The following is a 55,945-nucleotide window of genomic DNA, read 5'->3' on the forward strand; positions in this document are numbered from 1 at the left end:
CCGCTTCCGCTCTCGCCGACTCGGTTCGCGAGTCGCAGAGCCGTGTGCTCATCCGCCGACTCGACTTCCCGGAGCCGGAACTGCAGAGGACGTTCCTGCTTCCGGATCGCAGATCGGCGCGCTCGGACTTCTACTTCCCCGACCAGGACCACATCGGCGAGTTCGACGGACTGGGCAAGTACCTCGACCCGCAGCTGTTGCAGGGCCGCACGCCGGAGCAGGCGCTGATCGAGGAGAAGGATCGCGCCGATGCGCTGCGGCGCATGGTCCGCGGCTTTTCGCGTTGGCGCACACCGGCGTTGCGCCGGCCGCGGGAGCTGTACGACATCCTCACTGCGGACGGGCTGCGCAGCCCGGTCCCGCCTCCGCCCGCTGGCCTCATCCTGCCGGACTGACCGCCGTCACACGTGGGCGGCAGCTTGTGGCATCCGCGCCATCGATCGATGTAGCGGATGCCGCATTCTGGCGCATACGTGGTGCGCGACGCGCTCGGGATACCGCATTCTGGCGCGGACGTGGTGCATGGCCCGCTGTGACGCTGCGCGATGGACCCTGGTCGCGCACGTGTTCCCCGACGGTCTCACGGCGCCCGGGCCGGACTCCGGTAGAATCGTCGCACCATGGAGGACCCCCCCAGTAGTACATCGCCCCACCGCCCGCCCCTCGTCCGCGAGGGGAGCAGCAGCTGATGGAATACCTCCTGCTGGGCGTGGGGCTTCTGCTCATCGTGGGGACGGGACTGTTCGTCGCCAGCGAGTTCGCGCTCGTCAATCTCGACCGTGCCGAACTGGAAGCACGCCAGGCGCGCGGCGAATCCCGGCTGTCGCTCACGATCCGTGCGCTGCGGATCACGTCGACGCACCTGTCTTCCGCTCAGCTCGGCATCACGCTGACCACGCTGCTCACCGGTTTCACGATGGAGCCGGCGATCTCGCACCTGCTCGCGCCGGTGCTCACCGCATGGGGGCTCGCTGAGGGCGCCGTCACGCCCGTCTCGGTCACGGTCGCGATGTTCGTCGCCACGGTGCTGTCGATGATCCTCGGCGAGCTGGTGCCGAAGAACTTCGCCCTCGCGCTGCCGCTGGCGACCGCGAAGCTGGTCATGCCGTTCCAGACCGCATTCACCGCCGTGTTCAAGCCCGCAGTGCTGCTGCTGAACGGCAGCGCCAACGCCGTGCTGCGCGCGATGGGCGTCGAGCCCAAGGAGGAGCTCTCCGGGGCCCGCACCGCCGAGGAGCTGTCGTCGCTGGTGCGCCGCTCCGCGAGCGCGGGCGTGCTGGAGAAGGACACCGCCACGCTGCTCGACCGCAGCCTGACCTTCGCGCGCCTCACGGCCGCGGACATCATGACGGCCCGTCCCAGCATGCACGCCATCTCCGTCGGCGACTCCGCCGACGACGTCGTCCAGCTGGCCCGGCGCACCGGCCACAGCCGCTTCCCGGTCTACGACGACGACCTCGATGACATCACCGGCATCGTGCACGTGAAAGCCGCCGTCTCCGTGCCCCGCGAGAAGCGCACCGAGGTGCCGGTCGGTGCGCTGAGCACCGAACCGCTGCGCGTGCCCGAGACCGTGCACCTGGACGCACTCGTCGCCGAGCTGCGCGCGAAGGGCTATCAGCTGGCCGTCGTCGTCGACGAATACGGCGGCACCGCGGGGATCGTCACCCTGGAGGACCTCATCGAGGAGATCGTCGGCGAGGTCTCCGACGAGCACGACCGCACCCGCGCCGGCATCGTGCGCCGGGTCGGGTCGGTGACCTTCCCGGGCGAGCTGCGACCGGACGAGCTGCTCAGTCGCACCGGCATCGAGGTGCCAGAGGGCGACGTGTACGACACCATCGGCGGCTACGTCATGAGTGTCCTGGAACGGGTCCCGGCTGTCGGGGACACCGTGCGCCTGGGCACCGGCACGCTCGAGGTGGTCCGCATGGACGGTCGGCGCGTCGACCGCATCCAGTACCGTCCCGACCCGGTCGAGACCGCGACGGAGGAGGACCGATGAGCGACTGGGCCGGCCTGGTGTGGCTGGTGGTGCTGCTCGCCGCCAACGCCTTCTTCGTCGGTGCCGAGTTCGCCGTGATCTCGGCGCGCCGCTCGCAGATCGAGCCGCTGGCCGAGCGCGGCTCGCGCGCCGCCAAGACGGCGCTGTACGCGATGGAGCACGCGACCCTCATGCTCGCCACCTCCCAGCTCGGCATCACGATCTGCTCGCTGCTGATCCTCAACGTCTCGGAGCCGGCGATCCACCACCTGCTGGAGATCCCGATGCACGCGATCGGCTGGGACGAGGGGGTCGTCTCGGTCGTCTCGTTCCTGATCACCCTGGCGTTCGTGTCGTTCCTGCACGTGGTGTTCGGCGAGATGGTGCCGAAGAACCTGGCCTTCTCGGTGCCCGACCGCGCCGTGCTGGTGCTCGCGACCCCGCTGGTGTGGGTGTCGCGGGCGTTCAAGCACGTGATCTGGCTGCTGAATGCGACGGCGAACGGCGTGCTGCGCCTGTTTCGCGTCGAGCCGAAGAGCGAGGCCGCGTCCGCCTTCACGATCGACGAGGTGGCGACGATCGTCGACCGCTCCCGCCGCGAGGGCGTGCTGACGGATGCCGCCGGCACCGTCGCCGCCGCCGTCGAGTTCACCGACAAGAAAGCGCGCGACGTCGCCGTACCCCTCGCGGACCTGGTGACGCTGCCGCAGACGGTCACGCCGGAGGACATCGAGCGCGCCGTGGCCCGCTACGGCTTCTCGCGCTACGTGATCGTGGACGACGAGCAGACGCCGGTCGGATACGTGCACCTGAAGGACATCCTGCGGGCGGCGGAGGGGGCGGATGCCGCGGAGCGCGCGGCCACGCCGTTGCCGGCCAAGCGGATCCACCACATGGTGCCCGTGCAGGAGGACACCGACCTGGAGGACGCGCTCGCCGCGATGCGTCGCGCCGGCCGTCACCTGGCGCGTGTGCGCGACCTCAACGGCGACACGACCGCGGTGCTCTTCCTCGAGGACATCCTGGAGGAGCTCATCGGCGAGGTGCAGGACGCCACCCGACGCGGCCACCCCGGCACCGAGCGGCGCTGACCGAGCGGCGTCCCCGGCGTGGGGCGCCGGGCTCCGCCCCGACGCAGGTCAGCGCCAGCGCGCCCGCAGATACTGCGGCGGCCACGGCACGTCCACGCCGAGCTCGTGCGCGGCCCGCAGACCGAAGTGCGGATCGCGGAGCCACTCCCGTCCGGCGAAGATCGCGTCGGCCGCGCCCGAGGCCAGCACCTGCTCGGCGTGCTCCGCGGCGGTGATCAGCCCCACCGCCGTCGTGGGGATCCGCCCGCCCTGGCGCACGGTGTCCGCGAGCGGCACCTGATAGCCGGGTCCGAGTTCGATGCGCTGGTGCGCCACGAGGCCGCCGCTGGACACGTCGACGAGATCGGCCCCGTGCGCGGTGCACCACGCACCGACCTGCGCGGCTTCGTCGGGAGTGAAACCGCCGTCGGCGTGATCCGTCGCGGAGATCCGCACGAAGACAGGGACGTTCTGGCCCGCCGTGCGCCGCACCGCGTCCAGCACCTCGATCAGCAGGCGCGCGCGGTTCTCCAGCGAGCCGCCGTACTCGTCGTCGCGCTGGTTCGACAGCGGCGACAGGAACTCGTGCAACAGGTAGCCGTGTGCGGCATGCACCTCCAGCACGTCGAATCCGGCATCCAGCGCTCGGCGAGCGGCATCCTCGAACGCCGTCACGACGGCGCGGATGCCGGACCGGACCAGCGCGACCGGCTCGGCGAAGCCCTCGAACGCGATCGCCGACGGTGCCACGGTGGTCCAGCCGCCCTCGGCGACCGGCACCGAACCGCGCTGCTCCGCCCACGGCCACCACGTCGACGCCTTGCGGCCGGCGTGGGCGAGCTGGATGCCGGCGACGGCGCCGCGGTCGTGGATCGCCTGCACGATCGGCGCCCAGGAGTCGCGCTGGGCGTCGTTCCACAAACCGGTGTCGCGCGGGGAGATGCGCCCCTCGGGAACCACAGCGGTCGCCTCGGCGACGATCAGCCCGGCGCCACCCGACGCGAACTGGGCGAGGTGGGTGTGATGCCACTCCTGCGGTACGCCGTCGACCGCGCTGTACATGCACATCGGCGACACCCACAGTCGGTTGCGGAACGTGACGGAACGGAAGGTCAGCGGGGAGAAGAGAAGACTCACCCTTCGACGGTAGCCGCCGCGGCGACCGACACGGGCCGCGCTAACGTGGATCCATGGTCCGCGAGTGGTCGAGGAGTGACACCGTCGGCTTCCTGCGCATCCCCGGGCCGGACGACGACAAGTACTCGCGCGGTGTGGTCGCCATCCGCACCGGCTCGGCGGACTACCCCGGCGCAGCCGTCCTCGGCGTGGAGGCGGCGTGGCGGGCCGGCGCGGGTTACGTCCGCTACGTGGGCGGAGCAGCGGATGCCGTCCTCGCCCGCCGCCCGGAGACCGTGGCAGGTCCGGACATCGGCCGCACCCGCCCCGGGGCCTGGGTGATCGGGTCGGGCACGGATGCCGCGTCGCGCACGGCCGAGGAGGAGAGCGCGCTGCGTGACATCCTCACCGGCGACGTTCCCGTCGTCGTCGACGCCGGCGCCCTCGATCTCGCCCCCGGCGCGCGGGCGCCGCTGATCCTCACCCCGCACGCGGGGGAGTTCGCGCGGTTCTGCGAGCGCATCGGCGCGCAGGCGGACCTGTCCGGTGAGGCGCGCGCCACCACGGTGGCCGCCGTCGCGGTCCGACTCGGGCAGACCGTGCTGCTCAAGGGCTCCCGCACGCTGGTGTCGGCACCCGACGGCGAGGTCATCCGGCTCGAGGAGGCTCCGGCCTGGCTGGCCACCGCCGGGGCCGGGGACGTGCTCGCCGGTGTCATCGGCGCCCTCGTCGCCGCGAATCCGGGCGGCGCCCTCGCCGAGGCGGCCGCCGCTGCCGCCTGGCTGCACGCGTACGCCGCGCGGCTCGCCGCCGGCACCGTGGGCGGCGCACCGGGGCATCCGATCGTCGCGCTCGACGTCGCCGAGGCTCTCCCGCGCGCCATCGCGGACCTGCTGTCGTGAGGCGCCGTGTCGCCGCGCTGTGGGCGGCTTTCGTGGCCGCGCACGCGCTGACGGCGTGGCTCGGATGGGTGCTGCCCAGCCAGCCGATGGGCGACGTCGTGCTGGTGTACCAGCCGTGGTCCGCATCGGCGCTGTCGGACGGGGCCGTCGTCGGTGTCACCGAGCCGTGGGTGTACCCGCAGCTCGCCCTGCTGCCCATGCTCGCCGCGCAGGGCGTCGCGGCGCCGCTCACCGGGCTGCTCGGCGCCGAGGCCGCGTACCTGGTCGCCTGGGCGATGCTGGTGACCGCCCTGGATCTGCTCGGCTTCGCCGTCCTCGTCGGGCGGGGCCGGAGCACGCGGCGCAACGCGGCCGGCTGGTTCTGGTGCGCGGCGCTGACGCTCCTCGGCCCCATCGCGCTGTACCGCATCGACGCCGTGACCGTCCCGCTCGCCGTCGCGGGCGCCGTGTGGCTGGGTGCGCGTCCACGCGCGGGCGCAGCGCTGCTTGCGATCGGCGCATGGATCAAGATCTGGCCCGGCGCCGTGGTGCTCGCGGCCGGCGTCGCGCTGCGGCAGCGGATCGCGGTGCTGCTCACGGGCGCCGCGACCACCGCCGCGGTCATCGCGGTGCTGTTCCTGCTCGGCGCGGACCGGGAACTGCTCGGCTTCCTCGGCGAGCAGACCGCCCGCGGCCTGCAGATCGAGTCCGTCGCCGCCACGCCGTTCCTGTGGATGGCCGTCGCCGGTTCGGCATCCATCGCCTACAGCTTCGACATTCTCACCTTCCAGATCCGCGCCGGGGGAGCGGATGCCGTCGCCGCGGCGCTCACACCGGTCATGGCGGTCGCGGTCGCCGGCGTTCTCGTCATCGGAGTGCTCAGCGCACGACGCGGCGCCGCCTGGCAGCGGCTGCTGCCGCCCCTCACCCTCGCCCTGGTGACCGCGCTCATCGCGACCAACAAGGTCGGCTCCCCGCAGTTCCAGACCTGGCTGTTCGCGCCGGTCATCCTCTGGCTGGTGCTCGACCGTGCTCGCGCGGCCACGCCCGCCGCATGCACGCTGCTGCTGTGCGCGCTCACCTTCGCCGTGTACCCGCTCACCTACGACGGTCTGCTGCGCGCCGACGTGCTGCCTGTCGTGCTGGTGACCGTCCGCAACATCCTGCTCGTCCTGCTGTTCGCCCACTCGGTGCGCGCTATCCTGCGTGTTCCGGCCCACACCCGCTGATCTCGGAGGAACCATGCTCGTCGCATTCTCAGTCGCCCCGTCAGGAACCGGCCGCGAGGACGGATCCGTCCACGACGCGGTCGCCGCCGCAGTGCGGGTCGTCCGCGAATCCGGCCTGCCGCACCGCACCACGAGCATGTTCACCGAGATCGAAGGGCCGGACTGGGACACCGTGATGGATGTCGTCAAGCGGGCCACCGAGGCGGTGCTGCCGTTCGGATCGCGCGTGTCCCTGGTGCTGAAGGCCGACATCCGCCCGGGCTACACCGGCGAGCTGGACGGCAAGATCGAGCGCCTGGAGCGCGCCATCGGCGAGACCGAGGCGGAGTGAGCCGATGAGCGACACCCGCAGCGACCCCACCCTCGAACAGCAGCGGCTGATCGACGTGGGCGTCGGCTACTGGCGGCGCATGGTCGCCGAGGACGCGCCGCTGTCGGTCGAGCTGCTGCCCGAGGACGATGCCGTCGTCGTCGCGCACGCGGCACGCGGCGGCGGCCGGATCTACGTGGCGGCCGACGAGTCGGCGCTGTTCGCGGCGTCGTCCGCCCCGCCGCACGAGGCCCTGGAAGTGTTCCGCTCGGGACGGCGCACCCCGCCCGAGCACTTCCGCCCGCGGGGCGGCGGCCGGGGCCGGTAGAATCGCCCGGTGACTCCCTCGAACATCTCGAGGGGGGCGGCGATGAGGGCGCTCCTCTCCCTCGCCATCGGCAGCTTCGGCATCGGCATGACCGAGTTCGTCATGATGGGCCTGCTGCCGGACATCGCCCGCGATCTGCTTCCCCACGTCTGGATGCGCAGCCAGGAGCACGCGATCGGCCAGGCCGGCATCCTGATCTCCATGTACGCGCTCGGCGTGGTCATCGGTGCACCCACCATCGCCGGCGCTGTCGCCCGCTTCCCGCGGCACCGGGTGATGATCGGCCTCGCGGTCGCGCTCACAGTCTTCAACGCCCTCGCGGTCGTGCTGCCCACCTTCGAGCTCGTCGCGGCGGCGAGGCTGCTGGCCGGCCTGCCGCACGGCGCCTACTTCGGCATCGGCGCGCTCGTCGCGGCCGACGTGCTCGGCCCCGGTCGGCGCGCCCAGGGGGTCGCTTTCATCCTCACCGGGCTCACCATCGCGAACGTCGTCGGCGTGCCCCTCGGCACGTTCCTCGGCCAGGTGTGGGGGTGGCGGTCGGCGTTCGTCGTCGTCACCGCCGTGTTCGCCCTCGCCGCCGTGAGCATCGGCTTCTTCGTGCCCGAGCACGCCGGCGACCCCGGACGCACCCTGCGCTCCGAGCTGAGCGTGTTCCGCGAACCTCAGGTGTGGCTGACGCTCGGCATCGGGGCGATCGGCTTCGGCGGCTTCTTCGCCGTGTACAGCTACATCGCCCCGCTGATCACGGAGGTTGCCGGTGCCCCGGCGTGGGCGGTCCCGCTCACCCTCGTGCTGGTCGGGGTGGGCATGACCGCCGGCAACCTCGCCGGGGGGTTCCTCGCCGACCGCGACCTGCGCCGCACCCTGCTGCTCGGGCTCGCCGCGCTCGCCGCCGTGCTCGTGCTGTTGGCCGTGCTGTCGTTCTCGATCGTGCTGGTCGTCGCCCTCGCCATGGTCGTCGGCGCGGTCTCCTCGATCCTCAGCCCCGCGATCCAGACCCGTCTGATGGACGTCGCCGGCGAAAACCAGTCGATCGCCGCGGCGCTGAACCATTCCGCACTGAACATCGGCAACAGCCTGGGGGCGTTCCTCGGCGGGGCTGCCATCTCCCTCGGATTCGGCTACGCCGCACCCGAGTGGGTGGGCGCGGCGCTGGCGCTGCTCGGGCTCGGAATCGCAGTCGTCGCGCTCCGCGTCGAGCGCAGGGCGGCGGTCTGAGCGCAGGTTAGAGTTCCGTCATGGATGCCACGCTGCGGGTCGCCGGGACCGCGGTGGTGCTGCGCGACGGCGTCGACGGTCTCGAAACGCTGCTGCTGCGCCGCCCGGAGACAGGATCATTCGCGGGCGCCTGGGTGTTCCCCGGCGGAGCGGTGGAGTCGGGCGACATCCTGGAGGGGGAGACCGAGACCGACGCCGCTCGCCGCGCCGCGGTGCGCGAGACGGCCGAGGAAGCCGGCCTTCGCGTACGCGACCTCCAGCCGGTGTCGTGCTGGACGCCGCCCGTGGACGCTCCGCGGCGCTATCGCACCTGGTTCTTCCTGGCCCGAAGCGCCGAGGACGAACTGGTGCTCAACCCGGCGGAGGTGACGGACGCGGTGTGGGTGACCCCGGCCGGTGCGTTCGACCGTCATGCCGCCGGTTCGCTCGTGCTGTTCCCGCCCACCTGGGTGACCCTGCACGGACTGCTGCCGCATCGCACGGTCGACGAGGCGTACGCCGCGGCCGGCACGGTGCAGCAGTTCGTGACGCACTCCCGCGTCACCCCTTCCGGCCGATTGCTCACCTGGGCAGGCGACGAGGAGCATCCGCACGAGCCCGGAGCCCCCGGCGCCCGACATCGTCTGACCGCCGGACCGCCGCCGTGGCGGTACGAGCGCGGTTGAATCGGCTCGGCCGCGTCAGGTCTCGAGCAGGCGCCGGAGGTGGGCGCCGACGGCATCCGTCTCGATGAGGAAGCCGTCGTGCCCGAAATCGCTGGTGAGCACGACCGCCTCGTCGTCGATGAGATTCGGGATGCTGCGCGCGATGCGCTGCTGCCCGTCCACCGGGAACAGCCGGTCGGTGTCGATGCCGAGCACCAGCGTTCTGGCCGTGACCGCGTGCAGCGCTTCCTCGACGCCGCCGCGATCGCGACCCACGTCGTGGGAGTTCATGGCCTCGACCACCGTGATGTAGCTGTTCGCGTCGAAGCGGCGCGTGAACTTGTTGCCGTGGAAGTCCAAGTAGGACTCGACCGCGAAGCGTCCTCCACGGCCGAGCGGCGAGACGCCCGACTGCCAGGAGCGCTGGAAGCGCTGGTTCAGCTCGATGGGGCTGCGGTAGTTCAGCAGCGCCATCCGACGCGCCAGCGCGAGACCGCGGTGCGGGCCTTCGCCGAGGCCTGCGTCGTAGTACTCGCCGCCGGCGAACCGCGGGTCCATCCGCACGGTCTCCAGCTGCACGAAGTTCAGCGCCAGCTGGTCGGCGGTGGTCACCGGCGGAGAGGACAGCACCGCGAGGCGCTCGACACGCTCGGGTTGCATGATCGCCCACTCCAGGGCGTGCATGCCACCCATCGAGCCGCCGATCACGGCCGCCCACCGTTCGATGCCGAGCCGATCGGCGAGCATCACCTGCGCGGCGACCTGGTCGCGGATGGTGAGGTAAGGGAAGCGGGAGGCCCACTCCCGCCCGTCGGGCGCGATGCTGGCAGGTCCCGTCGACCCCTGGCATCCGCCCAACATGTTCGGCGCGATGACGAACCAGCGGTCGGTGTCGATGGCAGCGCCGGGGCCGACCACGTCGTCCCACCAGCCGGCCGTGGGGTGACCGGCCCCGGCCTCGCCGCGCACGTGGCTGTCGCCGGTCAGCGCGTGGAGGACCAGCACGGCGTTGTCCCGCGTCTCGTTCAGGGTGCCCCACGACTCCCACGCCAGCCGCACACCGGGCAGTTCCGCGCCGTTCTCGGTGCGGAATGCTCCGATCGAGGTGAACTGCCGGTCGCCGGGGGGATCGCCGTCCCGCCAGGCTCCGGTCGACGGCGGCCGGGCGCGGAGCAGGCGGACGTCCGCCTCCGTCACCGGTGCCGACGGCACCGTGTCTTCGGAGGTCGTCTGCCAGTCCATTCCTCCATTCTCGCCTGCCCGGTGGGACGGCGTCCGTAGGTTACGCATCGCGCGTGCGGCAGGTCGCTGTGCGGGCGGCCGGGGTCACATGTGTGCGCCAGTTTGTGGCATCCGCGCCATTGATCGATGTAGCGGATGCTGGATTCTGGCGCGGACGTGGTGCGCAACCGGGTCGGATGCTGGATTCTGGCGCGCACGCGGTGCGCAACCGGGTCGGATGCTGGAATCTGGCGCGGACGTGGTTCGCGACCCCGGTAGCGGATGCTGGATTCTGCCGCGCACGCGGTGCGCGACCGGACCGAATGCCAGCAGTCGGCGCGCACGCGGGAAACGCGGAATGCCCCGGACCGCGCTGAACGAGGTCCGGGGCATTCCGTCGAGAAGGGTCAGGCGCGGGCGGCCTCAGCGACGCGGCGAGCTGCGGCGAGCGCGTTCTCCAGGTCGGCCTTGAGGTCCTCCACGTTCTCCAGGCCCACCGAGAGGCGCACCAGACCGGGCGTGACACCGGCGGAGAGCTGCTGCTCCGGGGTGAGCTGCGAGTGGGTGGTGGATGCCGGGTGGATGACCAGCGAGCGGACGTCGCCGATGTTCGCGAGGTGGCTGAACAGCGACAGGTTGTTGACGAACTCGCGTCCGGCGTCCACGCCGCCCTTCAGCTCGAACGACAGCACCGCGCCGACGCCCTTGGGAGCGTACTTGTTGGCGTTGGCGTACCACGGCGACGACGGCAGGCCCGAGTAGTTCACGGTGGCGACGTCCTCGTGGCTGTCGAGCCACTCGGCGATCTCCTGGGCGTTCTGCACGTGGCGCTCGACGCGCAGCGACAGGGTCTCGACGCCCTGGATCAGGTTCCACGCGCTCTGCGGCGCGATGGCCGAACCCAGGTCGCGCAGCAGCTGCACGCGCGCCTTGATGATGTAGGCGAGTCCGTCGCCGACCGCGGCGGTGTAGCTGGCGCCGTGGTAGGAGGGGTCCGGCTCGGTGAGGCCGGGGAACTTGTCCACGTTCTTCGACCACTCGAAGCTGCCGCCGTCGATGATGGCGCCGCCGATGGTGGTGCCGTGGCCGCCGAGGAACTTGGTGACCGAGTGGACGACGATGTCGGCGCCGTGCTCGAACGGACGGATGAGGTACGGCGTGGCGATCGTGTTGTCGACGATCAGCGGCAGGCCGTTCTCGTGCGCGATGTCGGCGACGGTGCGGATGTCGAGGATGTTGATCTTCGGGTTGCCGACGGTCTCGGCGAAGAACAGCTTCGTGTTCGGACGCACCGCGCCACGCCACTCCTCGGGGTCGTCCTGGTTCTCGACGAACGTGACCTCGACGCCGAGCTTGGCGAGGGTGTACTTGAACAGGTTGTAGGTGCCGCCGTAGATCGAGCTCGACGAGACGATGTGGTCGCCGGCCTGCGCGATGTTCAGCACCGCGAAGGTCGCCGCGGCCTGCCCGCTGGCGAGGACCAGCGCACCGGTGCCGCCCTCCAGCGCCGCGAGGCGCTGCTCGAGCACGTCCTGCGTGGGGTTCTGGATGCGGGTGTAGATGTTGCCGAACTCGGCCAGCGCGAACAGGTTCGCGGCGTGGTCGGCGTTGTCGAACACGTACGAGGTGGTCTGGTAGATCGGCGTGGCGCGCGACTTGGTCACCGGGTCGGGGGCGGCGCCGGAGTGGATCTGCTTGGTCTCGAAGCGCCAGTTCTCGGGTGCGGGCATGTCTTCTCCAGTTCGAAGGCGGAGCGGGTGGAGGTGGTCGTCGCGGCAGGATGCCGTGATGCGAGAGTACGAAGTGTGAGCGCTCGTCAACAAGCGCCCGGAAATGTGACGTAATAGTCCGGGCCGGTCGCGCGGGCGGAAAAGTCGTACGGTGGAGTCATGGTGATCAGACGTGCCGTGGTGACCGGAGCGAGCTCGGGTATCGGGGAGGCGACCGTCCGCGCGCTGCGCGGGGGCGGCTGGGAGGTCGTGGGGGTCGCGCGCCGGGAGGACCGCCTCGCGGAGCTGGCGGAGCAGACCGGCGCCTCGGCGATCGCGTGCGACCTCACCGACGGCGACGCCGTGGCCGCCCTGGTCGAGCGGCTGGAGTCCACCGGCCCGGTGCATGCGCTGGTGCAGGTCGCGGGCGGCGCCCGCGGCACCGAGAGCGTCCAGGACGGCTCGGTCGAGGACTGGCAGTGGATGTACGACGCGAACGTGCTGTCGTCGCAGCGGCTCGTCGCCGGGCTGCTACCTCTGCTGCGTAAAGCCGCTGCCGCGGACGGCCACGCCGACATGGTCTTCGTGACGTCGACAGCGGCGCAGACTCCGTACCCAGGCGGCGCCGGGTACAACGCCGCGAAGGCCGCCGAATCGATGCTCGTGCGGGTGCTGCGCCAGGAGCTGAACGGTGAGCCCATCCGGGTCGCGGAGATCGCGCCGGGCATGGTGCACACCGAGGAGTTCGCGCTCAACCGGCTGCGCGGCGACCGGGTCGCGGCCGAGTCGGTGTACGCCGGGGTCGAGGAGCCCCTGTTGCCCGAGGACGTCGCCGACATCATCGCCTACGCGCTGGCCGCGCCGCGTCGGGTCAACCTCGACCTGGTCACGATGCGTCCCGTCGCCCAGTCCGCGCATCACCTGCTGGCGCGCGGGCCGCTGCACGTGCGGACCGACGTCGACTGATGCCGAGGACGCTGTCCGAGCTCGCCGACGACGGGCTGATCGACCCTGGCTGGGCGGAGGCCCTCGCCCCGGCGCAGCCCGTCATCACCGAACTGGGTGAGCGCCTGCGCGCCGAGCAGGCGGCCGGTCGCGGATACCTCCCCGCCGGTGCGCACGTGCTGCGCGCGTTCCAGCGCCCGCTGGACGACGTGCGGGTGCTGATCACCGGACAGGACCCGTACCCGACACCTGGGCACCCGATCGGCCTGTCGTTCGCCGTCGACCCGCACGTGCGCCCCCTGCCGCGGAGCCTCGCGAACATCTACCGCGAGCGGGAGAGCGACCTCGGCATCCCGCCGGCGCCGCACGGGGACCTCAGCGCGTGGAGCGACCAGGGCGTCCTGCTGCTGAACAGGGTGCTCACCGTGCAGCCCGGCTCTCCGGCATCCCATCGCGGCTGGGGCTGGGAGCAGGTCACCGAACTGGCGATCCGTGCGCTCGTGGCCCGCCGCCGACCGCTCGTGGCCGTGCTGTGGGGCGCGGATGCCAGGGGGCTGCGTCCCCTCCTCGCGGACACACCGGTGATCGAGTCCGCGCACCCCTCGCCGCTGTCGGCGAGCCGCGGCTTCTTCGGCTCGCGGCCGTTCTCCAGGGCGAACACCCTGTTGGAGGGTCAGGGCGCGGCTCCGGTCGACTGGCGCGTGGCGGGGGAGGCATGAGCGGGGTGCGGCTGCGTGCGGTGCAGGATGCCGATCTCGCGGCGATCCGCGACATCTACAACCACTACGTGCGCACCTCCACGGTGACCTTCGACGAGGTCGAGTCGGACGTCGACGGGTGGGCCGCGAAGAAGGAGCGCATCGTCGCCCTCGGCCTGCCGTTCCTGGTCGCAGAATCCGACGTGGGGGAGCTGCTCGGCTACGCACTCGCGCAACCGTGGTCGCCCAAGTCCGCCTACCGGTTCACGGTCGAGAACTCGATCTACCTGGCACCCGCTGCCGCGGGCCGTGGTGTGGGGCGGACGCTGCTCGAAGCGTTCCTGGCCGCGTGCCGTGACGCAGGCCTGCGACAGGTGATCGCGGTGATCTCCGAGGAAGGCGCGGACGCGTCCATCGCCCTGCACCGCCGGGTCGGGTTCGTCGACGCGGGCCGGCTCACCGCCGTGGGGGAGAAGTTCGGCAGGGATCTCGGCGTCGTGCTGCTTCAGCTGAGTCTCTGACTCAGGGAAGGAAGGCGCCGCTCTGTCACAGCGGCGCCTTCCGCGGCTCATCCCGCCGAGTACCGCTGCCACAGGTCCGCGTGCTCGGCGCGGAACCGTGTCACCAGGTCGATACAGATGGGATCTTCAAGGATCTGCACCCCGACGCCCTCCGCGCGGAGCAGGTCGACGGCCCCTGCGAAGTGATGCACCTCACCGACGACGACCGAGCGGATGCCGGTGATCACCGCCGCACCTGCGCACATCGCACACGGGCCCTCGGTGGCCACCAGCACCGCACCCGCCGGCACGGTGCCGTACCGTTCGATGCACTCGCGAATCGCCTCGGTCTCGGCGTGCGCGAGGTGGTCCCCTCGTTGCACCTGCCTATTGCGTCCGCGCGCGATCACCTCGCCGTCGAGGACGATCGCCGCGCCGAACGGCATCCCGCCCTCCTCGACGCCCTCCTCCGCCTCACGGACGGCGGCGGCCAGAGCGGAGGTGGCAGGCTCAGGCTGCATCGGCGCCCGCCTGGTACTTGTCCTTCGACAGCAGCCAGTGGAAGACCAGACCCAGGGCGCAGCCGAAGAACCACGAGAACGGAGCCAGGGCGCCGAACACCGGAACCTGCGCAATGATCGTCGTCAGCCCGCCGGCGAGCACCAGGGCCGCGATCGCCCTGGGGTTGAAGCCGCGCCGGTACCAGTACTTGCCACGGGGATCGGCGGTGTACAGGTGCTCCAGGTCCAGCCGCTGACGGCGGACGAAGAAGTACTCGCAGATCACGATGCCGAAGATCGGCCCGATGAAGGCCGAGAACGTCCCGAGTGTGTACTGCACCATGGTGGGGTTCGCGTACAGGTTCCACGGCATGATCAGCACCGAGACCGTCGACGCCACCAGGCCCGCCCGGCGGAAGGTGAAGATCCTCGGTGCGAGGTTCGCCACGTCCATGGCGCCCGAGACGAAGTTGGCCACGATGTTCGTCGCGATCGTCGCGGTCATGAAGGTGAGTGCGCCGAGCAGCACTGCGGTGGTGTTGTCGATGCGTGCCACGAGTTCCACCGGGTCGGTGATGAGCTCGCCGAACACAGCCAGGCCGCCCGAGGTCGTCACAACGGTCGCCACAGCGAAGAGCATGAAGTTCACCGGCAGGCCCAGGAAGTTGCCCTTGCGCATGGCGTCCGGTGACCTCATGAACCGCGAGAAGTCTGCGAAGTTGAGCGTGGTGCCGGCGAACCACGCGACGGTGAGCGCGACCGCCGTCAGCCACATGCCGAACGCAGCACCACCGGACAGATCCTTCGATCCGAGCGTGAAGCTGATGGCCCCGGGACCGCCTGCTCGCGCGACGATCCAGATCGCCAGGGCGAACATCACCACGTAAATCGCGGGTCCCGCCCAGTCGGTGAAACGGCGGATGGCCTCCCAGCCGTAGAAGAAGACCAGCAGCTGCGCGAGCCACATGAACCCGAAGCAGGCCCAACCGAGAGTGGACAGGCCCAGGATGGAGTTCTCGGCCAGCGGCTTCAGGTCGGGGAAGAACCGCAGGACCACGACGACCAGGGCGGTGGAGGACACCCAGGTCTGGATGCCGTACCAGGCGGTAGCCGTGGTGGCCTTGATCATGCTGGGGATGTTCGCCCCGTACACGCCGAAAGCCGGACGGCAGAGTGCGGCGAAGGCGATGCCGTACTTCTGTCCGCCTCGACCCGCGAGGTTCGTGAAGAAGTAGATCAGCGTGATCCCGACCAGCAAGGCGGTGAACACCTGCCAGCCGGCGAGTCCGAGCGTGAAGAGCCCTGCGGCGAACACGTATCCTGCGACGGAGTGGACGTTCGACATCCACATCGCGAAGAGGTTGTAAACACCCCAAGTGCGCTGCTTGACCGGGCTGATGTCGGGGTTCGAGAGGGTGGGACTGACCTCCAGATACACGGCGCGTTCGCCGGGTATGGGAACTTCCGTCCTTGTTTCTGACATCGCTGCTCGCTTTCCGCTCCCACTACGTCGTGGGAGCGCTCAGGCGCGGTCGTCGGCGACCGCGGCGGTGACGAGCCGAGAGGGTGCTCGGCATTCCGAATGGCGGAACGTATGTTTCGCCATCTGCCGAAAATGGTATACCAGAGTAGCGGCGGAAGGAAGTGGATAAATGGAGAGTCGTGGGCGCAGCTGAGTCTCTGTCTCAGCCCTCCCGCCAACCGTCGTTCTCCAGGTGCGAGCCCGCCTGAGGGCCCATCTGCAGCATCCCGCCGTCGACCGCCCAGCTGGCGCCCGTGACATACGACGACTCGGGGGAGGCGAGGAAGCGGATCACCGCCGCGATCTCCTCCGCCTTGCCCGGACGGCCCAGAGGGATGCCAGGACGGTGCGTGCGATCCGCGTCCTCCGAGTCCATGCCGTTGATAGGGGTGGCGATCTCGCCCGGGGCCACCGCGTTCACCGTGATGCCGTGCTCGCCGAGCTCCTGCGCCATCGTCTCCACCAGGCCGGCGAGACCGTGCTTGGCGGCGACGTACGGTGCGGCGCCCACCCGGGGCTGGTGGGCGTGCACGCTGGTGACGGCGATGATGCGGCCGCCGTGCCCGGAGTGCACCATGCGGCGGGCGGCGGCCTGCATTCCGGCGAACGCGCCGTCCAGGTTCAGGGCGACGATGCTGCGCCATTCCTCGATGCTCCACTCCAGGAACGGGTTGCGCCCGCCGCCGCCGGCGTTGTTCACGAACACGTCCAGTCCGCCCAGTCCGTCGACCATGTCGTCGACCACGGCGGAGACGTCGTCCAGTTCCGTGGCGTCGAACCGGGCGACGACGGCGCGCCGACCGCGGTCGCGCACGGCGGAGGCTGTGCGTTCGGCGCCTTCCTCATCGGAGTGCCAGGTGATGCCGACGTCCATGCCCGCGTCCGCGAGAGCGACGGCGGTCGCGGCGCCGATCCCCGAGTCGGAGCCGGTGACGATGGCGAATCGAGGGGAGAAGTCGTGGTGAGTCATGCCGTGGACCATAGCTCGCGCCGTCCGCGCGGTGACGGGGCCTTTACACCCGGGCGGATCGTGGGCTAACGGTCGCCGGCGCTGCCGGTGTCGATCACCGGGATGGCGGCCAGCAACTCCTTGGTGTACTGCTCGGACGGGTGGCGGAGCACGGCATCCGTCGTTCCGCGTTCGACGACCCGCCCCTCCTTCATCACCGCCACGGCGCCGGCCAAGTGCTGCACGACGCCGATGTCGTGCGAGACCAGGATCAGCGTCAGCCCCTCCTCCCGGCGGAGGCGACCCAGCAGGTCGAGGATCTGCGCGCGCACGGTGACGTCCAGCGCGGAGAGCGGCTCGTCGCCGACCAGCACACGCGGTCGGTGCACGATCGCGCGTGCGAGGGCGATGCGCTGGCGCTGACCGCCGGAGAATTCGTGCGGGTGACGCTCGGCCATCTCCGGCTCCAGGCCGACCTGGGCGAGCACTTCGTGCACCCTGGCGCGGTGGTCGCCCGCGATGTCGAGCGCGCGCAGCGGCTCGGCGATGATGCGGCCGGCACTCATCCGCGGGTCCAGTGAGGCGTACGGATCCTGGAACACCAGACCCGTCTGCCTGCGCAACCAGTGCAGCGATCGGGCGGGCGCCGCGGCGTCCACGAGGTGGTCGTCGACGACCACCCGCCCGGCGGTGGGGCGGTCCAGCCCCAGCAGCAGCCGGACCAGGGTCGACTTGCCCGACCCCGATTCGCCGATGATCCCCAGCGAATCGCCCTCGGCGACGGACAGGTCGGTGGGATGCAGAGCGACGGTATGCCGCTGGCGCTCGAACAGTGTGCGCCGCGGCAAGGCGAACGTGCGGCTGACGCCGTGTGCTTCGATCAGGGTCACGATCCGCCTCCCGGCCGCCACAGGGTGGCGGTGGCGTCGCGCAGCAGCGCCTGCGTCACCGGCGACGACGGCTCGCTGAGCAGTCGTCCCACCTGGGCGGATTCGACCACGCGCCCGTGCTCGAGGACGACGGCGTGCGTGGCGACCTGGGCGAGCACGGCGAGGTCGTGCGTGATGAACACCAGCGACATGCCCTCGTCCTGCACGAGCGACAGCAACAGACGCAGCACCTCCGCCTGGATCGTCACGTCCAAAGCGGTCGTCGGCTCGTCGGCGATCAGCAGGCGCGGCCGGCACGCCAGCGCCATCGCGATGGCCACCCGTTGCCGTTGGCCGCCGGAGAGCTGGTGAGGATACCTGTCGACGATGGTCCCCGGGTCCGGCAGCCGGACCCGCGCCGCCTCCGCGACCGCCCGTGCGCGGGCCTCCCGGCGGCCCAGTCCTTCGTGGATGCGCACCGACTCCGCGATCTGGCGGCCGACGGTGCGGATCGGGTTCAGGGCGGTGCGAGGTTCCTGGAACACCATCCCGATCTCGTCCCCGCGCAGCTCCGCGAGCCGGCGGTCCGGCATCCCGAGCAGTTCGACGCCGTTCCAGCGGATGCTGCCCTCGGCCTCCGCCTCCGGTGGCAGCAGGCCGAGCACGGCGAGCGCGGTGAGCGACTTTCCGGAGCCGGACTCGCCGATGAGACCGAGACGCTGGCCGTCGGCGACGGAGAAACTCACCCCGTCGACGACCCGCCGGCCGCCGATGCGGATGACCAGGTCCTGCACCTCAAGGCTCACGCCACCACCTCCGGCACGTGCGTCTCCGCAGCCCGATGGGAGAGGGTGGGATCGGTCGCCTCTCGCAGGGCGTCGCCCAGCAGGTTGAGCCCCAGCACGGTGATGGTGATCGCCAGGCCGGGCCACACCACGGTCAGCGGGTGCACGCCGATGTATCGCTGCAGGTCGGCGAGCAGCACGCCCCAGGACGCCTCCGACACCGAGGCGCCGAAGCCGAGGTAAGACAGTCCCGCCTCGGCGAGCACCGCGACCGCCATCGACCAGGACAGCTGCACGATGAACACCGGCGCCACGTTCGGCAGCAGGTGCTGCACCAGGTTCTGGCATGCCGTGAGTCCGCTCGCCTTGCCCGCGAGCACGAAGTCGCTGCGCCGCACCCGGCGCAGCTCGGGTCGGGTGACCCGGGCGATGCTGACGCCGAACCCGATCCCGACCGAGAACACCACGACCCACAGGGACCCGCCCCACACCGCGGAGATCATCATCGCGATCATCAGCACCGGAAACGCGATGAGGATGTCGACCAGCACGGCGACCGTCTCGCGCATCCATCGGGCGGTGAGCGAGCCGAGTGCGGCCAGCAGGATGCCGACCAGGGTGGCCACCACCCCCGCGCCCACGGCGACGAACAGCGTCGTGCGGGCTCCGGCCATCAGCAGGCTGAGGATGTCGCGTCCGGTGCCGTCCGTGCCCAGCAGGTGCGGCCAGCCCGGCGGCGCCCACCGACCGCGGATGTCGGCGGACATCGGATCGAACGGCGTCCAGAGCACCGACACGACGGCGCCCAGCAGGATGAGCACCACGGCGGCGGCGCCGAATCGGCCCGTCCCGTTCGACAGCAGTCTGCGCAGCCAGCCCGGCATCACTCCGCCTCCCTCTGGCGCGGGTCGATGGCGTGATGGACGAGGTCGACGACGAACCCGACGACGAGCACGAAGCCGGTCAGCACCAGCAGCTCGCTCTGCACCTTGACGAGGTCCCGCGTGCCGACGTCCGCCACCAGCATCCGCCCGATGCCGGGGAGGGTGAACAGCTGCTCGATCACGACGGAACCGACGATGATGCCCGCCACCTGCAGCCCGAGGACCGTCACGATCGACAGTCCGACGGCGGGGATGCCGTGCCGCACCAGTGCCTGTCGCCTGCTGAGGCCCTTCGCCGCGGCGGTGCGTACGAAGTCCTGCCCCGCCGCCTGCAGCGTGGCGCTGCGCACGAACCGCATGAGCATCGCGCCCTCCACGATGCCGATGGTGAGCGCGGGAAGCAGCAGCGACTCGAACGCCCGCACCGGCGTCGCCCAGCCGGTGCGGGGGAATCCCTGCGCCGGCAGCCACCCCAGCCAGTGCGCGAAGACGACGACGAGCATCATGCCCGCCCAGATCACCGGCACCGCCGCGACGGCCTGGGCGCCGACGCTCAGCGCGGTGCCACCGGCCCGGCCGCGGAGCATCGCCGACAGGATGCCGAACGGCACGGCGATCAGTAGCGCGATCGCGAGCGACATCAGACCCAGGGGCACCGTGACCCGCGACTTCTCGATCAGCTCGGCGCTCACCGAGGCCCCGCTGAGCTGAGAGGTGCCAAGGTCGCCGCGCAGAACGCCGCCGATCCACTCCGCGTACTGGATGAGGAGCGGGCGGTTCAGGCCGAGAGCCTCCCGCAGCGCCTCCACCTGCTCGCGGCTCGCCTGGGTCCCGGCGACGAGCTGCGCGACGTCACCGGGGAAGACGCGAAGGGTCAGGAAGATGAGCACGCTCGACACGAGGAGCCCTGCCAGCAGCAGGACCCCCCGCGTGAGCGCGTAACGGAGCACGGTTCAGTCGGACGCCTTGGTCACGCCCGCGAGATCGATGCGCGAGTTGATCGAGTCCTTCGGGAATCCGGACACTGCGGGCGTGAGCGCCGTCAGCGTCGCTCCGTTGTAGAGCCAGTCGGCGGCGTGGTCCTCCGAGACGATCCGCGCCGCCTCGGCGAGCAGCTCCGCCGACCGCTCGGCGTCGGGCTCGCTGAGCGCCTGCGCGTACAGCTCCTGCACCTCGGCGTTGTCGTATCCGAAGTAGTAGTCCGGGTTCGCGAAGTTGCCGAAGTCGCGGGGCTCGACGTGCAGCACGAAGCTCAGCTCGTAGTCGTGGTTGGTGTAGACGTCCTCGAGCCAGGTCGCGAACTCGACCCGCTCCACCTCGAGCGTCACCCCGACCTTGGCGAAATCGGAGATGAGCACCTGCGCCACGGTCGTGCCGTAGAACGACGGGATCGTCAGCGTGAGGTCGAGCTTCTCGTGTCCGGCATCCGCCAGCAGCTGCTTCGCCTTCTCGGGGTCGTACGGGGCCACTTCGGACAGGTCCTCGTACCCGGGGTCGAGCTCGGGGATCGGGCCGTACAGGGTCTCGCCGGCGCCGACGGCTTCGACGAGCGCCTCATGGTCGATGGCCAGCCGCAGCGCCTCGCGCACCTTCACGTCGTCGAGCGGCGCCTTCGCGTTGTTGAACGCCAGGGTGGCCTTGTCGGTGGTGCGGCCGGTGGTGATGGTGAAGTCGCCGGTCTCCTCCAGCTGCGACACCAGGTTGGGGTCGACCGCCGTGAGGACGTCCAGGGTGCCGTCCAGGGCGGCGTTCACCCCGGCGGTGAAGTCGGGGATGTACTCGAAGACGACCTCGGCGACACCCGCCTTCTCGCCCCAGTACTCCTCGTACCGGGCGAACGTGATCGCGCTGCCCTTGGTCCACCGCTCCAGCGTGAACGGGCCGGTGCCGTTCTCCGCGGTCTTCAGGTCGGTCGTGTCGCCAGACTTGAACACGAGGCCCGCGGGACCGGTCAGCGTGAACAGGAAGTTCTGGTCGGGCTTGGTCAGCGTGATCTGGACGGTCGTCGGGTCCGGCGCTGTGATGGCGGCCACATTGGCGAACTGGGCGTTGCCCTGCAGGCCGGCATCCGTCTTCACTGCCTGGTAGGAGGCGACCACGTCCGCCGACGTCAGCGCCGTTCCGTCGTGGAAGGTGATCCCGTCGTGCAACGTGAATGTGTACGTCAGGCCGTCCCCGGACACTTCATAGGCGCTGGCGAGCCGCTCGGTGATCTTGTTGTCCTCCGTGCGGGTGACCAGGCCCTCATAGATGTTGTCGATGAGGATCTGCTCGAGAGCCGCACCGTTGGTGCGGCGGATGTCGAGGTTCGTGGGCTCCAGGACGAGACCCACCGTGAGCGTGGCGTCCGGGTCGGGCGCGCCGGCCGAGGTCCGCTCCGGCGCAGGGGATCCGGTGCACGCGGTCAGCGCCAGCAGGCCGGCTGCGAGCGCACCGATCGCCGCGAGGTGCGCGCGTCGGCGGGGTGATGCTGTGGTGAACATGGAGGGGGTCGTCCTCTCTGAGGGCTGCGCGGGCGCGTCGGCGTCGTCAGCGGATGGGCCGGGCAAGAGCGTCGGTGAGCAGGGTCGAGATGGCGGCGGGGGCGGTCTCCTGGATGTTGTGCCCGGCATCGACGGCGATGACGGATGCCGTGGGCAGGCGCCGCGTGAACTCGTCCACGTCGGCGTCCTGAAGGAATCCGCGCGCGGCGCGCATCAGGGTGACCGGGACGGTCAGTGACTCGAGCGCGGACCAGGCGGCGATCCCGGCCTCGTCGCCATGCTCAGTGCGGGCGCGCACCGCGTCGAAGGAGTGGCCGAGCAGGTGTGCCAGGTGGTGCTTCCACTCGACGCGCCCGTCCGCGCGCACGCGCGTGTTCAGGAAGACACCGCGTTCCGTCGCCGCACGGTCGCCGCCCAGCCCGAACGCGACGGCACGCTCGACGGCGTCAGCGCGCGCGGCGAAGTCGGTGACCGCGTAGAACTCCCGAAGCACAGCCGGCGCTGCCGCGGGATCGACCCCCGGTGTGATGTCGACCAGCACGAGGCTCTCGACCAGGTGCGGATGCCGGGCGGCGACGATCGCAGCAGTGAGACCGCCGAGGGAGTGACCGACGAGCAGCTGCGGCTGCGAGGTCCACGTCTCCAGCGCCGATGCCACGTCGACGGCGAGAGTTTCGGGGGAGTAGTCCGCGTCCTCGCGCCATGCGGAGTCGCCGTGACCGGGCAGGTCGACGGCCAGGACGGAGCGCCCCAGGAGCAGAGCGACCGCATCCCAGGTGTGCGCGTTCAGGCCCGCGCCGTGCAGCAGCGTGACCGCGGGCTCGTCGGCACCGAAGCGCAGCGCGCTGAGCGAGCGACCGTCGTCGAGGTCGAGTCCCAGGCGCTCGACGGATGACATCGGCACGCCCAACACGTCGGCCTGCTCTCGCAGGCAGCGGAACTCGCCGGTGTCTTCGACCACGGCCATATTCTGCTCTTGCATGCGCGTGAGAGGAAATGAGAGAACATCCTGCTCACTTCGCTCGCTCCTCAATAGACAGAATGCTGAGGCGGCAGGCGTCAGAGGTTCCATCGTGCATTTCCCGGCGCGCGGGCGCGCGGTGCCGAACTGGAATACGCTGGGACGCATGAGTGAGACGCGCGTGCACCTTTCCAAGACCGAGCCTGCCGCATATCAGGCACTGGACGCCTTCTCGAAGACGGTCGGCGAGATCTGTGCGGCCAATGGTATCGACGACCGGCTGAAGGAGCTGGTCATGATCCACTGCTCCCAGCTGAACGGTTGCGCGTACTGCACCCGGGTGCACGTCGACCGCGCGATCGCCGCCGGCATCGACGTCGACACTCTCACCCAGATCCCCACGTGGCGGGAGAGTCATGTCTTCAGCGACCGGGAGCGTGCGGCGCTGGAGCTCGCCGAGGCGTTCACGTTCATCAGCGAGGACGGCATCCCCGACGAGGTTTACGACCACGTGGGCGGCGTCTTCACCGAGAAGGAGTACGCGGCGCTGAGCTGGGTGTGCGTCTCGATCAACGCGTTCAACCGCGTGGTCGTCGCCGGCCGTTACCCGGTGCGGCCGCGCACCGAACGGTGACCATCCTCGACATCCCGGGCGTCGCGAACCTTCGCGACGTCGGCGGGATGCCGGCGGGCCGGAGCCGCATCCGCTCCGGCGTCCTGTTCCGCTCCGGTCAGCTCGCAGGCCTCACCCCCGAGGGGGACGTGCTCCTTCGTGCGCGGGTGCGCCACGTCATCGACCTCCGCGACGACGCCGAAGTGCTGGCCGAGCCGTCGGCCTTCACCGGCATCCCGGTCACCCGCATCCCCCTCTTCCTCGGTTCGGTCGGGTCGTTCTTCGCAGCCGACATGAACCTCGCGGGGATGTACCGGCATCTGGTCGATGACGCCGCGCCGCGGCTCGTCGACGCGATCCGCATCATCGCCCAGGGGCAGCCCACCCTGGTGCACTGCACCGTCGGCAAGGACCGCACCGGGGTCACCGTCGCACTGGCGCTGTCGGCCGTGGGCGCCGACCGCGACGCGGTCGTCGCGGACTACGCGTTGACGGCCTCGCAGCTGCCCGTCGCCCGAACGCAGGCGATCGTCGGCTACCTGCGGACGCACATGCCCGACGCGCGCAACGCCGTCGAACTCGCCACGGCCTCGCCCGCACCGGTGATGGCCGAGCTGCTGGCAGGGATCGACGAGCGTCACGGCTCGGTGGCCGGCTACCTGAAGGAGGCCGGGCTCACCGACGACGAGCTGCGTGCGCTGCGCACCGCGCTCCTTGAGCCCGACCCGGCGTAGGTTAGGCAACCCTTCTCTGGTGTTAGACTGGACGCACCATGAGCACCGTCCAGACCACCGCAGGCGCCCGCGCGACGCGCCGGGCCTCTCGACGTCCGCAGGTGCAGCACCTCATCACCGCGGACGAGCACTCGCTCGCCGAGCTGGAGGCCGCGCTCGCGACACTGCCCTTGTGCGCTGTCGGGCGCGTGTTCATCGAGGTCCCCGACGTCGACGACATCAGTGTCGTCTCGGCTCCGCCGCGGATGACCGTCACCTGGCTGCCCCGTGCGCGCCGCTCCGGTGCACCGGGGAGCGGACGCCGCTGCGCTCCGGGAGAGGCGCTCACCCGGGCGGCGGTCGCCTGGGCTGACGAGATGCTCTGCGCGGAGTCGGAGCTGCGCACCGACATCACGCTGCTGGGCGGCTACCTCGGCACTGCCGACATCGTCGAGCACCTCACCGAGCGTCTCGGCGTCGATGCGGCGTCGATCCACGCGCCCGAGCGCTACGGCCTGCTCACGCGCTGACGCGGCAGGTACCCGCCGTCCTCCAGGCCCGCTTCGATCTCGAAGCGATTGCGCAGCGGATCGCGTCCCGCGAGCAGGTACAGGAACGGCAGCAGGAACCCGTACCGCAGCCACTGCTGCTTGTGCACGGCCTCGTGGCGGAGGATCCGCTCGCTCGGGTGCACGTCGCCGGTGAGATAGCAACCGCCGACGCAGGTGCCGCCGCGGCCGAACGTCCAGGACGGCATGCCGCGGAAGACCCACAAGCCGAGCCGACGCTCGATGGTGCCCGTGCTCCAGATCAGGCCCCAGGTGAAGCCGACCAGAGTGCCCCACCAATAGCCGAGCCTGCTCACCGGCGAACGGAGGAGGAACGCCGGGATGAGGCGGTCCAGGCGGCGGCCTCGCGCCAACGCCCGGTCCGCCGCGGGCCGCCAGTCGCCGCTCACGCCACCGCCCCGATCAGGCGCAGGATCGCGCCGAGGTCGTCCACTGCGGCGTCCGGGCTGCGCGGCGCGAACCCGCAGAACGAGGCGCCCGCCAGCGGCGTCGCCTCGCGTACGCGTCGGATCGCGGCGCCGAGCGCGGCCGGTTCGAGACCGAACGGCGCCGGGGCCGAGACGCCGCCGAACTCGGCGGGGTCGAGGACGTCGAGGTCGATGTGCACCCACACCCGTGAAGCGCCGGTGTCCGCGATCGCCGCGGCGACGGCATCCGGGTCCGCAATGGCGGAAGGCGGGAGTGAGGTGAGGTCGTCGAGCTGCGCCCGCTCCCCGTCGTCGATGCTGCGGGCGCCGACGACGACGACACGTTCGCGGGGGATCGGCGCGGAGAGGGCGAGGCGTTCGTCGCCGTCGCCGAGGAGCGCGCGCAGGGCCATCCCCGCGAACGCACCCGACGCGGAGCTGGCCGGGTCGTGCAGGTCGGGGTGGGCGTCGCACCAGAGCACGGCGAGGTCCGCGGTGTCCAGCGCGGACAGCGCGAAGCTTGCGACGCTGCAATCGCCGCCGATCACCACGGTGCCGTCCTGCCAGGCATCGCGCACCTGATCGCGGACGCGCAGCAGCGAACTCAGCCGGCGGATGCCGCTGCCGAGTGATTCACCGGCTTCGAGCGGCACGTCGAGCACGGTGGTGTCGCCGCGCGGAAGGTCGCCGGCGATGGCTGTGGCGCCGTCGACGAGCAGCATGGCACGGGCGGCGGGGGACCCCTGCCACTGGGGAACGACGAGGAAACGGGTCATGGCGTGCCCGGTGACCGGACGGGGTGGGTGCCGCGGCCGCGGCACCCACCCTTCCTGTCACTCCGACTCGATCGCCGCCTGCGGACGGCCGCCGGCCTTCAGCTCGGCGAGCCGGGCCTCCACCTCGGTCAGTTCGCCGAGGTCCTCGAGGCTCTCGAACTGCGCGTCGATCGACGACGCCGCGATCTCGGCCTTGCCCTGCGCGATCGCCTCCTGACGGCGGATCTTGTCCTCGAACCGGCCCAGTTCGCTGGTGGGGTCGAGCACGTTGATCGTGGAGACGGCGTCCTGCACCTTGGTCTGAGCCTCGGCGACCTTGGCACGGGCGAGCAGCTCGCTGCGCTTGGAGCGCAGCTGCTCGAGCTTCTCCTTCATGCCGTTCAGACCGCTCTTGAGCTTGTCGACGATCTCGGTCTGCGCGGCGATCTGCGGCTCGGCCGAACGCGCCTCGCGTTCGGAGCCGATCTGCCGCTGCAGCGCGATCTTCGCGAGGCTGTCGAACTTGTCGGCGTCCGCCGTGTGGCCGGCGGCGCGCAGCTCGTCGGCCTTGCGGCTCGCGGCGAGCGCCTTGTTGCCCCACTCCTTGGCGGCCTGCACGTCCTCCTCGTGGTCCCGCTCGAGGAGACGCAGGTTGCCGATGGTCTCCGCGATCGCGGACTCCGCGTCGGCGATGCTGTTGGAGTAGTCGCGGACGAGCTGGTCCAGCATCTTCTGGGGGTCCTCGGCCGAGTCGAGGAGGGAGTTGATGTTCGCCCTCAGGAGGGTGGAGATGCGGCCGAAGATGGACTGCTTGGTCATGCGGTGTTCCTTTCAGATGGACGTTTCGTCGTTCGTGGCGGTGTGCGTGTCGGTGGTCAGAAGCGCCCTCCTCCGGAGCGGCGGCCCCCGCCGGATCGGCTGCCTCCGAAGCCGGAGCTGCGGAATCCTCCGCCGGAGCTGCGGCCGCCGGACGATCGGCCCGAGTAGCCGCCGCCCCCGCCGCCGGACAGCAGGCCGCCGATGATGCCGCCGAGGATGTCATCGGCGATGCCGGAGTCGTTCGAGCGCCGGCCGTACCCTGATCCGCCGAAGATGTCGCCCATCCACCCGCCGCCGGCCGGCGCGTACGACGAGATGTCGCTCTCGGCGGCCTGGGTCGCCGCGCGGGCGAGGTCGAGCGCGCGGCGCGCGTGTGCCAGCGACTGCTCCGGGTCGGAGGGGCGCAGATCGAGCGCCTGCGTCAGGCCGGCCTCGGCCTGGGACAGTCGCGTCCGGGCGGTCGGTCCGATGGTGCCGCGCCGGGTCTCGATGAAGTCGCGCGCGGCGCGGATCGCCGATCCGGCCTGTGTCAGCGTCTGATCGAGCAGCTGCTGCACGCGTTGCGCGCGCGCCACGACCTCCCGCCCCTGGGCCAGGGCGGCGTCGATCCGGGTGTTCGCCGCGGCGAGGGACTCCAGCAGCTGCTGGGGGCTGCGGGGGATGCCGTCGATCAGCGTCTGCGCCCGCTGCAGCTCCGCCTCTGTTGCGGAAGCCGCGGCGGTGACCGCTCCGGACGGATCGGGCAGCTGGCGGGCCGCCGCGAGATCGGCCTGCAGATCGGCGATGAGCGCGCGGGCCTGCGCTTCGATGGCCGACAGCTCGGCTCCCAGTCCGGTCACGGCCTTGACGAGCTGCGCCGCCTGATCGGTGGACTGCTCCGCGGCGCGGATCGCGAAGGCCGCTTCGCCCGAGTCGCCCCGCGCGATGGCGTCGGCCGCCGCGGCGATCGAGCGGTCGGCCAGCGCGGCGCGGTCCCTGGCCTGTTCTGCGTTGTCGGCGACTGTGCTCAGCGCGGCCGCGTCATACGTCGCGGCGAGGTCCGCGAGTGCGGGCTCGGCGCCGGCGAGCAGCGGGTCGAGCTCTGCGCGCAGCGCCCTGACCCGCTCGAGCTCGTGGGGAGCGTTCTGCGCCAGCCGGCGCAGCGCCGTGAACTCTGCGGCGTTGCCGTCCAGCAGCTCGTCGATCTCGTCGCACAGCCGGATGATGCGGATGTGCCACGCACGACGGTCGTGGATGGTGTCGTCCACCTCGTCGTCGAGCTTCTGCTGCAGTTCGAACGCCTGGGAGAGCTTCGCCTTCGCCTCGTCCACGACGCGGCTGAACGGCGCCGTGACGCCGTCGCCGAACTCGGCGATCGCGAAGCCGAGCTCCTCACGGCTCGAGGTGATGGCGTTGTCCGCCTCGACGAGGGCGGTGCCGGCCTGCGTCTGGACCTGCTGGTCGGTGAGGGTCGAGAACGGGTCGTTCGGGTCGGGGACCGCCGGCATGGCACCGCGACGGCGGATCTCGGCGTTGCGCCGAGCCTTGGCGATCAGCCGGACGACCAGCCAGACGACCAGGACGGCCGCCACGATGCCCGCGACGATCAGCAGAGTGCGCACCGTCCCGGCGCCGCCGTCCCCCTGCATCTCGTCAGCCGCGGCGTCGATCGCGGCCGCCCAGCGGTTCTCGCTGAGCTGCTGCTCGATCGCGCGCTGCACGGCATCCTGCTGGGAGGCGCTGATCGGACCGCCGCTGTCGGCGCTGAAGCTGTAGGTGCGCTGCTCGACGGCCACTGCCAGCAGGTAGTCGCGTTCACCCAGCCCGTTGAGCCCAGCCACCTCGTCGGTCCAGGCGTCGGCGTCCGCAGGGTTGGTGAACTCGTCCACGAACACGACGAACAGGTCCAGGTCGCTCGCCTGCTTCAGCTCGTCGAGGCGCGCCTCCGCGTTCGCACGTTCTGCGGAGCTGAGCACACCCGCCTCGTCGAGCACCCGATCGGATCCCAGCCGGACGGGATCGACGGCCCATGCGGCTCCGGCGGAGAAGGCGCCGGTGATCACCGCCAGGAGCAGGGCGATCAGCATCGCCGGCCTGTTCCTCACAGCGATCCGCGCCCGCGGCGTCCGTGCCCCCATGGCACCGAGTCTATGCAAACGGTCCGACACGCGACAGCACCCGGAGGGGGATCCACGTTCGCCATCAGCGCAGACCCATACCCTGGAAGGCATGGACGACAGGTACGGCTCCGATGTGCTCGCGGCCGGGTGGCGGGAGCGCGGCTTCGCGAAGTCCGCCGACGTGCCCGCCGAGAAGGATCTCGTGGTCGAGGTTGCCGCCGACGGGTACTGCGGCGCGATCACGCGGGTCGAGGCGGGCATGGTCGAGTTGGAGGACTGGAAGGGACGTCGGCGCAGTTTCCCGCTCGGCGGCGGGTTCCTCATCGAGGGCCGACCGGTGCGGCTGGTGCCCCCGGCGCCGAAGGCGACCGGGCCGCGGCGCACGGCATCCGGCTCTTTCGCGGTCGCCGACGATCGGGCGCGCGTCGCCCTGCCCAGTCGCATCCTGGTAGAGGGGCGGCATGACGCCGAGCTGGTGGAGAAGGTCTGGGGCGCCGACCTCCGCGTCGAAGGCGTGGTGGTCGAGTACCTGCAGGGCATCGACGTGCTCGAGGATCTGCTGGCGGAGGCACCGCCGTCCTCCACTCGCCGGTACGGTGTGCTCGTCGATCACCTCGTGCCGGGGTCGAAGGAGACCCGGATGGCCGAGCAGATCCTGCGCGGGCCGCACGGGCCGCACTTGAAGATCGTGGGCCATCCGTTCGTCGACGTGTGGCAGTGCGTGACGCCCGCGGCGCTCGGCATCCGCGCCTGGCCGGAGATTCCGCGCGGAACCGACTGGAAGACCGGGGTGTGTCGGGCGTTCGGCTGGCCGGCCGAGTCGCAGGCCGACATCGCGTACGCCTGGAAGCGCATCCTGTCGCGGGTCACCACCTACCGCGACCTCGAGCCGTCGCTGCTGGGCCGCGTGGAGGAGCTGATCGACTTCGTGACGGAGCCTTCGCACGCGCGGTGACGCGCGGGCGAATACGCTGGAGGGATGCCAGAACCCCGCATCTTCCGTGACGAGCCGGTGTCGTTCGTGCGCCGCAGCGGCCGGATGTCGGAGGCCCAGGAGCGGGCCTTCGACGAACTGGCGCCGTTCTACCTCCTCGACGTGCCGCGCCACGTCGCCTCGACGTCGGTGCATCCGGAAGCGCGGCTGGATCCGGCATCCGAGTACGGGCGCACGTCGCCGCTGATCGTCGAGATCGGCTCGGGGCAGGGGCACGCCATCGTCTCCGCCGCGGCGGCGCGGCCCGATGCCGACTTCCTGGCCGTCGAGGTGTTCCGCGCCGGGCTCGCGCGCACGATGCTCGACGCCGACCGCGCCGGTGTGCGCAACCTGCGCCTCGTCGAGGCGAACGCGCCGGAGGTGCTGTCGACGCTGCTGCCCGAGGCCGCCGCCTCGGAGGTGTGGATCTTCTTCCCCGACCCGTGGCACAAGAAGCGGCACACCAAGCGCCGCCTGGTGCGGGCGGGTTTCCCCGCGACGGCCGCTCGCGCGCTGGAGGATGGCGGGATGCTGCGCCTCGCCACCGACTGGGAGGACTACGCCCTGCAGATGCGCGAGGTGCTGGACGAGGCGCCCGAGTTCGAGCGGGCGTTCGACGGCGAGTGGGGCGAGCGCTTCGACGGCCGGGTGATGACCGCGTTCGAGCGGAAGGGCATCGCGAAGGGACGGGACATCCGCGACCTCGCGTATCGCCGGGTGTCACGGGCGTGACGCGCGCCGCCTGGCTCGCTCTCGGTCCGGCCGCTCTGGTGTGCGCGGCGGCGCCGGCGTTCTTCGTGCTGGGGTGGACGTGGGTGGGCTGGGTGCTGCTGGCGGCCGGTGTCGGCCTTGCGGCGCTGATCGAGCGCGGGCGGATCGCGGCGGAGGAGCCGTCGCTGACCCGCGACCTCGCGTTGATCGGCCTCGGGATGCTGATCGTGCATTCCATCCCGCTGGCCGCGGAACTCGACAACCTGGCGATGTTGCGCTTCACGCTGGCGCTCGGCGGTGCTGTGCTCGTGCCGTACCTGATCTCGCGGTTCGTGTTCCGTGACCGCGCGATCTCGTTCCCGTGGCGCACCGGACGGCGGTGGGGGCGGCTGCAGTGGGGGTGGCTGGTCGCCGTGCTCGCCCTGGGCTGGCTGATCCTGCCGTTCTACTTCATCACCAGCGGCGCCTACCTGAACTGGCCGGTCGTCGACACCCCCGATCTCATCGTCCGGCTGTTCATCGGAGTGGGAGCGGTCGGCATCTGGGACGAGCTGTTCTTCATCTGCACCGTGTTCGCGCTGCTGCGTCGGCATTTCCCGGCCGCGCTGGCGAACGTGCTGCAGGCGGTCGTGTTCGTGTCGTTCCTGTGGGAGCTGGGGTACCGCGAGTGGGGTCCGCTGCTGACCCTCCCGTTCGCGTTGCTGCAGGGCTTCATCTTCCTGCGCACGCATTCGCTCGGCTACGTCGTCACCGTGCACCTGCTGTTCGACGCGGTGGTGTTCGCCGTGCTCGTCCACGCACACAACCCGGGGCTGCTGCCGATCTTCCTCATCTAGCATCCGCTTGTCGCGCAGGCAACGGTGGTGCGGGTCGCGACCGCCCCGCGCAGGCTGGGCGGCATGGACGGATTCACGGCGCAATGGAGCGAGGTCGTGCCGGGCGTGTTCCGGCTCGGCGTCGCCAGGGTGAACTGCTATCTCGTCGTCGACGAGGACGGCCTGACGCTGGTGGATGCCGGGCTGCCGGGCACCCGCAGAGCGCTGCGCAGCGTGCTGGAGCATCTCGGCGCGACGATCGAGGACATCGAGGCGATCATGTTCACCCACGGCCACTTCGATCATGTCGGCATGGCGCGTGGGCTGCAGCGGACCTCGATGCGGATGCTGGTGCACCCCGGGGACCGCCGGCTGCTGCGGCATCCGTACCGCTACGCGCGGGAGTCGTCCCCTCTCGTCTACCCGTTGCGGTACCCGCGCACCGTTCCCGGGCTCCTGGCGATGACCTGGAACAGGGCGCTGTTCGTCGGCGGGGTGGCGGCCACCGCCGAGCTGCGGCACGGCGAACCGGCGGAGGTGCCCGGACGGCCGACGGTGCTGTGGACGCCGGGGCACACGAACGGGCACTGCGGATTCTTCTTCGAGCGGCCGGGGGTGCTGTTCACCGGCGACGCACTGGTCACGCTCGACCCGTACACGGGGGAGCGAGGGCCGCGGATCATCGCCGGCGCCGCGACCGCGGACAGCGATCGCGCGCTGCAGTCGCTCGACGTGTTCGCCGAGCCGGATGCCAGGATGCTGCTGCCCGGGCACGGCGAGCCATGGACGGGCGGGGCGGCGGTCGCCATCGAGCGGGCTCGGGCCGCGGGGAGGCGGTGAGGGCTGCGCGTGGCCTCCGGCCGACGGGGCCCCGCTGACGGTGGGTGTAGAACGAGAAAAGACCGCCCGAAGGCGGTCTTTTCTCGTTCGTGCCCCCGACAGGAATCGAACCTGCGACCTACGGTACCGGAAACCGGCGCTCTATCCGCTGAGCTACGGAGGCGTACCGGTCGAGCCTATCATCGGCCGCGCGGTGCTCGTGAACGCAGCGCCTGCGTCAGCGCTGCGATGTCGGCGGGCGTCGTGCGACAGCATCCGCCGATCAGCCGCGCGCCGCGCTCGCACCACTCCGGTGCCAGGTCGGCAAGGTCGGCGCCGGACTGGGCTCCGGCGCCCCACGTCTTCGTGACCGGATCGTAGGTCTCGCCGGAGTTCGGGTACGCGACGAGCGGCAGACGAGTGTGCGCCGCGAGCGCCTCCAGGGCGGGCGAGACGAGCGGAATCGGCACGCAGTTCACTCCGATGGCGATGGCACGGTCGTCGAGCGCCTGCGCGACATCGGCGAGCGCCGTGCCGTCGCTGATGTGCGCCGCATCGCGCAGGGTGAACGAGAACCAGCCGACCGCGCCGAGCTCATCGGCCAGATCGGCGAGCGCGAGCGCCTCGGTGAGCTTGGGCAGGGTCTCGAACGCGAGCACGTCGGCACCGGCGGCGAGCAGCGCCGAGACCCGAGGGCGGTGGAAACGCAGGAACTCGTCGCGGGACAGCTGGTAGTCGCCGCGGTACTCCGACCCGTCGGCCAGGAACGCGCCGTACGGTCCCACCGAGCCGGCGATGAGGCGCGCGCCCCCGTCCCCGCCCACCGCGTCGCGAGCGGATGCCGCCAGCAGCACGCTGCGGCGCACGAGCGCCAGCGCGGCGTCCTCGTCGAGTCCGCGCGCGGCGAAGCCGTCAAGACTGGCCTGGTAGCTGGCGGTCGTCGCGACCTGAGCACCCGCGGCGAAGTAGTCGCCGTGCACCGCGGCGATCGTCTCGGGCTCTTCCAGCAGCACCTTCGCCGACCACAGCGGGTCGGCCAGATCACAGCCGCGTCGCTCCAACTCGGTGGCGAGAGCACCGTCGAGGACGACGGTGCGACCGTCGGTCAAGAGGTCCATCTGGCGGGTGTTCACGGCTGCTCCCGGGTTGCGATCGTGGCCGCGACTACTTCGCCGGCATCGGGTCGGACGCGTCGGCATCCGTCACCGGCGCGCCGGCGAACTCCTCCAGCGCCGCTGCGACCTTCTCGGCCAGGAACCGGTGACCGGCGTCGGAGGGGTGTTTGCGGCCGATGCCGGTGTCGATGACCGTGAGGTAGTTGCCCTCGGTGATCCACTCGTCCTGCACCGGCGAGATGTACCACCACCCTCGCGCCGCGGCCAGCGACGCGAGGTCCCGATCGATGCGAGCTGTCGCAGCACCCACCGGCAGCTCGTGCGGTGCGGGGCCCAGGACGACGATCGGAGCTTCCGGGAACTTGAGGCGCAGGGCGTCCCATGCGGCGTTGACGGCCGCCGGGAACGCCGCCGGGTCCTCGCGGCGGTCGTTGATCGACCCCTCGATGATGATCAGGTCCGGGTCGAGCTGCGGGTCCAGCGCGGCGATGCGCTCGCCGTACGCCGGCCCGGTGTACCCGGGCTTCTGATAGCCGCTGCCGGGGACGCCGTCCACGATCGTCTCACCGTCGATGAGGTCGGCCAGCAGATACGCGTAGCCGAGGGTCGGCCCGGATGCCGCGGAGCCGTACGTCCACGAGTCCCCGAAGACCAGCACGCGCGGGTCGTCTGGCAGTGCCAGGGGAGCGGGGGCGATGGTGTCGCCGGCCGCCACAGGGGCGGTCTCGGCGAGCGGCGCCCAGGGCCGCCAGACGCCCAGGGTCACGCCGACGACCACTGCGAGCGCACCGACGATCGCGAGAGCCGTGCGGCGCCGTCGGGTGCGGACGCGCAGGGTCATGCGTAGAGAGTAAGCGATGAATCGCCGGTTGCGAATTCCGGGCGTGTCGCGCCACGGCATCCGCTCGATGAAGCCATCGGCATCCGCTCGACGAAGCCCGTCGGGATTCGCTCGATGAAGCCCGTTGGCACACGCGCGACGCGCCAGCCCGGACGCGAATCGCCCCTCCGACGCGCGTGCGCGGGAGGGGCGATTCGGAGCGGTCAGGTCACTTCATGGTGCCCTGCGAGACCGAGCCCTGCAGCTGACGCTGGAAGAAGATGTACACCAGCAGCACCGGCGCGATCGTGATGATCACGGCGGCGAACAGCGCGCCCTGGTCGACCTCGTATCCGGCCGCCGACGCGAACGCCGCCATGCCCTGCGACAGCACGTACTGCCCCTGGTCGGTGTTCAGCGCCACCGGCAGGAGGAACTGGTTCCACAGACCGAGGAAGTTCAGGATCGCGACGGCGGCGAGCCCGGGCTTGGCCATCGGCAGCATCACCTGGAAGAACGTGCGCCACTCGCTCGCACCGTCCACGTACGCCGCCTCCTGGATCTCGTAGGGCAACGACTTGAAGAACGAGAACAGGAAGAACACCGTGAACGGCAGTGCGAACGCCACGTACGTGATGATCAGACCCGGCAGGGTGTTCAGCAGTCCCATTCCCTGCAGGATGAAGAACAGCGGCACGATGGCGAGGAACACCGGGAACGTCAGCCCCGCGAGCATCAGGTAGTAGATCGCCCTGCTGCCGGGGATCGAGAAGCGCGCCAGCACGTAGGCGCACATCGAGCCGAGAAGCATGACCAGCACGAGTGCAACGCCGACGACGATCACCGTGTTGATGAACATCTGCCCGAAGTTGTGCTTCTCCCAGGCGTTGACGTAGTTGACGAAGCTCCACTCGGCCGGCAGCTGGAACGGCGACGCGAAGATCTCCCCAGTGGACTTGAACGAGCTGAACAGCGTCCACAGCATGGGCAGGACGACGATGATCGACCAGATGGTGAGCACGACGTGCGAGGCACCGGCGACCACGCGGTCGGACGTGGTGCGCTTCGGCCCGCGGATCTCGGACTTCGCGCGCCGCTCCTGGCGGGCCCTCCGCGCGTCGACGGCGATGAGTGTCGAGGTGCTGTCACTCATGAGCGTCCTCCATCGTCCTTGCCGCCGGTGAGCCGGTTCACGACGAACACGGCGGCGGCGAACAGCAGCGTGATCACGGCGAGCACGACGCCCATCGCACTGGCCAGACCGAACTGACCCTTCTCGAAGGCGGTCCGGAACAGGTACTGGCTCATGACCAGCGTGCTGTTGGCGGGGCCGCCCGTCGCGTTCAGCGCCGCCATGTAGACGAACGCGTCGAGGGCGAGGATGCCGATGTAGATGTACGCGGTCTGCACGTTGTCGCGGATCAGCGGGAGAATGATCGAGAAGATCGTCCGCACCCGGCCGGCGCCGTCCAGACGCGCCGCCTCGAACGTCTCAGCGGGGATGCCCTTGATCGCCGCGATGAACAGCACCATGTAGAAGCCGACCATGCCCCACACGATGACGAAGATCGACGCGCCCATCGCGGTGCGCTCGTCGCCGAGCCAGGCGAACTCGTTCGTGTCGATGCCGATCGCACCCAGCAGGCCGTTCAGCAGCCCGCCGGGGGAGTAGATCAGCGCCCACAGGATGCCGATCACGATCGCGGGGATGACGTACGGGAAGAACGACACCACGCGGTAGAAGCTCGACCCGCCGAGACCGCGGACCTGGCCGCTGCTGGGACCGCCGACGGTGATCATGCTCGCGAAGATGAGGGCGATGGTGAGCGTGATCAGCGGTACGAGCACCGCGAGCAGGATGTTGTTCCCCATCGCTTTCACGAAGGTGGGGTCCTGGAACAGCCTGACGAAGTTGTTCAGGCCGACGAACGCCATGTTCGGCGAGAAGCCGGTCCAGTTGGTCATCGAGTAGTAGACCGCCTGGATGAACGGCGAGATCACGAACACCAGGAAGATCGCGACCGGCAGACCCAGGAACACCAGCAGGAACGACACATAATCGAGCGTCAGCTTGCGCCGCCGGGGGCGGGGCGCCCTGCGGCGCCCCGCCTTCGTGGCGGTCACGGCGACGGTATCGAGTACCGCATCCGTTCCCGCGCCGCTCATTTGATCTCGATCTTCGTGACGGAGTCGTCGTTGCGGATCTTGTCGGTCAGGTCCTGCAGCTGCTTGGTGATGGTGGCCACGTCCATCTTGCCGTCGAGGAACGAGTTCCAGATCGGCAGCTGGTCGGAGTTCATCCCGTACAGGTTGAACGACTTGATCGTGAAGACGTTCTCGCCGGCCTCCGCGAGCAGCTTGCCCTGCGACTGCAGCGCGGTGGAGCCGAAGCCGTCCTCGGGCACGGTGCCCTTGACGATGGTCGGCGCGAGCTTCTCCTTCGCGAACGCGGTCGCCGACTCCTTCGACAGCATGGTCCGCAGCAGCTCCTTGCCGCCCGCGGGGTTCTTGCTGTTGGAGGGGACGATGAACGGCTCGCCGGCCTCGGCGCGCATGGTGCCCTTGGGCGTCGACTGGTTGCCGTCCAGCGGCAGCTCGGCGATGCCCATCATCTTGAAGCCCTCGGCGGTCTGCGACTTCATCTCGTTCTCGATCCACGAGCCCGAGGGGTACAGCAGCGCCTCCTGCTTGTTGCTCCACTGCGCCTGCGCCTCGGTGAACTGCGTGCCCGATCCGCCCGGCTTGACGTAGCCGGAGGTGATCAGCTCGTGCAGCACCTCGAGCACGCCCTGGATCGCCGGGTGCGACCAGCAGCCCTCCTCGAGGTTCTCGAGCGGGATCCGCACGTCGTCGCCGGCCTGGATGACCGCCGAGTCGACCACCATCGTCTGGTAGTAGGTCGCGGCCTCCTTGCCCCACAGGAACAGGTACTTGCCCTTCTCCTTGGCCGCCGCGCCCAGCGCCGGCAGGTCCTGCCAGCTGGTCGGCACCTTCCAGCCGTTCTGCTCGAACAGGCTGGCCGAGTACCAGATGCCGTACACGGTCATCACGTAGTTCAGGGCCTTGAACTTGCCGTCGAACGTGCCGGGGGCCTCGACGCCGGCGAACAGCGTGTCGCGGATCGTCTCGCCCTCGAGGTTCTTGGCGTCGAGGACGTCATCGAGCTCTTCGAGCTGGTCGAGGATGGTGTTCCAGCCGATCGAGTTCGCACCGGAGTTGTCGATCAGGTCCGGCGGGTTGCCGCCCACGAACCGGGGCTGCAGCTCCTGCGCGATCTTGGTGGAGGGCGAGACCTTGACGGTGACGCCTTCCAGCGCCTCGTTGCCCTCCATGATCTTCGCAGCGTTCTCGACGTAGTCCACGCCGTAGCCGCCGTTGAAGATGACCGCGTCGACCTTCGAGTTCGCCGCGACGCCGAACGGGTTGTCGGCGGTGACCTCGCCCTTCGGGCCGGCGTTCCCGCCGCCTCCGCCGGGTGCGGCGCAGGATGCCAGGGTCATGCCGAACGGCAGCAGCATCGCTGCAGCGGCCGCGCCGCGCAGCAGGCCACGCCGGCTGATGGATGCTTCGTTGGGTTCCATCTTCATACCTTCCGTTGTGATGTGGGTTCGGGGGTGGGTCTCAGTGGGCGTCAGGCGCCGCGCCGGATGCGACCGGCGTAGCGGTCCTCGAGCACGGAGTTGTGCTCGTCGCCGCCGGGGATGTTCGCGGAGATGTACATCGGGGGCGTCTCGCCGCGCTCGGCGATGGTGCGGGCCACGCCCAGCGTCAGCAGCTGGGCGATGAACGCGGCGGTGATCGACGAGATCGCGCCGGCGGAGATGCCGTCCGCCACCTCGAGAGTCACGTCGCCGTACGGGGCGAGGTTGTCGATGACGACGTCGGCCACCTCGCTGAGCCGCTTGCCGCTGGGATGCTTCGGCTCGACGCGCGCGGTGTGCTCCAGGCTCGTGACCGCGATGACGGCATGCCCGCGCTCCTTCGCCCACAGTGCGGCGCCGACGATCGAGCCGTTCACGCCGGAGTTCGACGCGATCACGAACACGTCGCCTTCTCCGACCGGCACCGTCGCCATCAGCTCGTCGACCACCCACGGCTCGCGCTCCAGCGATCCGGTGAGGACGTCGACGGTGCGCTCGCCGTGCAGCACGATGTCGCGCAGCGCGATGCGGTTCGTCGGGATCAGCCCGCCCGCGCGGCCCGCGATCTCCATCGCGAACGCCTCGGAGTGCCCGGTGCCGAAGGCGTGGATCACGCCGCCGGCGTCGAGGGCGCCCACGAGCAAGGACACGGCACGGTCGAGGGCGCCGGCCTCGGCGTCGCTCGCCAGCCGCTCGAGACGGGTGGTCGCCTCGCGCAGCAGATCAGTGGGGGTTGCGGTCATCGACTCTCCTCCTGGAGGTGGGCGGTGGGCTTCGGGGCGCGGGCGGGACGCCGGTGGGCGGAGACCGCCATGGCGCTCGCCGCGAGTCGGGTGGACGCAGCGGCGAACATCTGCTGCGCCACCAGCAGGTACAGCAGGTCCAGCACGAGCAGCTGGGAGTGCTTCACCGACAGGTCGTCCGGGCGCAGGTACCTGGTCGGCGCTGCGGTGGCGAGGGCCACGTCCGCGAGGCCCGCCAGCCACGATTCCGCATCGTGCGTGATGGCCACGGTGAACGCACCGGACGCGCCGGCCTGCGACAGCATCTGCACGGTCTCCTCGGTGCGGCCGGTGCTGGAGATGCCGATCGCCACGGAGTCGGCGTTCTGCAGCACCGCGCTGGTGAGTCCGTCGTGGACGTCCGACCAGGCGTGCGCGCTGACCCCGATGCGGTACAGCCGCCCCTGGAACTCCCTGGCGATGACGCCGCTGCCGCCGACGCCGTAGATGTCCACGTGGCGGCTGGTGGCGATCGCATCGGCCACGCGCAGCACGAGATCGAGGTCGAGCTTCGCGGCGGTGGACTCCAGGCTCTCCACGTGCAGGGCGACAAGGGTCTGCAGCACCTTGCCCGGCTCGTCGTCGGGCGCGAACTCCTGGCCGATGTCGGCCTGCCAGCTCTCGTCCGCATCGCCGCGGCCGATCTCGCTGGCGACGCCGACCCGGAACTGGGTGTAGCCGTCGAAGCCGAGCGCCCGGCAGAAGCGGGTGACGGTGGCGGGGGAGGTGCCGGCGCGGTCCGCGAGCTCGGTGATGGTCAGCTCGACCGGCGCGGCGGGGTGCTCGGTGACGACATCCGCGATCTTGCTCATCGCCGTCGGCATCGAGCGGCGGCGCGCGGCGATGCGCCGGGCGATCGTCATCCCGTTGCCGTTGTCACTGGACCGTGGCACCATTGCCTCCTGTTGCCCCGGGGAGCTCTCCCCGTTGGGATGAAAACTATTCTCATGCGACGAAAACGTCAAATAGGAGCGCATCACGAATGAGTCACGAATCGCTCCTGGTGGGGATCGACGCCGGCGGCACCTCGACCAGGGCGGTGCTCGTGGACAGCGCCGGACGGTGCCTCGGCTACGGGGTGGGCGGCCGGGGCAACCCCGTCTCCGCCGGCCCTGAACGCGCCGCGCAGGGCGTCCTCGACGCGGTGTGTCGCGCGCTGGAGCCCGCCGGGCGGCAGCTTGCCGAGGTGTCCGCGGTGACCGCCGCCATGGCGGGCATGCGAGCGACCGGGGGTGTCGCCTGGCTGCACGGACCGCTCGCCGCCGCCGGCTTCACCGGTCGTCTCGCCTTCGAATCCGACCTGCTGGCGGCGTACTTCAGCGGCTCGGCCGCACCGTTCGGCTACGCGCTGGTTTCGGGCACCGGCGCGTGCGTGGTGCGCGTGCAGGACGGGCGTATCGACGGCACCGGCGACGGGCTCGGCTGGCTGCTGGGCGACCGCGGCAGCGGATTCTGGATCGGTCACGCCGTGGCCATGGCCGCCGTCCAGGACCTCGATTCCACCGGGCCCGCCACCGCCCTCACCGACCACGTGCTCGGGCACTACGGCATCCCGCGCACCACGGTGATCGACGAGGGCAGGCCGCAGGAGCTGGGGCGCCTCGTCGAGGTGCTGTACGCCCATGCGCCGATCGAGCTGGCAGCGCTCGCGCCGTACGCGTTCGCCGAACCGGATGCCGTCGCCGCGGCGATCCTGGAGCAGGCGGGCACCCACCTCGCCGACACGCTGTCCGCCGTGCTCACCGCGCCGGGCCCGCTCGTCGTCGGCGGCAGCGTGCTCGCGCGCAGCGGTCCGGTGCAGGACGCATTCCGCGCCCGGCTCGGCGAGGCGGCCAAGCGGCTCGACATCCGCCCGGTCGGCGACGGGGCGGTGGGCGCCGCGTTCCTCGCCCTGCGCGGGGCGGGAGCGCGTGCCGACGAGCAGACGCTGCGGACCCTGACGGAGACGCTGGCCGAGCTGCGCTGAGCGGGGACGCGGCGGACGCCGGCAGCCGAGTGTGCACAACTCAGGAGATCCTGGCCGAATCGGCGCGCGAACACGGGTTCGCGGACCGGAAGCCCCGGTATCTCCTGAGTTGTGAACGGCCGCCCGGCGGCCAGGGCGACGCGGCGCCGGCAACTAGACTGGAGCATCTATGAGCCCCGAATCCCTCTCCACAGCCGTCCTCGACGTTCTCGAACCGATCGCGGCGCGTCGACGTCCGGACGAGGATCTGGGCCTCACGCCATCCGACATCGTCCTCGACCGCCCCCGCAACCGCGAGCACGGCGACTGGGCGACGAACATCGCGATGCGCCTCGCGAAGCGGCTCGGCACCAGCCCGCGCGAGTTGGCCGACGAGATCGCCGGTGCGCTCGGCGCGATCGACGGCGTCGCCGCCGTCGAGGTCGCCGGACCCGGGTTCATCAACATCCGGCTCGAGGCCGGAGCCGCCGGTGCGCTGGCGAAGACGATCGTCGACGCCGGGCCGGCGTACGGCAGCAACGACTCCCAGGCGGGCCGCTCGATCAACGTCGAGTTCGTCAGCGCCAACCCGACCGGGCCGCTGCACATCGGGCACACCCGCTGGGCGGCGCTCGGCGACGCGATCGCCCGGCTGCTCGCGGCCTCCGGCGCCACCGTGGCACGGGAGTTCTACATCAACGACGCCGGCGCCCAGATGGAGCGTTTCGCCGCCTCGATCGTCGCCGCGGCCAAGGGCGAGCCGACCCCCGAGGGCGGCTACGTCGGCAGCTACATCGCCGACCTCGCCCAGCGCGTGATCGCCGCGCGACCCGTCTTCCTCGACCTCCCCGACGCCGAGCAGCTGCTCGTCGCCCGCGAACTCGGCTACGAGTACCAGCTCGCCGAGCAGAAGGAGTCGCTGGCGAAGTTCAACGTGCACTTCGACGTGTGGTTCTCCGAGCGCGAGCTGCACGCCAAACGGGAGGACGGCACGAGTCTGGTCGACCGGGCCGTGGACCGCCTGCGCGCCCAGGGGCACGTGTTCGACCGGGACGACGCGGTGTGGGTGCGCACCACCGACTTCGGCGATGACAAGGACCGCGTGATCCGCCGCTCCAACGGCGAGTATACCTACTTCGCGGCCGACGCGGCGTACTACCTCGACAAGGGCGACCGCGGCTTCGAGCACAAGATCTACTTGCTCGGCGCCGACCACCACGGCTACGTGCACCGCCTCAAGGCCCTCGCCGGCGCGGCGGGCGACGACCCGGACAAGGACATCGAGGTGCTCATCGGCCAACTGGTGTCGGTCGGCGGCGCCCGGCTGTCCAAGCGGGCCGGCAACATCATCGAGATGGACGACCTGCGGGAGTGGCTCGGCACCGACGCGCTGCGCTACTCGCTGGAGCGCTACCCGGCCGATTCGCCGCTCGCCCTCGATCCTGAGCTGCTGCAGAAACGCACCAACGACAACCCGGTGTTCTACGTGCAGTACGCGCACGCCCGCACCCACAACGTGGCGCGCAACGCGGTCGACTCGGGCGTGGACCGGTCGGAGTTCGCTCCCGAGCTGCTCACCCACGAGACCGAGAGCGCGCTGCTCGGCGCGCTGCAGGAGTTCCCGCGGATCGTGGGCTTCGCCGCCGAGGTGCGCGAACCGCACCGGGTCGCCCGCTACCTCGAGGAGCTCGCCGGCCTGTACCACCGCTGGTACGACAACTGCCGCGTGATCCCGAAGGGCGACGAGCCGATCGAGACCGTGCACCGCACCCGACTGTGGCTCAACGACGCCACCGGACAGGTGCTGCGCAACGGCCTCGCCCTGCTCGGCGTGTCGGCGCCGGAGCGGATGTGACCGCAACGGCGCGCACCGCACGCAGGAGGCGGCCCTGGATCGCCCTCGTCGTCGTGCTCGCGGTGGTCGCCGCGCTCGTCGTCGCCGCCGAAGTCGCGGCGCGCGCGATCGTCCCCGGCATCGTGCGCTCGATCGTCATCGAGCAGCTCGACCTCCCCGCCGACCAGCAGCTGGACGTCGAGGTCTCCGGCATCCTGCTCCCGCAGCTGATCGCCGGCCGTCTCGACCAGCTGCACCTCGCGTCCGGGAAGGTCACGCTCGGCGGCGTCACCGGGTCCGCGGACGTCACCGCGACTGACGTGCCGGTCTCCGGCGGGGAGCTCGGCTCGGCGTCCGGCACGGTCTCCATCGATCAGGCGCAGCTGCAGGCGCTGCTGGCGGGCTCGGAGCTCCCGATCGACGAGATCGCGCTCGACGAGCCGAACGTCACCGTCACCGGCAGCGTCGACGTGCTCGGCAGGGCGGTGCCGGTCGGCCTCACGGCGACGCCGGGAGCGGATGCCGGGGAGCTGCTGCTCACCCCGGTGTCGGCGTCCCTCGCGGGCAACGAGATCGACCTGCAGCGACTCGGCTCTCTGCTCGGCGCGGCGGGCGCGCGGCTCACCGACACGCAGCGGCTGTGCATCGCCGACCGGCTCCCCGCGGGGATCACCCTGACCGGGCTGCGTGTCGACGGTGAGCGCGCCGTCATCGACATCGCCGCCGACGGGCGCATCGCGGTCGATCCCGCTCTGCTCGAGAACGGCACCTGCTCAGGCTGACGGCTCCGGCCGCGCGGCCGGCCGGTCGCCGTCGGGCGCCGGATCCTCACCGCGCTCCTTCGCCACCGCCGCCTGCGCGGTGCGCAGTGTCTCGGTCGCCGTCCTGACGTCCTGCTCCGCGCGCCGCAGCGCGTGCTCCGCGAGGGTCTGGGCGCCGTAGCGCTCGGCGACCCTGTCGTGCTCCTCATCGACGCCGACGGAGATGAACGCGCTGGCGAGCAGGATGACCTGCGTCGACAGGTTCAGCCACAGCAGCAGCGCCAGCAGCGACGCGAACGACGCGAGCAGCGGGTTCGACTTCGCTCCGCCGACGAACAGGCTGGACAGCTCCTGCAGCACCAGCAGGGCGACCGCACCGAGCGCGGCGCCGAACCAGAGGGAGCGTGCCGACGGGCGCAGCCCCGACAGCATCCGGAAGGCGACGGCGATGAGCACAGCGTTCAGCGCGAACACGACCAGCAACGACAGCACCCGCACCGACCAGAAGACCACGGTGGAATCCTCGGGCAGGCCCACCAGGCCCGCGAACCACTTCACGAGCAGCTCGCCGGTGAACGTGATCGCCGCCGAGGCGACGAACGTGCCCGCGATGATGAGCGACAGCGTCAGGTTGCGCAGCACCACCAGGTACCACGCCACGTCGATGGTCATCGTGCCGGCCATCGTGCGGATCGCGATGCGCAGCGAGCCGATGGCGCCCAGCGCCGATCCGATCAGGGCGACGAGCGAGATGATCCCGGCGATCGACAGCCCGGCGGGCGCGCGGATGCTGTCCAGGTCGACCACCCCGCCGCCACCGTCGTCGGTCTTGATGAGCCCCGGTACCGCGGAGTCCACGGCCGAGACGACGGCCGTCCAGGCCACGTCGTCGCCGGTGAGCCACAGCGCGGCGATCGAGAATCCCAGCAGAACACCGGCGAACACGCTGAACAGCGCGCGGTAGGTCACCGCGTCAGCGAGCACCGGGCCGCGTCGTTCGGTGTACAGCAGCGCCGCTCGCACGATCCGCCATCTCAGCGCCCGGCGGACCACCGCCGCCATCGTGCGCGGAAGGAATCCCGCCTTCTCCGATCCAGCCGACTTCATGATCCCTCACCCTAGCCAGGCGCTCCCGTGCGGGCCGGAGGGGTTGACATCGCCCGCGCGGACGGTGCCCTAGAATCGGGGTCAGCCTCGTCGCACCCGTCATCCGGCGAGAAACCCTTCACGATTGGTGCCCCGCTCCGTGCATTCCGCCGCTCCCTCGTACGCCCCGGCCTGGCTCGCGGTGCCCGACGACGCGAACGACCTGGTCGCGTCAGTGTGGCCGGCGTCGGCCCACCGCGACGAGGAGGGGCAGATCGTCATCGGCGGCGTCGCCCTCGGCGAGCTGGCGCGCATCCACGGCACGCCCCTCCTCGTGATCGACGAGGCGGAGGTGTGCACCCGCGCCGCCCGCCTGCGCGACGCGTTCCGTGTCGCGGCGCACGCCCACGGCACCACCGCCCGGATCTACTACGCGGGCAAGGCGCTGCTGAACACGGCGATCGTGCGTTGGGTGCTCGACGAGGGCCTCAACATCGACGTCTGCACCGGCGGCGAGCTGGAGGTGGCGCTGGCCGGCGGGGCGGATGCCGGCAGCATCGGCTTCCACGGCAACAACAAGTCCGCGGCGGAGCTGGAGCGCGCCGTCGACGCCGGTGTCGGCACGATCATCGTCGACAGCGAGATCGAGATCGAGCGGCTCGCGGCGATCACCGCGCGCGTCGGCCGCACGCAGCGGGTGCTGCTGCGGGTCAACAGCGGCGTGCACGCTGAGACGCACGACTTCCTCGCCACCGCCCACGAGGACCAGAAGTTCGGCTTCCCGCTCGTCGATGCGGCCGCCGCGGTCGCCCGCATCCGCGCCGTGCCGGGTCTGGAGTTCGCGGGGCTGCACTGCCACATCGGATCCCAGATCTTCGGCGTCGCCGGGTTCCGGGAATCCGCGGCGCGTGTGCTCGACCTGCACGAGCAGCTGCTCGAGGGCGGTGACGTCCCGCAGCTGAACCTGGGCGGCGGCTTCGGCATCGCCTACACCCGGGTCGACGACCCCACCCCGATCGAGGAGCTCGCGGAGGGCATCATCGCCGCCGTCGCGGAGGGGTGCGCCGCTCGCGGCATCCCCGTGCCGGCGCTGTCGTTCGAACCCGGTCGTGCCATCGTCGGCAACGCAGGTGTGACCGTGTACGAGGTCGGGACGATCAAAGACGTCGCGCTCGAGGCCGGCATCCGCCGCTACGTGAGCGTGGACGGCGGGATGAGCGACAACGCTCGCACCGCCCTGTACGGCGCGGCGTACTCCGCCCGGCTGGCGTCGCGCACCGGCGCCGACGAGCCGGTGCTGGCGCGCGTGGTCGGCAAGCACTGCGAATCGGGCGACATCGTCGTCGACCATGAGTACCTCCCGGGCGACGTGACGCCCGGCGACCTGCTGGCCGTCCCTGCGACCGGCGCGTACTGCGCGCCGCTGTCCAGCAACTACAACCACGTCCCGCGTCCGCCGCTGGTGGCCGTCGCCGACGGCGCCGCCCGCGTCATCGTGCGGGGCGAGACGATCGCCGATCTGCTGGCGCGCGACGCCGGGTTCGAGCGGTGACGCGGGGCCGGCAGGCGGGAGGCGCGAGCGCGCCCTCCCGGCCCCACGACACGACCGACATGCTGAGGAGTGCAGATGACTGACTACCGACGACTTCGCGTGGCGCTGCTGGGGGCGGGGGCGGTGGGATCGCAGGTGGCATCCCTGCTGCTGCGCCACGGCGACGAGCTCGCGGACCGGGCCGGCGCCCGCCTGGAGCTCGCCGGCATCGCGGTGCGCGACGTCGACGCCCCGCGTGATGTCGAGCTGCCCCGCGAGCTCTTCACCACCGACGCGGAGACCCTGATCACCGGCGCCGACATCGTGATCGAGCTGATGGGCGGCATCGAGCCGGCGCGCTCGCACATCCTGCTGGGGCTGGGCTCCGGCGCCGACGTGGTCACCGCGAACAAGGCGCTGCTGGCGACGCACGGCCCCGAGGTGTTCGAGGCCGCCGACCGGGTGGGCGCGTCGGTGTACTACGAGGCGGCCGCCGCCGGTGCGATCCCGATCATCCGTCCGCTGCGCGACTCGCTCGCCGGCGACCGCGTGGTGCGCATCATGGGCATCGTCAACGGCACCACGAACTACATCCTGGACCGGATGGACAGCGAGGGCGCCGACTTCGCCGACGTCCTCGCCGACGCGCAGCGACTCGGCTACGCCGAAGCCGACCCGACCGCCGACGTGGAGGGCTACGACGCCGCGCAGAAGGCCGCGATCCTCGCCAGCCTCGCGTTCCACACCGCGGTCCCGCTGGACGCCGTCCACCGCGAGGGGATCACCTCCATCACCGCCGACATGATCGAGGAGGCCCGCGAGGCCGGCTTCGTCATCAAGCTGCTGGCCGTGTGCGAGCGCATCGGCGTCGACGGCGGCGAGTCCATCTCGGTGCGCGTGTACCCCGCGCTGATCCCGCGCACGCACCCGCTGGCGTCGGTGCACGGTGCGAACAACGCCGTGTTCGTCGAGGCCGAGGCCGCCGGGTCGCTGATGTTCTACGGCGCGGGCGCGGGCGGCGTGCAGACCGCGTCCGCGGTGCTCGGCGACGTCGTCTCCGCCGCCCGCCGCCACATCGCCGGCGGGGTCGGCGTCGGCGAGTCCACCCGCGCCAACCTCCCGGTGGTGTCCATCGGACACGTCACCACCCGGTACCAGATCACGCTCGAGGTCGACGACGAGCCGGGAGTGCTCGCCACCATCGCCGGCATCCTGAGCGAAGGAGGCGTGTCGGTCGCGACCCTGGTGCAGACCGTGGAGGGCGAGGACGGCGACACCGCACGCCTCATCGTGGGCACGCACCGCGCCGCGGACAGCGCGCTGAGCGCCACCGTCGAGCGGCTCGCCGAGAGCGACGTCGTCGAGCGGGTCCTGTCGGTGCTGCGCGTCGAGGGGGAATGAGAGTGGGAGTCACCGTCGTCCCCGCCGAGATGGCGCCGGCGTCCGTCGAGGCGCGCACCGTCGAGGACGCGCTGCGCACCGTGACCGTCACCGTTCCGGCCACCAGCGCCAACCTCGGCCCCGGGTTCGACACCCTCGGGCTGGCGCTGAGCATCTACGACTCGCTGACCGTGTCCTCCTTCGACGACGACCGCCTCGAGATCGAGGTCACCGGCTCCGGGGCGGAGGAGATCCCGCGCGACGCCGGCAACCTGGTCGTCCGCTCCATCGCGCACGTGTACGCCGACGCCGGGCGGCGGATGCCGGGCCTGCGCATCCACGCCGAGAACGGCGTCCCGCACGGCCGCGGGCTCGGCTCGTCGGGCGCCGCGGTGACCGCCGGGGTCCTGATTGCGAAGGGTCTGCTCGCCGGCGACGTGGACCTCGACGACGACGCGCTGCTGCGCCTGGCCACGGAGCTGGAGGGGCACCCCGACAACGTCGCACCCGCACTGTTCGGCGGGCTCACCATCGCCTGGACGGGGGAGCGCGGCCCGCAGCACAAGAAGCTGCTGGTGCACCGCGGTGTCGCGCCGCTGGTGTTCGTCCCCGGCTTCACGATGTCGACGTCCCTGGCGCGCTCGCTGCAGCCCCATCAGGTGCCGCGTGAGGACGCCGTGTTCAACGTGTCGCGCTCCGCGCTGCTCGTCGCTGCGCTCACCCAGAGCCCGGAGCTGCTGCTGGACGCCACCGACGACCGTCTGCACCAGGACTACCGAGGCGCGGCCATGCCGGAGACGCTGCGGCTGGTGCAGGAGCTGCGCGCCGCCGGGTTCGCCGCTGTCGTCTCCGGCGCCGGGCCAAGCGTGCTGGTCCTGGCGGACGGTCCCGCCGCACGACAGGCGGCGGTGGAGGTGGCGGACGCCGTCACGGACACACCGTGGGAGGCGCACATGCTCGCCGTCGACGTGTTGGGTGGTACAGTAAGGGATCGAGCGGAGGGCTCCACGTAACTTCGTGAATCTCGCCCCGTCGCACTTCTGCGAAATCCGCACGCGATCCCCAGAACTTCCGTGGTGCTGGCCGTCAGGCGCTCGGCGCCCGCGCGTGTGATGCGCGCAGCATCTGCTGCACGTTTCCGGATTGCTCGTTCCCACGACATATGAGGGAGTACTCGTGGAGAATTTCTCCGAGACCCAGAACGACACCCCTGCCGCCGCTGAGGCCGCAGCCCCCGAGGCCGTCGCCGTCGCGCCGGCCCGCAAGCGCGCCCCGCGCCGTGCGACGTCGGCGTCCACCGCTGCCGCGACCGAGAGCGCTGCCGCGCCCGTGAACGACGCTCCTGCCGCGGCAGGCGACGCACCCGCGGCCGAGTCCGCGAGCGGCGCCGAGGACGCGCCGAAGGCGAAGACGCCGCGCCGCACGCGCGCCAAGAAGGCGGAAGCCGAGGGCGCCGAGTCCGCGCCCGCCGCCGGCGACACCGCCGGCGCCGACGCCGCCACCGGGGCGGAGCCGGCCAAGAAGCCCGCCCGCAAGCGCGCCTCCCGCGCCGCGGCATCCGACACCGAGCCGGCATCGGCGCCCGCCGACGCCGGTGCCGAGTCCGGCGCCGACGACACCGCCGCGGAGCCGGCCAAGCGCCCCGCGCGCGGCCGCCGCGCCAAGTCGGGCGACGCCGCGCCCGAGGCGGACAACGCCGGCGACGCCCAGAGCGCCCCCGCGCCCCAGGAGCAGCAGGCTCCGGCATCCGAGCGCTCCGATGCCGGCCAGGACGGCGAGTCCGGCGAGGGCGAGGGCACCGGCCGGGGACGAGGCCGCAACCGCAGCCGCAGCCGCGGCCGCGGCAAGGACGGCAACGGTCAGAGCGGCGGCAACGGCGCAGGCCAGGACACCGCACCGGTCGAAGAGGAGCAGAGCTCGGGCCGCACCCGCCAGCGCAACAAGCGCCGCGGTGGAGGCAACCTCACCGCCGACGAATTCGAGACCGAGATCGGCGAGGACGACGTCCTCATCCCGATCGCCGGCATCCTCGACGTGCTCGACAACTACGCGTTCGTGCGCACCACCGGCTACCTCGCCAGTGCAAGCGACGTGTACGTGTCGCTCGGGCAGGTGAAAAAGTACAACCTGCGCAAGGGCGACGCCATCGTCGGCGCCATCAAGCAGCCCCGCGAGGGCGAGCAGCAGGGCCGGCAGAAGTACAACGCGCTGGTCAAGGTCGACTCGATCAACGGCCTGTCGCCGGAGGACGCGGGCACCCGCGTCGAGTTCGGCAAGCTGACCCCGCTGTACCCGCAGGAGCGCCTGCGCCTGGAGACCGCGCCGGAGAAGCTCACGCAGCGCATCATCGACCTGGTCGCCCCGATCGGGAAGGGCCAGCGCGGCCTGATCGTCGCGCCGCCGAAGGCGGGCAAGACGATCGTGCTGCAGCAGATCGCGAACGCGATCGCGCAGAACAACCCCGAGGTGCACCTCATGGTCGTGCTCGTCGACGAGCGCCCCGAAGAGGTCACCGACATGCAGCGCTCGGTGAAGGGCGAGGTCATCGCCTCCACCTTCGACCGTCCTGCCGAGGACCACACCACGGTCGCCGAGCTCGCCATCGAGCGCGCCAAGCGACTGGTCGAGCTGGGCCGCGACGTGGTCGTGCTGCTCGACTCGATCACGCGCCTCGGCCGTGCGTACAACATCTCGGCCCCGGCATCCGGCCGCGTGCTCACCGGCGGCGTCGACGCGTCGGCGCTGTACCCGCCGAAGCGCTTCTTCGGCGCGGCGCGCAACATCGAGAACGGCGGGTCGCTGACCATCCTCGCCACCGCGCTCGTCGAGACCGGCTCCAAGATGGACGAGGTCATCTTCGAGGAGTTCAAGGGCACCGGCAACAGCGAGCTTCGGCTGTCGCGCCAGCTGGCCGACAAGCGGATCTTCCCTGCGGTCGACGTGAACGCGTCGAGCACCCGCCGCGAGGAGATGCTGCTGTCGCCGGACGAGGTCAAGATCACCTGGAAGCTGCGTCGTGCGCTCGCGGGACTCGATCCGCAGCAGGCGCTGGAGGTCGTGCTCGGCAAGCTGAAGGAGACCGGCTCTAACGTCGAGTTCCTGTTCCAGATGCAGAAGTCGATCCCGGCGCCGCCGACGGCAGGCGCCGGCCACGGTCACGAGAACAACATCCGCTGACCTTCCGTGTTCGAATCGGTCCGTCCGCTGCTCGACGAGCATCGCCGGGTTCAGGAGGAGCTCTCCGACCCGGCGGTGCACGCCGACGCGGCCAGGGCGAAGCGGGTGAACCGCCGCTACGCGGAACTCAGCCGCATCGTCGCCGCGTACGAGGCGTGGGTGGCGGCCACCGACGACCTGGAGGCCGCTCGCGAGCTGGCCCGTGAGGACGAGGCGTTCGCCGCCGAGATCCCGGCGCTGGAGGAGAGCGTGCAGTCCGCTCAGGAGCGACTGCGCCGGCTGCTCATCCCGCGCGACCCCGACGACGCCCGCGACGTGATCATGGAGATCAAGGCGGGAGAGGGCGGCGCCGAGAGCGCGCTGTTCGCCGCCGATCTGCTGCGGATGTACACGCAGTACGCCGCGTCGCAGGGGTGGAAGACCGAGCTGCTGGAGCGCAACGAGTCCGACCTGGGCGGCTACAAGGATGTCCAGATCGCCATCAAGGGCTCCTCCACAGACCCGGCGCAGGGCGTGTGGGCGCACCTGAAGTACGAGGGCGGGGTGCACCGCGTGCAGCGGGTGCCGGCCACCGAGTCGCAGGGCCGCATCCACACCTCGACCACCGGCGTGCTGGTGTTCCCCGAGGTGGACGAGCCGGACGAGATCGAGATCAACCCGAACGACCTCAAGATCGACGTGTTCCGCTCCTCGGGTCCCGGCGGGCAGTCCGTGAACACGACGGATTCCGCCGTGCGCATCACCCACCTGCCCACCGGCATCGTGGTGTCCATGCAGAACGAGAAATCCCAGCTGCAGAACCGCGAGGCGGGCATGCGCGTGCTGCGCGCCCGGCTGCTCGCCCGGCAGCAGGAGGAGCTGGCCGCCGCGGCTTCCGACGCACGCAAGTCGCAGATCCGCGGCATGGACCGCTCCGAGCGCATCCGCACCTACAACTTTCCGGAGAACCGGATCGCCGACCACCGCACCGGCTACAAGGCGTACAACCTGGACCAGGTCATGGACGGAGCCCTCGGCCCGGTGATCGAGTCGTGCATCGAAGCGGACGAGGCCGAGCGGCTGGCATCCCTCGGCTCCTGACCGATCAGGGCTCGGCGCGTCAACGTCAGATCACGTACTCCACGGCGGTGAGCATCGCGCGCGAGTCGTCCGCCGCCGTGCGCGGCCGCGGCTTCGCAGGGATGCCGACCAGGATGCTGTCCGCCGGAGCGTCCTTCGTGACGACCGCGTTCGCACCCACCACCGATCGGGCCCCGATCCGCACCGGGCCGAGGATCTTCGCCCCCGACCCCACCACGACGCCGTCCTCGAGGGTGGGGTGCCGCTTGCCGTGATCGCGCGTACGGCCGCCCAGCGTGACGGAGTGGTAGAGCATGACGTCGTCGCCGAGCTCGGCGGTCTCGCCGATGACCACGCCCATCCCGTGATCGATGAAGAACCGGCGCCCGATCCGCGCGCCCGGATGGATCTCGATGCCGGTCAGCCAGCGGGTCAGCTGCGACCCCGCACGCGCCACGAGCCGCAGACCCCGCCGCCACAGCGCGTGCCAGACGCGATGCGCCCAGATGGCGTGCAGACCGGGGTACAGCAGCGCCACTTCGACGCGCGAGCGGGCGGCCGGGTCGCGGCGACGGGCCGCGTCGACGTCCTCGCGGAGCCGGACGAGCAGGGCGGACGGGCTGAGCAAGCGGATCAGTCCTCGCGCAGGTCCTCGAACAGCGCCGTGGAGATGTAGCGCTCACCGGTGTCCGGCACGACCACGACGATCGTCTTGCCGGCGTTCTCGGGTCGCGCGGCGACCTGCAGCGCCGCCCACACGGCCGCGCCGGAGGACATGCCGACCAGCAGGCCCTCGCCGGCGGCCAGGTCACGAGCCACGCGGATCGCGTCGTCGAACTCGACCGGGATCACCTCGTCGAGCACGTCGCGGTCGAGCACCTCCGGCACGAAGTTCGGGCCGATGCCCTGGATCTTGTGGGGACCCGGCCGCCCCTCGGTCAGCACTGGGGAGTCCTTCGGCTCCACCGCGATCACCTGCACGCCGGGCTTGGCCTCCTTCAGCGCCTGCCCCGTGCCGGTGACGGTGCCGCCTGTGCCGACGCCGGCGACCAGGATGTCGACGTTCCCGTCGGTGTCTCGGAGGATCTCCTGCGCCGTGGTCTCGCGGTGGATACGCGGGTTCGCCTCGTTCTCGAACTGGCGCACCCATACCGCGCCCGGGGTCTCGTCGATCACCCGCTGCAGCTCCTCGATCGCGCCGCTCATGCCCTTGGTGGGGTCGGTGAGCACGATCTCCGCGCCGAACGCCTTCAGCAGCACGCGGCGCTCCTTCGACATCGACGCCGGCATCGTCAGGATGACGCGGTAGCCGCGCGCGGCGCCGACCATCGCGAGCGCGATGCCGGTGTTGCCGCTGGTGGACTCCACGATCGTCCCGCCCGGCTTCAGGGCGCCCGCCGCCTCCGCGGCATCCACCATCGCGATACCGATGCGGTCCTTGACGCTGGAGGCGGGGTTGTAGAACTCGAGCTTGGCGAGCACGGTCGCACCGAGACCCTCGGTGACGCGGTTCAGACGGACCAGGGGGGTGTTCCCGAACGCGCGGGTGATGTCGGAGTGGACGGCGGCCATTGACGGACCTTTCCTCGGCGGACGATGCGCGCCCAGCCTACTTCGCAGCGCATCGCGCGCCGCCATTGTGTCGTCATGAGGCGACACCCGTCGCTGCGCCTACGCTGAGAGGATGCCAGACACGATCCGCGCCCAGTTGGGCGCCGCCGCACAGCGCCTGGCCGATGCCGGTGTCCCCGATCCCGTGGTCGACGCGGAGCTGCTGCTGGGTCATGTGCTCGGCCGCAGCCGGGGCGAGGTGCAGGCGGCTGTGGTGCGCGGTGACGCCCTCAGCGCCGAGGAGCGGAGCGCGTTCGATGCGCTGGTGCGCCGCAGGGCTGAGCGCGTGCCACTGCAGCACCTCACCGGCTCCGCGGCGTTCCGGCACGTGCAGCTGCAGGTCGGCCCAGGGGTGTTCGTCCCTCGCCCGGAGACCGAGATCGTGGTGCAGTTCGCCATCGACGCCCTGCTGGGCAGCGCCGAGCCGGCGCCGATCGGGATCGACCTCGGCACCGGCAGCGGCGCCATCGCCCTCGCCATGGCCACCGAGGTGCCACACGCCCGGGTGTTCGCCGTGGAGCTGTCGCCGGACGCACACGCCTGGGCGGCGCGGAACACGGCGGGCGTGGAGAACCTCACACTCGTCCTCGGGGATCTCGCCACGGCGTTCGACGACCTGGCCGGCACCGCGGCCGTGGTGATCTCCAACCCGCCGTACGTCCCGGACGAGGCCGTGCCGCGTGACCCGGAGGTGCGGCTGTTCGACCCCGCCCAGGCGCTGTACGGCGGGCCGGACGGCCTGGACGTGGTGCGTGTGATCAGTCGCAGGGCGCAGCGACTGCTGCATCCCGGTGGGCTCCTCGTGCTCGAGCACGGCGAGTTGCAGGGCGACGCCATCCGCGCCGTCCTTGCCGCCGACGGCTGGCGGGCGCCCGCCACGCACCAGGACCTGACGCGCCGCGACCGCGCGACCACGGCACTGCGCCCCTGACCACCTGTCGTCTCGGCCCGCCCCCGGGGCGCGCCGAGACGACCCCCGTAGAATGGGACCGCCATGTCTTCCGTCTTCGATTGCCGCGACGAGGCCCAGCTCCTCGCCGGCATGCGCCACGCCCGCCAGGCCATCGCCAGGGGTGAACTCGTCGTGCTGCCCACCGACACCGTGTACGGCGTCGCGGCCGACGCGTTCTCGCCCGCCGCCGTGCAGCGGCTGCTCGACGCCAAGGGTCGCGGCCGCGACATGCCGCCACCCGTGCTGGTGGCAGGGCAGGACACGCTGGCCGCCCTCGTCGAGGAGATCCCGGAGCCGGTCCAGCGGCTCGTCGACCGCTTCTGGCCCGGTGGACTCACCATCGTGCTCCCCGCCCAGCCGTCGCTGTCGTGGGACCTGGGCGAGACCCAGGGCACCGTGGCGGTGCGGATGCCGGATCGCCGGATCGCCCTGGAGCTGTTGGCCGAGACCGGGCCGCTGGCGGTGTCCAGCGCCAACCTCACCGGCCGCGACGCTGCGATCATCGCCGCCGACGCGGAGGCGATGCTGGGCGACAGCGTGGCCGTCTATCTCGAGGAGGGCTACAGCGAGACCGGCATCCCGTCGACGATCGTCGACGCGACGTCCCTCGTCGGCTCGGCGGCCGACGAGAAGCCGGTGGTGCGCATCCTCCGTGAGGGGGCGGTGACCAGGGAGCAGCTGGAGGAGGTCCTCGGCGACCTGCTCGAACCGGCGGAGCAGCCCGGTGACGTCGCCCCCGACGAGGGCGCGGACGGCGCGGAGTGAAGCAGTACCTGTTCACGATCATCCTGACGGCGGCGATCACGTTCGCGCTGTCGTGGGCGGTGTGGCGCCTGAGCCTGCGGTTCAAGCTCTACCCCGGCATCCGTGAACGGGACGTGCACAAGACCCCCACCCCGCGGCTCGGCGGTGTGGCGATGTTCCTCGGCATCTCCGCGGCAATCGGGATGTCCGCTGCGAACCCGTTCTTCGACCGGATGTGGGCGCCGCCGCAGACGCTGTGGTCGATCCTCGCCGCAGCCCTGCTGATCGCGGTGGTCGGCGTGGTCGACGACCTGTGGGACCTGGACTGGATGATCAAGCTCGCCGCGCAGTTCCTGGCGGCGGGCATCATCACCGTCGGAGGGGGCCTGCAGATCCTGTCGCTGCCGGTCGGCGACATGATCCTGGTGTCCAGCTGGGTCAGCATCTCGGTGACCATGTTCGCCATCGTCGTGGTGATGAACGCGGTGAACTTCATCGACGGTCTGGACGGGCTGGTCGCCGGCGTCTGCCTGATCGCGAACGGCGTCTTCTTCGTCTACGCGTACATCCTCACGCGCGACTCCGGCGCGACCAGCTACTTCAACCTGGCCACCTTCCTGGCGGCGGTGCTGATCGGCGCGTGCGTGGGCTTCCTGCCGCTGAACTGGAGCCCAGCGAAGCTGTTCATGGGGGACTCCGGCGCGCTCGTGCTCGGTCTGCTGATGGCGACCTCCGCCATCGCGCTCACCGGACAGGGCGACGTCAACGCGTTCGACCCGGAGCGCTTCGGCCGCTCGCAGCTGCTCGGTGCGTTCATCCCGATCGTGCTGCCGCTGGTGATCGTGATGCTGCCGCTGCTGGACTTCGGCCTCGCGGTGTTCCGCCGCATGCGCGCCGGCAAGTCGCCCTTTGCCCCCGATCGCAAGCACTTGCACCACAGGATGCTGGACCTGGGGCACCGCGACCGCGACGCGGTGCTGATCTTCTATTCGTGGACGGCGATCATCTCGCTCACCGTGCTGCTGATGTACATCGCCAGCCGTGAGGACTGGCCCGGCGGCTACCTCGTCGGGGTCGCCTTCGGCGTGGTCGGCGTCATCGCGTGCGTGATCGTCACACTCAGCCCCACCCGCCACCTCCGCCGTCGCCGTACGGACGAGGCGGCACCGAAACCCCCGATGGAGCACCGATGACCCCCAGCCCCGTGTCCAGCACCCCGATCCTGCGGCGCACCCTGGTGTGGTCGGGCGTGAGCGCCCTGGTGCTCGCCGTCATCGCCGGAGGCGTCGGCTTCGCGGTCGCCGGCGGCGACGGCCTGCTCAGCGGCCTGCTCGGCGTGCTGCTGTCGGTGGTGTTCCTGGGGATCACCGGCGGCAGCATCCTGTTCGCGAACCGGTGGTTCGGCGAC

57 protein-coding genes and 1 tRNA gene (2 of these 58 running past the window's edge) are annotated in these 55,945 nt (G+C 71.0%); 31 read left to right on the plus strand and 27 right to left on the minus strand.

Translation table 11 applies throughout. The features are described from left to right. The 3 genes from RIF65_RS08655 to RIF65_RS08665 form a co-directional block, all read left to right on the plus strand. Positions 1–395, plus strand: partial view of a hypothetical protein gene (locus RIF65_RS08655; RefSeq protein WP_309065123.1) — the end only. Its footprint begins 589 nt before the window's first position; only the last 395 of its 984 coding nucleotides appear in the window; the start codon falls outside the window, past its left edge; the stop codon is at positions 393–395. A gap of 293 nt (positions 396–688) precedes the next feature. After that, positions 689–2,005, plus strand: coding sequence for a hemolysin family protein (locus tag RIF65_RS08660; protein WP_309065124.1), 1,317 nt, complete (start codon positions 689–691; stop codon positions 2,003–2,005). Next, entirely contained in the window at positions 2,002–3,075 is a 1,074-nt protein-coding gene (locus tag RIF65_RS08665; RefSeq protein ID WP_309065125.1) for a hemolysin family protein, read from the plus strand. The genes RIF65_RS08660 and RIF65_RS08665 overlap by 4 nt, the downstream gene beginning before the upstream one ends. A 48-nt stretch (positions 3,076–3,123) precedes the next feature. Here RIF65_RS08665 and RIF65_RS08670 read toward each other — a convergent pair whose 3' ends face one another. Continuing rightward, the gene (locus tag RIF65_RS08670; RefSeq protein ID WP_309065126.1) at positions 3,124–4,191 is read right to left on the minus strand and encodes an NADH:flavin oxidoreductase/NADH oxidase; all 1,068 of its coding nucleotides are present in this window, start codon (positions 4,189–4,191) and stop codon (positions 3,124–3,126) included. Between the two features lie 53 nt (positions 4,192–4,244). On the opposite strand from RIF65_RS08670, the gene RIF65_RS08675 reads away from it, so the two are divergent. The 6 genes from RIF65_RS08675 to RIF65_RS08700 are packed head-to-tail and all read left to right on the plus strand — an operon-like array spanning position 4,245 to position 8,801. Then, positions 4,245–5,072 (plus strand): ADP-dependent NAD(P)H-hydrate dehydratase, encoded by an 828-nt coding sequence (locus RIF65_RS08675; protein ID WP_309065127.1) that lies wholly within the window; start codon positions 4,245–4,247, stop codon positions 5,070–5,072. After that, positions 5,069–6,280, plus strand: coding sequence for a hypothetical protein (locus tag RIF65_RS08680; RefSeq protein ID WP_309065128.1), 1,212 nt, complete (start codon positions 5,069–5,071; stop codon positions 6,278–6,280). The genes RIF65_RS08675 and RIF65_RS08680 overlap by 4 nt, the downstream gene beginning before the upstream one ends. Positions 6,281–6,293: 13 nt before the next feature. Then, entirely contained in the window at positions 6,294–6,611 is a 318-nt protein-coding gene (locus RIF65_RS08685; protein WP_309065129.1) for a thiamine-binding protein, read from the plus strand. Between the two features lie 4 nt (positions 6,612–6,615). Next, entirely contained in the window at positions 6,616–6,918 is a 303-nt protein-coding gene (locus RIF65_RS08690; RefSeq protein ID WP_309065130.1) for a hypothetical protein, read from the plus strand. Between the two features lie 42 nt (positions 6,919–6,960). Next, entirely contained in the window at positions 6,961–8,136 is a 1,176-nt protein-coding gene (locus RIF65_RS08695) for an MFS transporter (RefSeq protein WP_309065295.1), read from the plus strand. Between the two features lie 20 nt (positions 8,137–8,156). After that, positions 8,157–8,801, plus strand: coding sequence for an NUDIX hydrolase (locus RIF65_RS08700; RefSeq protein ID WP_309065131.1), 645 nt, complete (start codon positions 8,157–8,159; stop codon positions 8,799–8,801). Positions 8,802–8,816: 15 nt separating this feature from the next. Here the strand turns inward: RIF65_RS08700 and metX are convergent, their stop codons facing one another. Together metX and RIF65_RS08710 are read right to left on the minus strand one after the other, a co-directional pair. Then, positions 8,817–10,022, minus strand: a complete 1,206-nt coding sequence (gene metX, locus RIF65_RS08705) for a homoserine O-acetyltransferase MetX (protein ID WP_309065132.1) — start codon at positions 10,020–10,022, stop codon at positions 8,817–8,819. Between the two features lie 386 nt (positions 10,023–10,408). Continuing rightward, entirely contained in the window at positions 10,409–11,731 is a 1,323-nt protein-coding gene (locus tag RIF65_RS08710) for a bifunctional o-acetylhomoserine/o-acetylserine sulfhydrylase (protein WP_309065133.1), read from the minus strand. A 159-nt stretch (positions 11,732–11,890) separates the two neighbouring features. On the opposite strand from RIF65_RS08710, the gene RIF65_RS08715 reads away from it, so the two are divergent. Genes RIF65_RS08715 through RIF65_RS08725 form a run of 3 tightly spaced genes read left to right on the plus strand, consistent with a single transcriptional unit; the run spans position 11,891 to position 13,874 of the window. Then, the gene (locus RIF65_RS08715; protein ID WP_309065134.1) at positions 11,891–12,676 is read left to right on the plus strand and encodes an SDR family oxidoreductase; all 786 of its coding nucleotides are present in this window, start codon (positions 11,891–11,893) and stop codon (positions 12,674–12,676) included. Next, a complete protein-coding gene (locus RIF65_RS08720; RefSeq protein WP_309065135.1) occupies positions 12,676–13,374 on the plus strand; it encodes a uracil-DNA glycosylase in 699 nt (232 codons plus the stop codon). The genes RIF65_RS08715 and RIF65_RS08720 overlap by 1 nt, the downstream gene beginning before the upstream one ends. After that, on the plus strand, positions 13,371–13,874 hold the full coding sequence (locus RIF65_RS08725; RefSeq protein ID WP_309065136.1) for a GNAT family N-acetyltransferase: 504 nt from the start codon (positions 13,371–13,373) through the stop codon (positions 13,872–13,874). Before RIF65_RS08720 ends, RIF65_RS08725 begins: the two co-directional genes overlap by 4 nt. 47 nt (positions 13,875–13,921) lie before the next feature. On the opposite strand, the gene RIF65_RS08730 is transcribed toward RIF65_RS08725, so the two are convergent. From RIF65_RS08730 to RIF65_RS08770, 9 genes are all read right to left on the minus strand, one after another. Continuing rightward, positions 13,922–14,374, minus strand: coding sequence for a nucleoside deaminase (locus tag RIF65_RS08730; RefSeq protein ID WP_309065137.1), 453 nt, complete (start codon positions 14,372–14,374; stop codon positions 13,922–13,924). Next, positions 14,364–15,791, minus strand: coding sequence for an NCS1 family nucleobase:cation symporter-1 (locus RIF65_RS08735; RefSeq protein ID WP_309065138.1), 1,428 nt, complete (start codon positions 15,789–15,791; stop codon positions 14,364–14,366). The genes RIF65_RS08730 and RIF65_RS08735 overlap by 11 nt, the downstream gene beginning before the upstream one ends. Positions 15,792–16,038: 247 nt before the next feature. Continuing rightward, positions 16,039–16,845, minus strand: a complete 807-nt coding sequence (locus tag RIF65_RS08740; protein WP_309065139.1) for an SDR family oxidoreductase — start codon at positions 16,843–16,845, stop codon at positions 16,039–16,041. Between the two features lie 65 nt (positions 16,846–16,910). Then, the gene (locus tag RIF65_RS08745) at positions 16,911–17,714 is read right to left on the minus strand and encodes an ABC transporter ATP-binding protein (RefSeq protein WP_309065140.1); all 804 of its coding nucleotides are present in this window, start codon (positions 17,712–17,714) and stop codon (positions 16,911–16,913) included. Further along, entirely contained in the window at positions 17,711–18,499 is a 789-nt protein-coding gene (locus tag RIF65_RS08750) for an ABC transporter ATP-binding protein (protein ID WP_309065141.1), read from the minus strand. Before RIF65_RS08750 ends, RIF65_RS08745 begins: the two co-directional genes overlap by 4 nt. Further along, positions 18,496–19,362, minus strand: a complete 867-nt coding sequence (locus tag RIF65_RS08755; protein WP_309065142.1) for an ABC transporter permease — start codon at positions 19,360–19,362, stop codon at positions 18,496–18,498. Before RIF65_RS08755 ends, RIF65_RS08750 begins: the two co-directional genes overlap by 4 nt. Beyond that, entirely contained in the window at positions 19,362–20,312 is a 951-nt protein-coding gene (locus tag RIF65_RS08760; RefSeq protein WP_309065143.1) for an ABC transporter permease, read from the minus strand. Before RIF65_RS08760 ends, RIF65_RS08755 begins: the two co-directional genes overlap by 1 nt. Positions 20,313–20,315: 3 nt before the next feature. Continuing rightward, positions 20,316–21,845: an ABC transporter substrate-binding protein gene (locus tag RIF65_RS08765; RefSeq protein ID WP_309065144.1), complete on the minus strand. Its 1,530-nt coding sequence runs from the start codon at positions 21,843–21,845 to the stop codon at positions 20,316–20,318. A 46-nt stretch (positions 21,846–21,891) separates the two neighbouring features. Then, a complete protein-coding gene (locus RIF65_RS08770; RefSeq protein ID WP_375142141.1) occupies positions 21,892–22,812 on the minus strand; it encodes an alpha/beta fold hydrolase in 921 nt (306 codons plus the stop codon). A 160-nt stretch (positions 22,813–22,972) separates the two neighbouring features. On the opposite strand from RIF65_RS08770, the gene RIF65_RS08775 reads away from it, so the two are divergent. Genes RIF65_RS08775 through RIF65_RS08785 form a run of 3 tightly spaced genes read left to right on the plus strand, consistent with a single transcriptional unit; the run spans position 22,973 to position 24,662 of the window. After that, positions 22,973–23,440: a carboxymuconolactone decarboxylase family protein gene (locus RIF65_RS08775; protein ID WP_309065146.1), complete on the plus strand. Its 468-nt coding sequence runs from the start codon at positions 22,973–22,975 to the stop codon at positions 23,438–23,440. Next, the gene (locus RIF65_RS08780; protein WP_309065147.1) at positions 23,437–24,153 is read left to right on the plus strand and encodes a tyrosine-protein phosphatase; all 717 of its coding nucleotides are present in this window, start codon (positions 23,437–23,439) and stop codon (positions 24,151–24,153) included. The genes RIF65_RS08775 and RIF65_RS08780 overlap by 4 nt, the downstream gene beginning before the upstream one ends. 38 nt (positions 24,154–24,191) lie before the next feature. Further along, positions 24,192–24,662 (plus strand): SIP domain-containing protein, encoded by a 471-nt coding sequence (locus tag RIF65_RS08785; protein ID WP_309065148.1) that lies wholly within the window; start codon positions 24,192–24,194, stop codon positions 24,660–24,662. On the opposite strand, the gene RIF65_RS08790 is transcribed toward RIF65_RS08785, so the two are convergent. Genes RIF65_RS08790 through RIF65_RS08805 form a run of 4 tightly spaced genes read right to left on the minus strand, consistent with a single transcriptional unit; the run spans position 24,641 to position 28,799 of the window. Continuing rightward, positions 24,641–25,090 carry a Fe-S oxidoreductase gene (locus tag RIF65_RS08790; RefSeq protein WP_309065149.1) on the minus strand — a complete coding sequence of 150 codons (450 nt, stop codon included), beginning with the start codon at positions 25,088–25,090 and terminating at the stop codon, positions 24,641–24,643. The two genes, RIF65_RS08785 and RIF65_RS08790, sit on opposite strands and share 22 nt — an antisense overlap. Next, positions 25,087–25,884: an arginase family protein gene (locus RIF65_RS08795; protein WP_309065150.1), complete on the minus strand. Its 798-nt coding sequence runs from the start codon at positions 25,882–25,884 to the stop codon at positions 25,087–25,089. Before RIF65_RS08795 ends, RIF65_RS08790 begins: the two co-directional genes overlap by 4 nt. 57 nt (positions 25,885–25,941) lie before the next feature. Beyond that, positions 25,942–26,682, minus strand: a complete 741-nt coding sequence (locus tag RIF65_RS08800; RefSeq protein WP_309065151.1) for a PspA/IM30 family protein — start codon at positions 26,680–26,682, stop codon at positions 25,942–25,944. A 56-nt stretch (positions 26,683–26,738) separates the two neighbouring features. Beyond that, complete coding sequence (locus RIF65_RS08805; RefSeq protein WP_309065152.1) at positions 26,739–28,799, minus strand: TPM domain-containing protein; 2,061 nt, start codon at positions 28,797–28,799, stop codon at positions 26,739–26,741. A 91-nt stretch (positions 28,800–28,890) separates the two neighbouring features. Here RIF65_RS08805 and RIF65_RS08810 point away from each other — a divergent pair, with 91 nt between their 5' ends. The 4 genes from RIF65_RS08810 (at position 28,891) to RIF65_RS08825 (ending at position 32,120) form a co-directional block, all read left to right on the plus strand. Beyond that, a complete protein-coding gene (locus RIF65_RS08810) occupies positions 28,891–29,736 on the plus strand; it encodes a DUF3097 domain-containing protein (RefSeq protein ID WP_309065153.1) in 846 nt (281 codons plus the stop codon). 24 nt (positions 29,737–29,760) lie between these two features. After that, positions 29,761–30,486 (plus strand): tRNA (guanosine(46)-N7)-methyltransferase TrmB, encoded by a 726-nt coding sequence (trmB, locus tag RIF65_RS08815; RefSeq protein ID WP_309065154.1) that lies wholly within the window; start codon positions 29,761–29,763, stop codon positions 30,484–30,486. Then, complete coding sequence (locus RIF65_RS08820) at positions 30,483–31,301, plus strand: CPBP family intramembrane glutamic endopeptidase (protein WP_309065155.1); 819 nt, start codon at positions 30,483–30,485, stop codon at positions 31,299–31,301. The genes trmB and RIF65_RS08820 overlap by 4 nt, the downstream gene beginning before the upstream one ends. 63 nt (positions 31,302–31,364) lie before the next feature. Beyond that, on the plus strand, positions 31,365–32,120 hold the full coding sequence (locus RIF65_RS08825) for an MBL fold metallo-hydrolase (RefSeq protein WP_309065156.1): 756 nt from the start codon (positions 31,365–31,367) through the stop codon (positions 32,118–32,120). Positions 32,121–32,210: 90 nt separating this feature from the next. Here the strand turns inward: RIF65_RS08825 and RIF65_RS08830 are convergent. The 8 genes from RIF65_RS08830 to RIF65_RS08865 all read right to left on the minus strand — a co-directional run bounded on the left by RIF65_RS08830 (position 32,211) and on the right by RIF65_RS08865 (position 39,350). Continuing rightward, a tRNA-Arg gene (locus RIF65_RS08830) sits at positions 32,211–32,283 on the minus strand. Positions 32,284–32,299: 16 nt separating this feature from the next. Continuing rightward, on the minus strand, positions 32,300–33,217 hold the full coding sequence (mmuM, locus tag RIF65_RS08835; protein WP_309065157.1) for a homocysteine S-methyltransferase: 918 nt from the start codon (positions 33,215–33,217) through the stop codon (positions 32,300–32,302). 46 nt (positions 33,218–33,263) lie between these two features. After that, positions 33,264–34,055 (minus strand): SGNH/GDSL hydrolase family protein, encoded by a 792-nt coding sequence (locus RIF65_RS08840; protein ID WP_309065158.1) that lies wholly within the window; start codon positions 34,053–34,055, stop codon positions 33,264–33,266. Between the two features lie 208 nt (positions 34,056–34,263). Continuing rightward, complete coding sequence (locus RIF65_RS08845) at positions 34,264–35,187, minus strand: carbohydrate ABC transporter permease (RefSeq protein WP_309065159.1); 924 nt, start codon at positions 35,185–35,187, stop codon at positions 34,264–34,266. Beyond that, positions 35,184–36,200 (minus strand): carbohydrate ABC transporter permease, encoded by a 1,017-nt coding sequence (locus RIF65_RS08850; protein ID WP_309065160.1) that lies wholly within the window; start codon positions 36,198–36,200, stop codon positions 35,184–35,186. The genes RIF65_RS08845 and RIF65_RS08850 overlap by 4 nt, the downstream gene beginning before the upstream one ends. Then, on the minus strand, positions 36,197–37,615 hold the full coding sequence (gene ngcE / locus RIF65_RS08855) for an N-acetylglucosamine/diacetylchitobiose ABC transporter substrate-binding protein (RefSeq protein ID WP_309065161.1): 1,419 nt from the start codon (positions 37,613–37,615) through the stop codon (positions 36,197–36,199). Before ngcE ends, RIF65_RS08850 begins: the two co-directional genes overlap by 4 nt. Positions 37,616–37,665: 50 nt before the next feature. Next, complete coding sequence (locus tag RIF65_RS08860) at positions 37,666–38,418, minus strand: SIS domain-containing protein (RefSeq protein ID WP_309065162.1); 753 nt, start codon at positions 38,416–38,418, stop codon at positions 37,666–37,668. Then, positions 38,415–39,350: a MurR/RpiR family transcriptional regulator gene (locus RIF65_RS08865; RefSeq protein WP_309065163.1), complete on the minus strand. Its 936-nt coding sequence runs from the start codon at positions 39,348–39,350 to the stop codon at positions 38,415–38,417. The genes RIF65_RS08860 and RIF65_RS08865 overlap by 4 nt, the downstream gene beginning before the upstream one ends. 89 nt (positions 39,351–39,439) lie before the next feature. Between RIF65_RS08865 and RIF65_RS08870 the strand changes: the two genes are divergently transcribed. The 3 genes from RIF65_RS08870 to RIF65_RS08880 all read left to right on the plus strand — a co-directional run bounded on the left by RIF65_RS08870 (position 39,440) and on the right by RIF65_RS08880 (position 43,018). Further along, positions 39,440–40,423, plus strand: a complete 984-nt coding sequence (locus tag RIF65_RS08870; protein WP_309065164.1) for an N-acetylglucosamine kinase — start codon at positions 39,440–39,442, stop codon at positions 40,421–40,423. Between the two features lie 169 nt (positions 40,424–40,592). Then, positions 40,593–42,257 (plus strand): arginine--tRNA ligase, encoded by a 1,665-nt coding sequence (gene argS / locus RIF65_RS08875; protein ID WP_309065165.1) that lies wholly within the window; start codon positions 40,593–40,595, stop codon positions 42,255–42,257. Next, a complete protein-coding gene (locus tag RIF65_RS08880; protein WP_309065166.1) occupies positions 42,254–43,018 on the plus strand; it encodes an LmeA family phospholipid-binding protein in 765 nt (254 codons plus the stop codon). Before argS ends, RIF65_RS08880 begins: the two co-directional genes overlap by 4 nt. Here RIF65_RS08880 and RIF65_RS08885 read toward each other — a convergent pair. Continuing rightward, entirely contained in the window at positions 43,010–44,104 is a 1,095-nt protein-coding gene (locus RIF65_RS08885; protein ID WP_309065167.1) for a YihY/virulence factor BrkB family protein, read from the minus strand. The genes RIF65_RS08880 and RIF65_RS08885 overlap by 9 nt on opposite strands. A gap of 127 nt (positions 44,105–44,231) precedes the next feature. Between RIF65_RS08885 and lysA the strand changes: the two genes are divergently transcribed. From lysA to prfA, 5 genes are all read left to right on the plus strand, one after another. Further along, positions 44,232–45,635 (plus strand): diaminopimelate decarboxylase, encoded by a 1,404-nt coding sequence (gene lysA, locus RIF65_RS08890; protein ID WP_375142142.1) that lies wholly within the window; start codon positions 44,232–44,234, stop codon positions 45,633–45,635. Between the two features lie 75 nt (positions 45,636–45,710). Beyond that, the gene (locus RIF65_RS08895) at positions 45,711–47,015 is read left to right on the plus strand and encodes a homoserine dehydrogenase (protein ID WP_309065169.1); all 1,305 of its coding nucleotides are present in this window, start codon (positions 45,711–45,713) and stop codon (positions 47,013–47,015) included. A 29-nt stretch (positions 47,016–47,044) separates the two neighbouring features. After that, positions 47,045–48,007 carry a homoserine kinase gene (gene thrB / locus RIF65_RS08900; protein WP_309065296.1) on the plus strand — a complete coding sequence of 321 codons (963 nt, stop codon included), beginning with the start codon at positions 47,045–47,047 and terminating at the stop codon, positions 48,005–48,007. A gap of 163 nt (positions 48,008–48,170) precedes the next feature. Further along, complete coding sequence (gene rho, locus RIF65_RS08905) at positions 48,171–50,171, plus strand: transcription termination factor Rho (RefSeq protein WP_309065170.1); 2,001 nt, start codon at positions 48,171–48,173, stop codon at positions 50,169–50,171. 6 nt (positions 50,172–50,177) lie between these two features. Further along, complete coding sequence (gene prfA / locus RIF65_RS08910) at positions 50,178–51,251, plus strand: peptide chain release factor 1 (RefSeq protein WP_309065171.1); 1,074 nt, start codon at positions 50,178–50,180, stop codon at positions 51,249–51,251. Between the two features lie 25 nt (positions 51,252–51,276). On the opposite strand, the gene epsC is transcribed toward prfA, so the two are convergent. Further along, positions 51,277–51,858 carry a serine O-acetyltransferase EpsC gene (gene epsC, locus RIF65_RS08915; RefSeq protein ID WP_309065172.1) on the minus strand — a complete coding sequence of 194 codons (582 nt, stop codon included), beginning with the start codon at positions 51,856–51,858 and terminating at the stop codon, positions 51,277–51,279. Positions 51,859–51,863: 5 nt separating this feature from the next. Beyond that, a complete protein-coding gene (gene cysK / locus RIF65_RS08920; protein ID WP_309065173.1) occupies positions 51,864–52,802 on the minus strand; it encodes a cysteine synthase A in 939 nt (312 codons plus the stop codon). A gap of 112 nt (positions 52,803–52,914) precedes the next feature. On the opposite strand from cysK, the gene prmC reads away from it, so the two are divergent. The 4 genes from prmC to RIF65_RS08940 form a co-directional block, all read left to right on the plus strand. Further along, positions 52,915–53,772 carry a peptide chain release factor N(5)-glutamine methyltransferase gene (gene prmC, locus RIF65_RS08925; RefSeq protein WP_309065174.1) on the plus strand — a complete coding sequence of 286 codons (858 nt, stop codon included), beginning with the start codon at positions 52,915–52,917 and terminating at the stop codon, positions 53,770–53,772. Between the two features lie 63 nt (positions 53,773–53,835). Further along, positions 53,836–54,558 carry an L-threonylcarbamoyladenylate synthase gene (locus RIF65_RS08930; RefSeq protein WP_309065175.1) on the plus strand — a complete coding sequence of 241 codons (723 nt, stop codon included), beginning with the start codon at positions 53,836–53,838 and terminating at the stop codon, positions 54,556–54,558. Next, a complete protein-coding gene (locus tag RIF65_RS08935; RefSeq protein ID WP_309065176.1) occupies positions 54,555–55,730 on the plus strand; it encodes an MraY family glycosyltransferase in 1,176 nt (391 codons plus the stop codon). The genes RIF65_RS08930 and RIF65_RS08935 overlap by 4 nt, the downstream gene beginning before the upstream one ends. Next, positions 55,727–55,945, plus strand: partial view of a hypothetical protein gene (locus RIF65_RS08940; RefSeq protein ID WP_309065177.1) — the beginning only. 276 nt of this gene lie beyond the right edge of the window; 219 of the gene's 495 nt are visible here — the first part of the coding sequence; the start codon lies at positions 55,727–55,729; its stop codon lies beyond the right edge, outside the window. The genes RIF65_RS08935 and RIF65_RS08940 overlap by 4 nt, the downstream gene beginning before the upstream one ends.

Source organism: Microbacterium sp. (genome assembly GCF_031180975.1).
Lineage (GTDB): Bacteria > Actinomycetota > Actinomycetes > Actinomycetales > Microbacteriaceae > Microbacterium.

Coding starts and splice junctions, on each gene's coding strand:
- RIF65_RS08675 (WP_309065127.1), top strand. CDS start 4,245: ATGGTCCGCGAGTGGTCGAGGAGTGACACCGTCGGCTTCCTGCGCATC.
- RIF65_RS08885 (WP_309065167.1), bottom strand. CDS start 44,104: ATGAAGTCGGCTGGATCGGAGAAGGCGGGATTCCTTCCGCGCACGATG.
- RIF65_RS08740 (WP_309065139.1), bottom strand. CDS start 16,845: ATGACTCACCACGACTTCTCCCCTCGATTCGCCATCGTCACCGGCTCC.
- thrB (WP_309065296.1), top strand. CDS start 47,045: ATGGCGCCGGCGTCCGTCGAGGCGCGCACCGTCGAGGACGCGCTGCGC.
- RIF65_RS08720 (WP_309065135.1), top strand. CDS start 12,676: ATGCCGAGGACGCTGTCCGAGCTCGCCGACGACGGGCTGATCGACCCT.
- RIF65_RS08765 (WP_309065144.1), bottom strand. CDS start 21,845: ATGTTCACCACAGCATCACCCCGCCGACGCGCGCACCTCGCGGCGATC.
- RIF65_RS08845 (WP_309065159.1), bottom strand. CDS start 35,187: ATGAGTGACAGCACCTCGACACTCATCGCCGTCGACGCGCGGAGGGCC.
- RIF65_RS08805 (WP_309065152.1), bottom strand. CDS start 28,799: ATGGGGGCACGGACGCCGCGGGCGCGGATCGCTGTGAGGAACAGGCCG.
- RIF65_RS08800 (WP_309065151.1), bottom strand. CDS start 26,682: ATGACCAAGCAGTCCATCTTCGGCCGCATCTCCACCCTCCTGAGGGCG.
- RIF65_RS08860 (WP_309065162.1), bottom strand. CDS start 38,418: ATGACCGCAACCCCCACTGATCTGCTGCGCGAGGCGACCACCCGTCTC.
- RIF65_RS08850 (WP_309065160.1), bottom strand. CDS start 36,200: ATGAGCGGCGCGGGAACGGATGCGGTACTCGATACCGTCGCCGTGACC.
- trmB (WP_309065154.1), top strand. CDS start 29,761: ATGCCAGAACCCCGCATCTTCCGTGACGAGCCGGTGTCGTTCGTGCGC.
- argS (WP_309065165.1), top strand. CDS start 40,593: ATGAGCCCCGAATCCCTCTCCACAGCCGTCCTCGACGTTCTCGAACCG.
- RIF65_RS08690 (WP_309065130.1), top strand. CDS start 6,616: ATGAGCGACACCCGCAGCGACCCCACCCTCGAACAGCAGCGGCTGATC.
- RIF65_RS08715 (WP_309065134.1), top strand. CDS start 11,891: ATGGTGATCAGACGTGCCGTGGTGACCGGAGCGAGCTCGGGTATCGGG.
- RIF65_RS08840 (WP_309065158.1), bottom strand. CDS start 34,055: ATGACCCTGCGCGTCCGCACCCGACGGCGCCGCACGGCTCTCGCGATC.
- prmC (WP_309065174.1), top strand. CDS start 52,915: ATGCCAGACACGATCCGCGCCCAGTTGGGCGCCGCCGCACAGCGCCTG.
- RIF65_RS08870 (WP_309065164.1), top strand. CDS start 39,440: ATGAGTCACGAATCGCTCCTGGTGGGGATCGACGCCGGCGGCACCTCG.
- RIF65_RS08775 (WP_309065146.1), top strand. CDS start 22,973: ATGAGTGAGACGCGCGTGCACCTTTCCAAGACCGAGCCTGCCGCATAT.
- RIF65_RS08785 (WP_309065148.1), top strand. CDS start 24,192: ATGAGCACCGTCCAGACCACCGCAGGCGCCCGCGCGACGCGCCGGGCC.
- RIF65_RS08755 (WP_309065142.1), bottom strand. CDS start 19,362: ATGCCGGGCTGGCTGCGCAGACTGCTGTCGAACGGGACGGGCCGATTC.
- RIF65_RS08695 (WP_309065295.1), top strand. CDS start 6,961: ATGAGGGCGCTCCTCTCCCTCGCCATCGGCAGCTTCGGCATCGGCATG.
- RIF65_RS08810 (WP_309065153.1), top strand. CDS start 28,891: ATGGACGACAGGTACGGCTCCGATGTGCTCGCGGCCGGGTGGCGGGAG.
- RIF65_RS08930 (WP_309065175.1), top strand. CDS start 53,836: ATGTCTTCCGTCTTCGATTGCCGCGACGAGGCCCAGCTCCTCGCCGGC.
- RIF65_RS08700 (WP_309065131.1), top strand. CDS start 8,157: ATGGATGCCACGCTGCGGGTCGCCGGGACCGCGGTGGTGCTGCGCGAC.
- RIF65_RS08795 (WP_309065150.1), bottom strand. CDS start 25,884: ATGACCCGTTTCCTCGTCGTTCCCCAGTGGCAGGGGTCCCCCGCCGCC.
- RIF65_RS08730 (WP_309065137.1), bottom strand. CDS start 14,374: ATGCAGCCTGAGCCTGCCACCTCCGCTCTGGCCGCCGCCGTCCGTGAG.
- RIF65_RS08660 (WP_309065124.1), top strand. CDS start 689: ATGGAATACCTCCTGCTGGGCGTGGGGCTTCTGCTCATCGTGGGGACG.
- RIF65_RS08895 (WP_309065169.1), top strand. CDS start 45,711: ATGACTGACTACCGACGACTTCGCGTGGCGCTGCTGGGGGCGGGGGCG.
- RIF65_RS08770 (WP_375142141.1), bottom strand. CDS start 22,812: ATGGCCGTGGTCGAAGACACCGGCGAGTTCCGCTGCCTGCGAGAGCAG.
- RIF65_RS08685 (WP_309065129.1), top strand. CDS start 6,294: ATGCTCGTCGCATTCTCAGTCGCCCCGTCAGGAACCGGCCGCGAGGAC.
- RIF65_RS08710 (WP_309065133.1), bottom strand. CDS start 11,731: ATGCCCGCACCCGAGAACTGGCGCTTCGAGACCAAGCAGATCCACTCC.
- RIF65_RS08725 (WP_309065136.1), top strand. CDS start 13,371: ATGAGCGGGGTGCGGCTGCGTGCGGTGCAGGATGCCGATCTCGCGGCG.
- RIF65_RS08825 (WP_309065156.1), top strand. CDS start 31,365: ATGGACGGATTCACGGCGCAATGGAGCGAGGTCGTGCCGGGCGTGTTC.
- ngcE (WP_309065161.1), bottom strand. CDS start 37,615: ATGGAACCCAACGAAGCATCCATCAGCCGGCGTGGCCTGCTGCGCGGC.
- metX (WP_309065132.1), bottom strand. CDS start 10,022: ATGGACTGGCAGACGACCTCCGAAGACACGGTGCCGTCGGCACCGGTG.
- cysK (WP_309065173.1), bottom strand. CDS start 52,802: ATGGCCGCCGTCCACTCCGACATCACCCGCGCGTTCGGGAACACCCCC.
- RIF65_RS08665 (WP_309065125.1), top strand. CDS start 2,002: ATGAGCGACTGGGCCGGCCTGGTGTGGCTGGTGGTGCTGCTCGCCGCC.
- mmuM (WP_309065157.1), bottom strand. CDS start 33,217: ATGGACCTCTTGACCGACGGTCGCACCGTCGTCCTCGACGGTGCTCTC.